The following is a 57,671-nucleotide window of genomic DNA, read 5'->3' on the forward strand; positions in this document are numbered from 1 at the left end:
GACCAAGACAAAGAGCATTATTTTAAAAGGCAATGACACAATAATGGGCGATAGCATCATCATCCCCATCGCCATCAACACGCTGGCCACCACCAGGTCAATGACCAAGAAGGGAATGAAAATCATAAAGCCGATTTGAAATGCGGTTTTCAACTCACTGGTAATAAAGGCTGGAATAAGAATATTAAAGGGTACTTGCTCTGGCCCTTGCAGATTCTGCTCATCTGCAAGGCGAACGAACAGGGCTAAATGATCTTCCCGAGTCTGCTCCAGCATAAAACGATGCATTGGCTTACCCGCTTCTTCCAATGCGGTACGGGCGTCAATTTGCTCATTCATATAGGGTTGTAAAGCACGGGCATTAATCTCATTGAAGACCGGCTGCATAATAAAAAAAGTGAGAAATAGCGCTAACCCCACCAAAATTTGGTTTGATGGCGCCTGCTGCAACCCTAACGCCTGCCGCAAAATAGAAAAGACAATTATGATGCGCGTAAAGGAAGTCATCATCAGCAATACGGCTGGCAACAATGACAGAGCCGTCATAGCCAACAGTATTTGCATGGTTACGGTAAGATTCTGACTACCGTCTGCGGCGGTGGTGATTTCTAAGGCAGGAATACCTGGATCAGCTCCCCAGGCCAACATCGGCATACTTAGCAACAAGCCCAGCCAACCCGCTCTAATCATGCTGCTGGTCCTTGATCACAGGCTTCCCTAGCGCCTGACGCAGCTGTTCCGCAAAGTTGGCACTAGCAACCTCCTCCGCCAAAACGGGCTGATCATAGCGTGCTAGCACATTGACAGCTTGAGGGGTCACCCCTAACAAAACTTGCTCTTTTCCCACCTGAACCAGCATTATTCGCTCACGCCCACCCAGGTTCATCATCGCCAACACACGCCAATCCGGGCGCCCCCCCCACTCCAGGCAAGCGTAATTGCTTAAGCAGCCAGTAGACAGCCAAAATGGTGCCGACTACGGCGAGCAAGCCAAGCAACACCGTGCCCCAGGAAGGTACAACTGATGGCATCGGAGTTGGAGCCGCTGTTTCAGCCCCAACCGATATAGCCAAGCATGCCAATGCCAGGCTCCATAGGAGTTTCAAGATCATTAACGCAACTTCTTGATACGTTCAGCCGGACTGATGACATCCGTCAGACGGATACCAAAGCGTTCGTTCACTACAACCACCTCACCATGAGCAATCAAGGTGCCATTCACCATGACATCCAAAGGCTCACCCGCCATACGGTCCAGCTCAACAACGGACCCCTGGTTCAGTTGCAACAGATTGCGAATGGATATTTCGGTATGCCCCACTTCCATCGATATCGTCACCGGGATATCCAGAATCACTTCAAGATTCGGACGATCAGTATCCACCGGCATACCTTCATCACGCAGCTCGTCTAGCTCAACCTTAGCAGCACCGCCTTCGCTTGCCTCTTGTTCTGCCAAAGCATCTGCCCAGGGATCATCCTCTCCCTCAGGACCTTGTTCCGACATTGCCGCCGCCCACTCATCCGCAAGCGCTTGGTCATCCTTTGGTGTATTTTCGTCACTCATATCGGCTACATTCTCACTAATATCAGGTCGGAGTATCTAACCCGCATGAATTCTTACCACCTAGCGTGGCAACTTGAACTGCTCGGTGATCTTAAAGGCAAGATTTTTCTTGCTCACCCCAAGCTTACCGCGAAATACAGGAATGTCGTTGGCGGTGAGGGTTAACTGCTCTGGCAACTCAACTGGAATGATGTCACCTGGTTCCATTTCCAAAACATCACGCAAGGAGATCTGTCGCCGGGCGACAACCGTGTTGATCAACACATTGACATCCATAATCTCATTCTGCAGTGACTTGACCCAACGCTCATCCTTTTCATCCACATCACTCTGTACCCCGGAGTCGAGAATATCCCGCACCGGTTCTAACATGGAATAAGGCATGGTGATATGCAGGTCGCCGCCACCGCCATCCAATTCAATATGGAAGGTATTCACCACAACAACTTCGCTAGGGCTGACGATATTCGCCATCGCCGGGTTAACTTCCGAGTTTACATACTCGAAATCCAGTTTCATTACTGGCGCCCAAGCTTCATGTAAATCTTTAAAGACCAGCTCTAGCACTTTCTGGACGATACGGGTCTCTGTTGGCGTGAATTCACGCCCCTCAATCTTAGCGTGACGACCATCCCCACCAAAAAAATTATCCACCAGCTTAAATACTAATTTGGCATCCAGGATAAACAGCCCCGTCCCTCGCAAAGGACGGCACTTCACCAAGTTCAAGCTGGTAGGAACATAAAGAGTGTGGACATATTCACCAAATTTGAGAATTTGAATACCGCCCACCGATACGTCAGCACTACGACGCAGGAAGTTAAATAAGCTAATGCGGGTATAGCGTGCAAAACGTTCGTTGATCATTTCCAGCGTAGGCATCCGCCCACGCACGATCCGATCTTGGCTGGTTAAGTCGTAATTACGCGCACCATCTACCTCGGAATCGCCTTCGGTTTCTACCTCACCGTCGTCAACTCCGTGTAAGAGCGCATCAATTTCGTCTTGTGACAGTAAGTCCTGCACAAGGCCTCCTACTGCAACACCAAATTGGTGAAGAGTATTGCCTCAACATCAGCCTTACCCATCTCTGCCTGAAGAATTTCTTTGACCGCATCAAGCGCTTGCTTTTGCATCGCTATGCGTCCTTCATGGGTTTGAATCTCCAGGAAATTGGCAGAACTAAAAAGAAAGTTGAGACGGTCTACCACTAATGGCATATGGAGTTTTAGCGCCTCGTTAATCGCAGGATCTCGCACCTTGGCTTCGACGAATACTTGCATGAAACGCTGGCGTCCGCTCGAGTCCATTAACGAGACAACAAAAGAAGGCTTGTCACCGGGCATACGCAGTTTAACGTACTCTGCCCGCAATTTAACTGGGGCAGCAGCTTCTGCCGCAGGTTCATCCGCTGAAGGCGCCAATAAGAAAAAGTAAGCCGCTGCACCACCACCGCCCAATAACAGTAATGCTAAAACGACAATAATGATCAGCTTCTTTTTACCGCCAGATGGTTTTACTTCATCCTTGGCATCGTCGTCAGCCATGTATCCCCCCAGCCAATCTGCTTACTCAGCTATTTGATTTGCAAGGATTATAAAAGAGCAGGCGGGAAATTGCCTGCCCCACGCTGAAAATTATGCCCTAGGCGTAATAATCTACCAAGCCACTCCCACTGCTGACTGCCTGACTGCTCACAGGCGTCACACCTAAAGTATCTTCGGCATCTGCAACAGCGCTCCCAGAAAAGCTCGATTGCTCACGACCAGACTGTCCCTGACCACGCTGACTATGATCCCGCACATCAACAGAACCTAAATCTACACCCTGTCCCTGCAACCCCTCTCGCAAACGCAGCATATGCTGTTCTAACGCCTCCCTCACTTGAGCAGAGGGGCTTTGAAAGATAATAGAAGCCTGGTCATTGTGGATTTGAATACGTATCTGCAGTGACCCTAGCTCCGGCGGATCTAGCTGGATTTCTGCCTGCTGAAGACCATTTTTGCTCATCCACGCTACACGCTCCTGCAGCTGATCCCCCCATGCCTGACTAGCGGGTAAACCATGCAACACTGCCTGCTGAGGTGTTTGTGAGGCAACCTGCGCTGTTACCGAGGCATGTTGAGCCACCTCTGCTTTAGCTGCCAATACTGCCGTCGCTGCGGTATTAGCCGTCATATCAGCACGCCCCATCTCTGTTGTTGCTGTGGTCACAGCACTCTGAGTTGACTGAGTAGCTTGAGCTGAACGCCCCAAGAGTTCATCCTGCCCATCCAGTAACATCTCGGCTTGAGGGACGCCCGACTGGTCTACATCGGCAATTGGAGTGAGATTATTGAGAGAAGCAGTAGCTGATGTGGCAAACGGGTTAGCATTCATAGTCTGATTGGTATTCAGAGTTGAAGCCGCAGTCTGAGTTTGCACCTCCCCCACCGCTACCTGTCCCGCTACGGCTGACGCCAGGGGGGATACGGCCAACTCGGCAGGAGGCTGCGTCCGCAACGGTTCTTTAGCAGTAACAGCAGAACCGCCCAGCAACCCTGCCGCTACTGCTTGCGCTGTCAGCTCTCCTGCTTTTTGAGACTGAGTCAGCGCCCCCGCAACAGCCTCTTGCTGTTCGCCCCCCTGTTCAACTAGCTGCGCCAACAGCTGTTGCAGCAACTCCGGCTCTGCAGCGAGTTCAGCTTCAAACTGCGCCACCATTTGAGCAAGTTCTTGATCTGAAGCATTAGGCTGCAATAGAGCGGCAACATTCTGCAGGGTATCAGCCGGCATGCCAGGCAAAGAATTGCCGCTTTCTGCCGCTCCACTATTTAACATCATATCCAGCACAGGGAAGCCGAGCATAGACAGCCAACTTGATAACTGCTCCTCGCCCACATCTACCTGCTCATTCAATGGGTTAGTAGGCAAAGACTGCGTTGTGCCAGTAGGGGTTTTACCAAGCTGTGAGTTAAGAATGGCGGCAAACTGGGCAAGAGCGGCATCACCGCCTTCCGTCTGACCGCCGCTAGTGGATGTTCCTAGCGCAGCAAGCGTAGTGGAAACAGAGCTGACGGCATTCATAGAACTCTCCCCGAGTGAAGTCACAAGGATCAAGCAAGAACAAAGCCAACTTTATTTTTTCCTAAAATACAGATGAAACCAGATCACTACAGCATCGCCTTAAGTGCTTGCTGTACTTGCGCTAATGCAGACTCAACTTGAGGAAGAAGTTGGGCAGCTAACTCCAAATTACCCTCTCGCCCAGCATCCTCTAAGTTCTTACATATTTCGGCGAGTTCCTTCGCTCCGATGTTTCCGCTACTCCCTTTCAAGCTATGCGCCGCTTCTCTAATTTTGCCAGCGTCCGCCGCTGCCAAAGCTTGCTTAAGAGTCTGTAGACGATTATCAGAGTCATCCAGGTAGGTTTCTAACAGCAGTCCAAACTCATCTTCCATCACCAGACGCAATTCGTCTAACATGGATTGATCCAACATACACCACCTCACGTCTCGTGTTGCCAAGCAAACTTTAACTCCACCACATTGCCATGGGCACTGAAGCTCATGTCATGACACAACGACCTTAGTAACTTTAATCCTCGCCCAGAGTATTGGCCTGGCTCCCCCTGCAATACAGCCTGCAGCGACTCATAATCAAAGCCATCACCAGAGTCAGATACTTTAATGCTTAAGCACCCCCCTTCCGCATTAGGGCGATGCTCTAAATCAAAACGCACGCAGCCTTCTTCCAGAGCTCGTAAGCGCTTTTCTCTCTCTTGATAGTAACGAGCAAAGCCCGCTGGATCTTGCTTTAAAGAGGATTGTAGTTTGAGTAACCCATGTTCAAGTGCATTGGAGAACAGCTCTGCCAAAATCGTGTAAATTTGTCCATTGAAACGCCTTAAATGAGGCACTTCCATGATCACACCTAGCAGTAAAGGCAGTGGATTAAAACTCATTAAAGACAAGGGTCTAAGTTCATAGCTAAAAGCCCAGTCTAAAGCGCCCTGTCTCCCATCAAATGCGATCTGCGTTTCACTGGCTGACAGCTCTTCAAGATCACACATCCGCACGCTGAGTAGCGTTAAATCGTCCCCTGGCTGATTCTGCCCCACAAAACGCGCAACCGCTTGGCAGAGTTGGTCAAATGCCTGAGCCGGCTCCTCCGCTTTACGTAACACTCGTCGGACGCGGTTTTCCCCGAACATTTGCTCATGTTGGTTACGCGCTTCCAATACGCCATCAGACATAATGAACAACTGATCACCATCATCCAGTTGATACACCTGCGTCTCATCATTAAAACGTTCTTGCCCTATAACACCCAAAGGCAAATGGCGTGAGGCTATCGCGATCAACTGTTTTTTTTGCGGCCTTAACAACAGACAATCCGGCAGGCCACCATTCCAAACTTCAACCGTCTTCTTCTGGAAGTTGAAATCAGCCATCACCGCGCAACAGAAAAAGCCAGTGGGCAAGATACTTTTTAGGCGGCCATTGATTTCTCGCAGAATATCCTTCATGTCATAGCCCTTAGCCGACATGACATAAAACATTTCCGCTAGTGGCATAGCACCTATCGCAGCAGGCAAGCCATGCCCAGTAAAGTCTCCTAACAGCACATGCATCCCACCTGAGGGGGTACGAGCAGCTAGGAGCACATCACCATTGAAGACAGCCAAAGGGGAAAGCAAAAAGCGAATGTTACTCGCATGCAAGCACCCCGCATGAGCAACATTATCGAAGACTTTTTTCGCAACATGCTGCTCTTGCAACAATCGTTTGTTGTACAAAACGATTTCATCACGCTGCTGTTGCAGCGTTTGGTGCATTTTGCGCATCCGGTTAAAAGCATTAATTTTGGCTTGCAGAATAACCTGGTTATAAGGCTTAGACAGAAAGTCATCCCCACCTGCCTCTAAGCAATCCGCTAGTGCATGCGCATCCTTCAACGAAGTGAGAAATATCACAGGGACAAGCTCTTCACCTGCCAGAGCCTTAATTCGACGTGTTGCCTCAAAACCATCCATCCGCGGCATCAAGGCATCCATTAACACAATTTGCGGTCGGTGCTGCTCAAACAATTCGACAGCTTCTTGACCATCAACAGCAGTAATCACCTCATAGCCTTGCTTACGCACGATAGCCTTGAGGATCATTCTGTCACTAGTATTGTCATCCGCCACCAGAATGGTGAGGGGTGCCTCCAAACTAGGCATGTAGAAAGCTGCTCACCATCAAGCGATGGTGAACAGTTGACCAAAGTTGGAAATCGTCAGGATCTTCTTCACATCCTGATTACAATTCACAATACGAATCTGCGCGCTGTCTCCCCCTGCATGATCCCTTAACAAGAGCAACATCCCTAACGCCGAACTATCTAAGTAGGTGGTTTCTTTCATATCCACCACATAGCGTTTAGGCGTTACCTCAACACCCTCATAGGACTCACGAAAGTCCTGATGTGCGCTAAAGTCGAAGCGTCCCTGAATGCGGATTGTCAGCTCACCATTATCAGACGAAAGCTGAGACCAGATTGCCATCTGCTTACCCCCTACCTTTAAAACAAATCAATGTCACCGTCATCCATCGACTTGGCAGCAACCGTCTTGCGGATGGACATTAAATTTTCCTGAATATTCCTGATTTTCTCACTACAAGCAATGGAGTCTTCATCGCTTAAACTGGCTAACTGCACATGTGCCAACTCTTGCATATGATTCTCCAATGCAGTGAGTGAGGTTTGCAGATACTCCAACAGCTGAGACAACATATCTTCGGCCTGTAACGAGCGAACCGCCAAATTTACCTGAGTATGGACGTGTTCATTCACTTCGGCCACGTCTTTTAGCTTTTCATTCAATAACGTATCTAAACCCGCCAAACGTTTTAGCATGGAATCAACACGTCCTTTGGCGTTAATTGCAACCGCCATATCATTGGCCGCCATATTACCGACAATACTACGTGCATCCACCACCAAACCACGTGCAGACTCTACTTGGCGGCGAATAGCATCACTAAATTCATTCGAGTTCTTTGAGAGTTTACGTACTTCATCCGCCACAACAGCAAAGCCACGCCCCGCATCCCCTGCCCGAGCCGCCTCAATGGCCGCATTCAAGGCTAATAGATTGGTTTGGTCTGCAATGGACTTCACATCATCTACCAAGGCACCAATACCATCCATCTGCACAGTCATATCATCAATTTTCTGTACTGTTTGAATGCTTTGCTTGCTAATGGAAATCATGAGATCAACATAGTAGCGAAGAATATCACTTGTTTCTGCGATAAAGTCTTGAATATTAACACTTTCTTTAGCTTCTCTAGGATCATCACTGTCCACCAGCATTGAGGTGTCAGAAACTTGATGAATTAACCCTCCCACCAAATCTCCCTGGCGCTGAACATCGTTATGCAAATGATGGAAGCTACTATGAAGATCATTTAAGGCCCCAAGAATCAAAGAGCGCACATTGGTTATGTCTTGACGCAGTTCAGGCAACATTTTACTGCCGACCACTCCCAGTAGGGATCGAAGCTCGTCTTCAGCGGGGCTAGCACTCTTTTCCCGTGAAGATGAAACCTCTGCCTTCATAGCGGTTTTTAAGCTGCCCTGGCCAGCCATCACAGCTTGCTTTGGCAACCAGGCCCATCCCATGATCAACAAGCAACTCAACCATACGCCACCCGCCAATATCCAAGCAGAGGCCTGAAGCGCTTGAATCACAACTGCCAGGGTGGCGGACACCAGCAAACTCGCCACGCCAATTACGACTCCATTCTGGCGCCAGTGCATTATTTTTCTCCTACCTAGCTATTCGTTGCTTTTGCCCAGCTTAGGATACGCGCTGCTATCCGTCCAAGAGTCAGCTGTTCACTCACAGCCCCTAAACGCACGCTAGAACCTGGCATTCCCCAGACAACCGAGCTGGCTTCATCTTGCGCTATAGTGGTGGCTCCTGCCTCTTTCATTGCCAACAGGCCTTTTGCGCCATCCGCTCCCATCCCTGTCAAAATAACGCCAAGTGCTTCCCGCCCCCAGCTTTGGGCAACCGAATGAAACAACATATCAACAGAAGGCTTATGCCGATTCACAGGCTCACTGTCATCTAAGCAACAGTGCAGCCGCCCACGGCGTTTCTCAACCCTTAAATGCACACCGCCAGGCGCTATATAGACATGCCCAGCCCGAATCGCCTGATTATGTTCGGCCAAACACACCTGCATCGCATGGGTACGATCCATTCTGGCGGCAAAAGAAGCACTGAAAGTGGCGGGTATATGCTGCGCAATCACAACCGGCGGGCAATTGGTGGGTAATCCAGATAGCACCCGAGAGATCGCTTCTGTACCTCCTGTAGAGGCCCCTATCGCAATCAACGCCTGCTCACGAAAAACATCCACTGTAGCAGGCTGGGTCTCAGACACTGATAAAAACGGCTGATCTAGCGGTTCAATGTTCGCGGCAGCGGCTGCCACGACTTTTTCAATCAATACGTCTGCATAAACTTGTAAGCCTTCAACTAAATTCCCTTTTGGCTTTTCAATATAGTCAATTGCTCCCAAGCTTAATGCTTCAAGCGTTGCCTCTGCCCCTGCCTCGGTTAAAGTAGAAACCATTACCACCGGCATCGGTCGCAAACGCATTAAATTACGCAGAAATGTCAGCCCATCCATGCGCGGCATCTCAATATCCAGGGTAATCACATCCGGATTAAGTGCCTTAATCTGGCCACGAGCGATGTAAGGATCTTCCGCCACCCCCACCACTTCAAGCCGAGGGTCGGATGACAAGATACTGGTCAGAATCTGCTGCACCAGAACTGAGTCATCGACAATCAGAACTTTTATCGCCATAACGCTCCTTCTCGGGCTTAGCCTGCACTCCTAGCTTAATGCTCCACAGGCCCATCACGATATTGACGTGGTTTAACCGGCAAGGAGCCGGGGCTAAAACAAATCTATTTCGCCTTCGCGCGGAGCAGTACTGATTGCTTCCAAATAACGGCGCTCTTGTGCCTGCACCGCTTGTGGCAGGACTTGCGCCAAGCGCTTAACTTTCACGACACCAGTTTTAGGAAAGTACACTATCTTACGCGCCTGCTCGCCTCCCAAATCACTCGACACCACAGGCAGACGCTCATTACGCAAATACTCATGCACAAAGTTGATATTGTAGCCCCCCACATCATATGACAAGCCTTTCAATACCTTACCTCCGCCAAAGAGCTTAATTTCTAGCCGATGACGTAATCCTCCCTGACGCAAGATGCCATTAATCAACATTTCCATAGCCCAGTTACCATAACGTGCAGAAGGGTTATAACCTTCGGCGGGATGCGCCTGGCCATCTTGCATAGGCAGCAAAAAGTGGTTCATACCACCCACACCTAGTACAGGGTCTCGAATACAAGCAGCCACACAGGAGCCCAGTAAAGTCGTGATAGCCTCCTCCTCACTGGTGACTAGCCATTCTCCCGGTAACAACTTATGCACCGGTACTCCCCACTTATTATCAAAGTAGATCGAGCGAGAAGACTGAGCGGTATTATTCGAATGATCTTGCATCGCGACTCCATCCGCCCTGCATCAAGTTAAGAGGCTCTGGTGTAGATAGTATTGCCCTGGGAAATAAAACGACTAGAGACCTGATTCAGCGTCTCTGAATGACCAATAAAGAGTGTTCCCTGGGGAGCTAACATATCGGCAATACGAGAAAACAACGTCGCCTGCGTGGGGCGGTCGAAGTAAATAACGACATTACGACAAAATACGACATCAAAGGGGCCGCGCATTGGCCAAGCCCCTAATAAATTCAACTGCTTAAATGTGACCAACTGACGTACTTCAGGGCGAATACTCAAGTGATCACCTTCTATCGTCACCCAGCGTTTACGCGCCCACCCTGGTAACTGCTCTAGCCGCGCAAGTGGATAGCTACCTTGTTTAGCTGCAGCCACCACATTCGAGTCCAGGTCTGTTGCTAGCACTTTCACGTCCCAACTGCTGTCAAAGTGCTCAGCTAGCACCATTGCTAACGAATAAGCCTCTTCACCCGTTGAGCACGCTGCCGACCACATTCGCACACGTTTGGGCCCTGTGCGCGCTTTAAGAAGCGGAATCACCTGTGTGACGACATAATCAAAATGATGCGATTCACGAAAAAAAGCAGTCAGGTTTGTCGTAAGTGCATTGATAAAAGCAATGCGTTCCTGACCAGTCTCATCTTCAAGTAAAGCAATGTATTCACTAAAACTACGCAGTTCTAGCTGCCGTAAACGCCTGGCTAAGCGGCTATATACCATTTCCCGCTTAGCCTCACCGAGCACAATCCCGCTGAGCTGATAAACCAGCTCACAAATACGCGTAAAATCCTCGCCAGTTAGCAAAAACTCACGCTGTCCAGTTGCTCGAGCTTCAGGCGTTATCGCCATGATGGCTAAAACTCATCCCAATCTTCATCCGGCTTACTCTCAAGCACAGGCTGTGAATGCTTTATTTCCTGTTTAGCCACTGGTTTGAGCGATACTTTTGCAGTGGCCCCTCCAGCGCGACTCACCATTGGAGACTCTTGCCCTGTTCTAAAAAAAGCCACCATTTTGGATAGATCACGACTTTGGGTAGCCAGGTTCTCTGCCGCCGCAGACGACTCCTCTACTAAGGCCGCATTCTGCTGTGTCATTTGATCCATTTGTGCAATGGCTTGGTTTACCTGCTCAATACCATTGGCCTGCTCACGAGTTGCTTGGCTAATGGCATTAATCATCCGACCAACTTCCTCTACCGCTTCAACAATCAGCGCCAGGGTTTGCCCTGACTCATTCACCAACTGCGAGCCCGTATCCACTTTGCTGACACTGTCACGGATTAAACCTTTAATCTCTTTTGCCGCCGCAGCAGAGCGCTGTGCCAAGTTCCTAACCTCACCAGCCACCACAGCAAAGCCACGCCCTTGCTCACCTGCACGGGCGGCTTCTACCGAAGCATTTAATGCCAACAGATTAGTCTGGAAGGCAATTTCATCGATGACCGTGATGATGTCAGCGATACGCTTGCTGGAGTGATTAATTTCCTCCATCGCCACAACCGCACGACTGACAACCTGCCCCCCCTGCTGAGCACGCTCTCTTGCTTGAGAAGAAAGTTGATTAGCTTCTTCAGCATTATCGCGACTCTGCCGCACGGCGCTCGTCATTTGCTCCATACTAGAGGCTGTCTGCTCCAGTGAACTGGCTTGCTCCTCCGTCCGCTGACTGAGGTCAGTACTACCCTGAGCAATCTCATTAGCACCTTGATTCAACGAACTAATGGTGTCGCGAATTTTTTGCATCACTTCTGCAATCTGCGCACAACTTTGATTGGCATCGCGTTTCAAGATACCAAAAGCACCTTGATACTCTGCCTCAATACGTGCGCTCAAATCTCCTTTTGCCAAAGCTGAAAAAACTTTCAGGGTATCCTGTACAACTTCATCAGCAATCTGTACCAATTCATTCAAGCCTTCGGCCAGGTTTCGGACAAAGCCATTCTTTCCTTCCAGATCAATACGCTGACTGAGATCACCGCGAGCAGCCTGAGTGATTAAGTTGCCAATTTGCTCTTCAATCAACACTTCTTGGGTGCGATCTAACCACTCTACTGACGTACCAATGCGCACTTGCTCGGAACTAATGATCGGACTTGCAGTTAAGCGAAAAGTACGCCCCCCCACTTTAATTTCTGCTTGATAAGGTTTGGTTAGTTTGGCTAATAAGCTACGCTGATGTTCTGGCTTTTTATGAAATACATCCATATTGCGACCAAGCAAGGTGGCAGAATCAAAGTCCGGCAAGTCTCGCTTTAAGTCCGCCTCAGCATTCTTCAACATCCTGATCACACTTTTATTCATGTGAACAATATTATTCTCTGCATCAGCAATCATCATGTTGACGGTAGAAGCATCCAATGCCTGCTTAATTCTGAGTGCCTGATTACGTTCATCCAACAAAGGTAATAATTGCTTGTCGCGAAACTCAGCCAGTGAACGCAGTAACTGACCGCTTTCATCATCGCCTGAAGTATCAAACTGCTGAGAAAAGTTACCCTGTGCAAAGGCTTCTGTAGCACGGGTTGCTTGATGCAGATTACGCACCACTTTCGTTAATATCCAAGCAACTGCAAAAATAGATGCCAACGCTAGGATCACAACAAGAGCCATTTGTAACCAGGCTTGATTACGATCTGCATCTGTTAAGTCCAAACGAATTTGTTTAAAATCCGCACGATTACCAGAAACCAGCCCTTCAATACCTTCTTTTAGGCTATCTTTATGCTGATTTGCTACCGAGAGCTCTGATGTTAAATTCTGATCACTTGAAACCAAAGCTATCAGATCTTTACGCTCCTCCTCCAGAAGGAAGCTAAGATTTTTAATAGACTGAAAATTTTCATTAAGAGTATCAAGCGAATGTTTAAGACCCTTTGCAACTTCTGCAGTAGCAAGAAGCGTCTCAATACTCTGCAAGTCTTTATGCTCCCTTATTTGCGCCTCTTGATATTTTTGAAAAATATCATCTAAGGCCTCCTTTGCCCCAGGATCAGATGAGCCTTTCAGTCGATCTGATTGCCGAATATAACGATCAAAAAACTCACTAGCGACCAATTCTGATCGGTTAAGGTCAGACAACAGAGGAATCAATTTAGCTTCAAAGTCATTTAGAGCAACCCGCAATTGGTTTCGCTCTAAAGACTGCATAAAGCCATAGATATAAACCAACAAAAAAATCAGCCAAGCACTGCATAAAATCAGAAGCACCCGCTTCCTTAAACTTTTGCTTTGTCCGCTCATATCCTCTCCCCTGCCTATCAGGCATCCAGCTCTGCAAGCTTATCCGTATCCAAAAGCATCACCATTCGTCCATCAATATTGATCAAGCCCCGCAAGAACTCAGCACTGATAGCACGATTAATGCGAGGAGCATCCTGTACTGCCTCCTGATTGACGTTATACACATCGGACACTGCATCGACGATCACTCCTATGGTTCTAGAGCGATCCCCTTTTTTCACTGTCAATACTAGCAATACAGTTAATGGCCCATATTGCACAGGGGGTAAATTAAACCTCATGCGCATATCAATGACAGGGACAATGGTACCGCGTAAATTAATCACTCCCTGCATAAACGCAGGCGCATTAGGAATGGGGGTTGCAGCTTCCCAGCCTAATATTTCTTGGACACTCAAGATGCTGACACCATAGTCCTGACCATCTAATACAAAAGTCAGATATTGCTCAGCCTCTTCATCCAATCCTAGTTGCTGCAGCTCATCCATCACACTTTCCATTTATTAAGCCGCCTGATAATCGTTGCGATCCTGCCCTGCCATCTTCAACAGTCCCGCCACATCGAGAATGAAAGAAACCTGCCCATTACCCAGGATAGTCGCACCTGACACCCCATTAACCTTGCGATAGTTCTCTTCCAAACTTTTGATGACTACTTGCTGTTGCGCCAGCAAGTCATCCACCACCAGGGCAACTTTGCTATTATCAACTTCCAAAATAACCAATAACTCTTGGCCTTCACCTTCCTCTTCTGAGGTAAGATTAAAAATCTCTGCCAGACGCAAAATTGGAATATACTCATCGCGCAGCTGCAATACTCGACACTGAGGGCTAACCAAATTGATTTTGGCTTGCTCAGCCTGAATAGACTCCACAATACTAACCAAAGGAAGTATATAAGTTTGCCCGCACACTTTAATTAACTGGCCATCTAAAATAGCCAAGGTTAACGGCAGCCGAATAATAAACCGAGTCCCCTCGCCCACCTTTGAGCGGGTTTCAATAGTGCCATTCAACTCTTCAATATTACGGCGCACCACATCCATACCTACGCCACGGCCAGATAGATCACTGACCTGATCCGCAGTGGAGAAACCTGGCATGAATAACAAGTCATATATTTGTTCATCACTCAACTGTTCGTTAGCTGCAACCAAACCATTTGCTATTGCCTTTTGCAGCACCTTTTCACCATTAATACCAGCACCGTCGTCACTAATCTCAATAACAATGCTGCCCCCTTGGTGATAGGCATGTAAGGTCAGCACACCCGTTGCTGCTTTCCCTCCGTTTTGCCGCACCTCTGGTGCCTCTAAACCATGATCTAGTGCATTACGAACTAAATGTACTAAAGGGTCACCAATTTTCTCTAAAACCGTTTTATCCAGCTCGGTATGCTCACCCAATACTCGTAACTCAACCTGCTTCCCCAAAGATTGCGATACATCCCGAACTAAACGTGGAAAGCGATTAAACACCACACTAATTGGCAGCATGCGAATACGCATGACATTCTCTTGCAGCTCACGGGTATGTTGCGCCATTTGCGCCAGCCCTTCCTGCAACCGGCCTAAAGAGCTGCTATCCAAATGTTCACTCAGCTCTTCCAGCATCGACTGGGTAATGACCAATTCACCTACCATGTTAATCAGGCTATCAATCTTATCGATTCCCACCCGAATGGAGCTCACCTCTGCAGCTGCAGGTGCTTTAGTCATGGTAGGTGATTTACTGGGTTGCTGGTTGGAGGCTTGCTTTTCTTCCTGAGCATTTCCTGCCATGACAGCTTGCGGACTGCCAGCCATTACAGTTTCCGCTTCAGCAGCCCCCATCACATCTATCACGTCTGACTCAACCGATGTGAGAGGTGTCTCAACACCCAACGCCGTCACGCTCAGTTCACACTCATCTTCTACCCACTCAAACACTTCATTAATCGCCGCTAACTGCAGGGATTCACCTTGTAATTGCAGTGTCCAGCTCAAATAGCAGGACTCTGGCTGCATCACATCCCAATCAGGCATGTCAGCGGTATGCGCCTGCACTTGCAGCTCACCCATTGCCGCAAGCTCACGAAACATCCGCAAGGGTTCATTGCCACTACAGAGCATGCTCAAACTGGGCTTGAACTGAATCAAGTAGCCTGACTCAGACTGCTGTTCCTGAGCTTGAGGAGTAGCATCTGGGGAAACACTTGGAGAGGCCTCTTCACCTGCCAAGATTGCCTCAAAACGGCCCTGTAAAACCTGACTACGGCTTGTGTCTACTTCCTGCCCTTGCTGCAGCACCTGCAGCATAGCCCGTAAGCAATCGACAGACTCCAAGAGTAAATTGATCTGACTAGTATCGAGACGCCGCTCGCCATCCCGAACTTGATCAAGCAGAGTTTCTAAAACGTGGGTAAATTCAGTAATTGCCGTGAAGCCAAAAGTGCCACTACTGCCTTTAAGTGAGTGGGCAGCTCGAAAGATACTATTGATTAGTTCTGCATCAGGCTCCTCAGGCAGGAAGTCGAGCAAAGCGCTTTCCATCATATCCAGGCCTTCAAAGCTCTCTTCGAAGAACACTTGATAAAACTGGCTGAGGTCGATGCTCATGGGCTTACCCCAAGACTTTTTTGATGGTGGCAAGCAACTTATCTGGATTAAAGGGTTTGACTAACCACCCCGTCGCACCAGCTGCCTTGCCAGACATTTTTTTATCGTCGGTCGATTCAGTCGTCAGCACTAATATTGGTGTGAACTTATAATTCGGGAGCGCGCGCAGCTCTTTAACTAAAGTAATGCCATCCATATTGGGCATATTGATATCCGTAAGCACTAAATCAAACTTTTGCGTTTTAGCCTTACTCAATGCATCCATGCCATCCACGGCATCGGTCACTTTATAGCCAGCACCTTTAAGGGTAAACGCCACCATCTGACGCATTGATGCGGAATCATCCACTGCCAAAATGTTATACATACCTGACTCCATTAAGCGTCAACTTGCGCTGACTCAGCTAATCCTAGTTCCTGTTGTAAACCCAACATCATGGCTGAAGCGATAAAGGCCTCGGAGCACCCGCTCCATAAAATACGCCCCCCCTGACGATTAAGGGCACGCTGACAATTTAACAAGAGCTGCAAGATCGCTGTATCCACTCGTTCCACCTGGCTCGCATCGACACGCACCTCCACCCCTGCTTCTAGCCAACTGCTTAAGAGCTCATGCAAGGCTTCAGCTTGCGCAATATTGGCGACTGTTTCCAGTTGTAGGCACTCTGTTGCTGCTGTCACCGTTACTGCTCCAGTTTTTACCAAGTGATTGATTAACCTTAGAAGATGAGCGCTATCCTGTCATGCTGGAGCCCGCTGGTAAAAGCTGACTAATTCATCAAGCTGTTTTTGCTCTTGCCGACTTAACTGCAAATTTTCGTGTTGCTGCAAACGTTGCAACCACTTACGCAAAGCATCGGTACGCGCTTGCGCTTTACGCCAGGCTTGAAGATAACGCTCCAACTCTTGCTGCTGTTTTTGCAATGTCTGTTGCTGCTGGCCTATGGCATTTTCCAGCTTGGCAATAAACTGCTGCTGACCAAGCCAACTGCCTGCACTTATCCCTTGCTGCCCTCTGGTTTTCAATTGCACCCGATACTCCAGCTGATAAGCATTAAGCTGTTCGACTTGCTGTTGGCCTTGCTGCAAACGCTCACGTGCCTGCCCTAGTAACTGGGCACATTTCTGCTGATCACGCTCCGCCAGCGTTAACACAATTTTCAATCGTTGCGAGCGGGCCACGGCCATTAACTACCCCCTGCCTCCAAGCTCAATAATTGCTCCAACCATTGCTGTGCTTGACCCAAGGCAACAGGCTCATGCAAGCCCTGCTGTAAAAAAGCACGCATCACAGGCATCAACTGGATAGCCTTGTCGGTATCAGCATCACTACCCTTAACGTATGCCCCTACACTTAACAAGTCTTTAGTTTGCTGATAACGCGCATAAAGCTGCTTAAAGCGCTGAGCACGTTTTAAATATTCAGCTGTCACCACCTGTGGCATTGCACGACTAATGGAGGCTTCAATATCAATGGCGGGATAATGGCCTTCTTCGGCCAGACTGCGCGACAAGACTACATGGCCATCTAGAATAGCCCGCGCTGCATCAGCGATGGGATCTTGCTGGTCATCCCCTTCAGTCAGTACGGTATAAAACGCCGTAATTGAGCCACTGCCAGGCATACCATTTCCAGCACGCTCCACTAACTTGGGAAGCTTGGCAAAAACAGAAGGGGGGTAGCCCTTACTGGCAGGCGGCTCTCCCACCGACAAAGCGATCTCCCGCTGTGCTTGCGCATAGCGGGTCAGGGAATCCATCAACAGGAGCACATTTAAACCCTGGGCACGATAGTACTCTGCAATGCGAGTAGTTAATTGGGCAGCACGCAAGCGCATCAAAGGAGAATCGTCCGCTGGTGAGGCCACAACTACTGCACGCCGCAGCCCATCTTCCCCCAACACATCCTCAATAAACTCCTTTACCTCACGCCCCCGTTCACCAATCAAGCCAACCACTACAATATCGGCGGTGGTGAAACGGGTCATCATGCCAAGCAACACACTCTTGCCCACGCCACTGCCGGCAAACAATCCCAGGCGTTGCCCTCGCCCTACGGTTAACAATGCATTGATAGCACGAATACCGACATCCATTGGCTGCCGAATAGGTGCTCTTCCCAATGGATTGATTGCCTCTCCCTCAAGCTCTACATAGGCTTCAACACTTAATGGCCCCTGACCATCCAAGGGCTGGCCAATACCATTTAATACTCGCCCGAGTAAGTTCATGCCAACAGGTACGCGACTGGAACTGCCTGTCGGGCGCACCCGTGCGCCTGGCATAAGCCCTTCAATCGTATTAAGAGGCATCAGAAACACACGTTCAGCGTGAAAGCCCACTACTTCAGCTTCCACCTCAACACCTGGGCGTACCTGCACCAGGCAAAATTCGCCTAAGGCTACCTTGCACCCCACAGCTTCTAACGTTAAGCCGACAACACGGGTAACTTTTCCTGCTGAACGGGGTTGAGGACTGTTCCAGGGATACTGACAATGCTGCTGAAGGAGTTGCAGCCAGGCTTGCTGCTTCATGATGAGGGCTCTTGCCCCTCCTCTGCAGCAGAGGGGATGGACGTCTCTACGGAGTGCGCAGAATCATCATCGGGCAATTGCTGACTAAGCAATTGGTGTTGCTGGCGAAACTCCTGCAACACCTGTTCTAGACGAGTATCCAAACGTGCATCCACCTGGGTATAAGCGGACTGTAGGTAGAGGCCACCAGGGTGAAGCTGCTCATCTGTCTGCAACTGCCAGTTCACTCCTGCCAGGTGCATCGCCTGCTGCAATGCCTCTTCATCCTCAGGATGCACTCTCACCTTGGCATCCACGGTTGGATCGGGTAGTTCTGCCAGTACACGCTCTAATAACTGCGGAATAATCTGCTTGGAGGCAACCAGCTCATGACCAAGAACCGCTACCACTAATTGCTCAACAAGATTACCCAAGCTAACCACTAATGCCTTGTCTTGAACGTCTATCGGCTTAGCAAACGCACTCACTAGCGCTTGTAGACGTTGCTCCTGCTGGGTAATTCGCTCAACTTCGGCTGCATAGGCCTGCTCATGGCCCTGCGCACGACCTTCTTGCAGACCTTTTTCTAAGCCTTCCGCGTGCCCACTCTGTAAACCTTCTTGGTAACCTTCATTCCACGCGTCCTGACGAATCTCTTCTAATTGTTCCAGCGTCAGAGGCTCAACATGGATTTCCTCTTCTTCCGGCTCAGGTTCAGGTTCGGGAGGAGCAGGCTTCCTCACTGCAAGGCCTGTTTCCGTTTCAGGCTCCTGCTCTTGCTCTGAATCCCCCACCTGAGGCAATTCCCAACGCTGGTAAGGCTGAGTGGCACCAGCCGGAATTCTACCTGTATGCAGATCGTTATCGCCCATGGTTTAAACCATCTGCTCGCCGCCGCCACCGAGATTAATCTGACCTTCATCAGCCAGACGACGGGCCACACTCAAAATCTCTTTCTGAGCGGTTTCCACATCGCTGACCTTAACGGGGCCTCGTGCCTCCAGGTCATCTCGCATCATCTCAGCAGCGCGCTTGGACATATTCTTAAAGAACTTATCCTGCAAATTAGGATCAGCTCCTTTCAGCGCCACAATAAGAGTTTCTTGCTCAATTTCACGCAACAACATCTGAATGCTACGGTCATCAACGTCATTAAGGTTGTCAAACACAAACATCAGATCTGATATTTGTTCAGCCAAGTCCTCGTCCACCTCTTTCAAGGACTCCATCAATACCCCTTCGATCGAACTATCGAGGAAGTTCATAATATTGGCTGCCACCTTGACCCCACCAATGTTGGTAGTCTGAGAGCCCGAGCTGCCCGAGAATTGGCGCTCAAGAATATCATTTAACTCCTGAAGTGCCGCTGGCTGGACGGTATCCAGCGCTGCGACCCGCAACACAATATCCAGCCGCACTTTTTCATCAAAATATGCCAACACCTCGGCAGCCTGATCGGAATCGAGGTAAGAGACCACAATAGCCTGAATCTGGGGGTGTTCGTAACGAATAACATCAGCAACCTGCCGCCCTTCCATCCACTTGAGGGTGTCTAAGCCCTTGGTATTGCCGCCGAGCAGGATACGATCAATCAAGCTTCCCGCCTTATCTTCGCCCAGCGCCTGGGTGAGCATCCGCCGGATATAGCTATCAGAACCAATACCCAAGCCAGTTTGGTTACCAACCTGGGATAAGAACTCAGCAATCACTGCCTCAACCTGATCCTGCTGCACACTACGCAGTTGTGCCATCGCTGAGCCAATTTTCTGCACCTCTTTCGGCCCCATGTGCTTGAGAATTTCCGCCGCATCGGATTCGCCTAGCGTCATCAGCAAAATGGCGGTTTTTTCAATCTGGGTTAGCTTAGGTGCTTCACTCATCGCTGATCCACTTCTTAATAACTTGAGCTACCCGGCCAGGGTCATCGGCAATCAGGCCACGAATTGCATTCAACTGTTTTTCAAAACTCTCGTTCGGACCAGGCAGTAAACTTTCATCAACACTGGCTAAGGTCACAGCTTCATCAGACAATTCATCATCCAACCCTTCCAACGCCTTTAACTCAGCCTCGGCGGCTTCGGCCTGGGATTTACCAACCGTGGTTAGATTCTTCAAGATCGGACGCAGTACGCCAAAGACCAGAATCAGGATAAAGAGCACAGCTCCACCCTGCTTAATCAGATCCCAGAACCATTGAGTTTCCCAAATAGGGATATCGATTTCCTCAAACAGGTTATCTGCCTGCACAAAGGGAGAGTTAATCACATTAACACTATCGCCACGCTCCGCCGAATACCCCACTGCATCACGAACCAGAATATTCAGACGTTGCAACTCGCTCTCAGTCCAAGGAGTACGCTTCGCCTCTCCTGATGCGGGGTCCACCGTCACCAGATCATCAACAACCACCGCAACAGATAGGCGCCGTACTCGCCCCACCTGATGTTTGGTATAGCTGATGGTACGATCCAGTTCATAGTTACGGGTAGCCTGCTTGCGGGTCGAGGTAGGCTGTCCGCCACCTAGTGCATTGGTTGTAGCGCCCCCCGCCACTTCAGGCACAGCGGTTTCGGCCGGTGGCTGATTGGAGAGTGCTCCTGGAATACCACCCGCCAATTGTGCCTGACGCTCTTCATCCAGCACCTGTTCACTACGTAATGAGGGCAAATCCGGGTTATAAAGCTCGTCAGTTTGCTCAATCGCAGTAAAGTCGATATCCGCCGACACTTCCGCTTTAAAGCGCCCCATGCCGACTACAGGCTCAAGAATACCTGACACCCTTCGGGTCAACACTTGCTCCACTTTACGGGCATACTCAAACTGTTCAGCGGCTAAGGTGGTTTCCGAGTCAATCCGCTCCTCCGAGAGCAAGCGTCCTTTCTGATCCACCACGGTGACGTCTTTAGGGTCTAATCCAGCGATACTGGAAGCCACCAAATTGACAATGGAGGTAACCTGATCCCGCTCAAGAGTACGCCCTGGAAAAAGCTCAACAAAAATAGAAGCACGGGGTTTACGATTATCACGCAGGAACACTGACTCCTTGGGAATAGCCAGATGTACCCTTGCCGCCTTCACCGCCACCAGACTGGAAATCGTGCGCGACAACTCCCCCTCTAAACCTCGGCGATAGCGCGTCGTTTCCATAAACTGGCTACTACCCAGAGGTTGGTCTTTATCGAGGATTTCAAAGCCAAGGGTTTTATCACCAATGAGCCCATCCCCAGCCAGTTTAATCCGAGCTTGATGGATCTTGTCGGCAGGCACTAACAACGCGCCACTTGCCGTATCGATCTTGTATGGGATTTCGTTGACCTGGAGCACTTGCATGATCTGCTCCGAGTCGAGGTTATTGAGGCTGCCAAGCAACGGCCGATAGCTAGGCTCTTGTGACCACAGCACCACCGCAAAACCAATGGCGATACTGGCTGCCAATCCCACCATCAAGCCGATCTGACGAATAATGCTCAGCTGGCCAAAACCTCCCATCAGGGCGCCAAGCATGCCGCCCTGGGGATTATCCTGCATATTTTCCAGTCCCGTTTTGGCCATCCACTACCTCTATATGCCTTAAACGGGCATATTCATGATTTCCTTGTAGGCTTCCAATAATTTATTACGCACCTGCGTCATTGCCTGAAAGGAAACACTGGCTTTTTGCAGCTCAATCATGACCTGAGGTAAATCCACATTCGGATCACCCATTTCATAGGCTTTCGACATTTGGCTGGCTTTAGTTTGCTGGCTATTCACCGACTCCATGGCCTGCTTGAGCATATCGCCAAAGGAAGGCAGCTCCTCACTCGCCTCCACTGGCGCGGCAGGTTTGGCCACACTGGACTGAACCTGAGCCTGGAGACTACGCATCTGCGATAGTACGGATTGAATATCAGCCCGCTCAGTCATGATGCTCACCTCCTCGAGTCAGCTGGATGGGTTAAGACGCATACCAGAACGCCGGACTTATGCCCGGCTCTACGCATCTTACTTAAATTGTTGAAAAAGAAAAAGTTAGATGCCTAAAGCCTCCCCCTTGGTCAGACGCACATACATCAGTGCCACGGTGATGGCATCCCCTAGCGCGGTGTGGCGTTCAAGGATTGGCAAGTCCAATTTTTTCGCAATGGTATCAAAGCGCAAATCAACACTACCGCCTAAATACCGCCACTTGATTATATTATGGTACACATCTGACAATTCGATAGCTTGGTTAGGCAAACCAAAGCCATAACGGGGCTTCAAAGCATTATCGAGCACACGCAAATCGAAGTGTACGTAATAGCCCAAAATAGGACGATTACCCACATATTCCAGCACCTGTTGCAAGGCTTCTTCTAACTCTACCCCATCCTCTAAATCCATTGAGCGAATACGGTGAATTTTCACTGACTCAGCCGGCATATACTTGGGGGGCTTTAGTTTGATATCCAGGCGGTCACTGAGCATGACCCTTTTACCACCTTTAATCTTTACCGCACCAATCGTCAGAATCTCAGCCCGTTTCGGGTCAAGGCTAGTGGTTTCGCAGTCCAAGGAGATGATTTCATCGCCTTCATAACGCTCAAACAGGTGGGCATAAGGCCCCTGACCATGCTCACGGCGCTCATTCCATACCCGTAACTTACGCGCTATTTGCATACTAACCTTCCAACCGATACCGCAAAGTTAAGTGAGACTTAAACTCCTTCACCACATGGAGCGCCTCTCGTAACAAATCCCTATCCATTCGATCCATTTGCTCCACCATCAATAAATTGGGGGTTTCATCCAACTGGTGTCCTCCCTCTGTTCGCTCCAATTGCTGCTGGAGACGTAACTGGATAAAAAGTCCTAGCGCATGGATCAGGTCGCGGCCCATTTTTTCTGACAGCTGTTGCATCTGCACCAATTGCTCAATGCGTTTGACCGTATTGGTCTCCAGAATACGATGCTCCAAAGCCAAGGTGCGTACACCATGTACGATGGGGAAGATACCCCCCTTCTTGATATCGAGACCATGCTCCTTACGTTTAATACCGCCAAAAAAGGTCAAGGGGGTATCAAAATTAAAGACGGCTCGCACAAAGTGAGAAAAGAAGATTTTGTCTCCCGACAACTGGCGCAAAAACCAATTACGTGAAGCTTTAAATAAAGCTGGGTTACCGGCAACAGGATGCGCATCAACGGCAATCGCCAAGTGCATCAGGTTTTCCCCAGTCGCGGTGGTAGACCAGTCACGCAGGCGCTTAGTCCAGTCTTCCAGATGCAGTACCCAGTCTGGGTTCGACACCATAATGCCCCCAGGACAAGGGGGATAACCAAAACGACTCAATACGGCAGAAAAAGTTTTCAGTACCTCATCACGTTCTGGCCATTGCAAGCCATTACGCATTAGCACTGCATTATCCTGATCGGTTTTGAGGATTTGCTCACGACGCCCTTCACTCCCCATCACCAATAAGCAGACATGAGGTAGGATCGACTCTGGCACCAACAAATTAAATAGCTTCGCCATCACCTTCTCATTCATCGTGGCGATCAGTTCCATAGCAAACTGTACTTTTACCCCATGGGATACCAGTGCTCGCACCAAATCATTCAAGCCAACCGCCGCCTCTTCCAAGTCCTCCACCGTTTGCGCTCGCTCAATGCGCAAGCTCACCACATGGGAGTGGTTCGAGAAGTAACTCAGGACATCCATCAGCTCCAGCACCCCCCCGAGGGCCTGGCCATCTTGCACCACGACTCGTTCAATCTGATGCTCCGTCATCAACACCAAAGCATTGAACAGATAATCATCGGGATGCACCGTAATCAGGCGATAGGAAGCAATATCCGCCACCTCCGCACTAACCGACAGCCGGTTAACGACCAGCGCATTAAGCATGTCTGTCCCGGTCACCATGCCATAACGCCCCCCACGCTTTACCAGCAAACAGTCCGCCTTACGTTCGCGCATCAAGCTATAGGCTTCTTCAATGCTGGTGCCTTCCAGCACCAGCAAAGGGTCTCGCATACAGGAGTCAGCCACCTTGGCCAACATGAACTCCGTCATATCCTGGTTACGCGAGTTCTGCGCTTTAAGTTGCGCCTTGACGGCCAAATCATTACGGAAGTAATCGGCAAAAGCAGGGTTCGTATCGACCAACTCGAGCAAAATACGTGTCGGCAAAATCTGACAAAGGGTTTCTTCGACGGCCACAAAGTTGTGGATCGCATGACCCCGCATAGAGGACCAGGCGCCAAAATAATCATCATTGGTGTAGTGAACAAAAATATGCTGGACCTGACTTTGCCCCTGATTTTGCACATCCTGTTCAGCCACTCGCCCCTTTAAAATAATATGCAGCCCTTCCGGTGGCTCTCCCGCTTTAATAATCACCTCCCCTTGCTGGAAGTAGGCGATATCCAAATTATCCTGCAACAGGCGCAGTTCTTTGGGGGTCAGCAAATTAAAGGGGGGCTTATTGGCATTAAAGGTGGCGCTCATGGTAAGCCTCCTGCTGCGGCCGAAAATAGACATTGGCGTTAAGACCCGGGCTCGCAAGCCCTGACGCAAATGCCCTCAACAATACTTACCGCTCCACCTTATTGTGAAAAGCGGTTCTACCACTACGCCACTCAGGTGTGACGCTAGGCATACATCATTAATCCTAACCTATAAAAAAGGAGGCACACCGTTTCTGATGGGCCTCCTTCTGGGTGGGTGCCTAGGGCACCCGCGCATCATTTAGCATATGCCATGCAACACATGCCTTAGTGAGAGTGGGCTTCGCCCGCACCACGAGGAACACGGATATCTTCAACAATATCCTGGATCTCCTGGGGAGGAGCAGCTGTAACAGAGCTCACCGCATAGGCCACAACAAAGTTGATGATCATACCTACAGTGCCGAAACCTTCAGGGCTAATACCCAGGAAGAGCTCGTCTTTGGTACCGCCCATGAACTTGAAGTAGACGATGTAGATAGCAGTCACAATCAGACCCACCAACATACCGCTGATTGCCCCTTCTTTGTTCATCCGCTTGGAGAAAATCCCCATTACGATGGCTGGGAAGAAGGATGCCGCTGCCAAGCCAAAGGCCAAGGCCACCACCTGAGCAACGAAGCCTGGAGGATTGAGACCGAAGTAACCCGCTACGCAGATTGCCACCACAGCAGCACCACGAGCAGCCATCAGTTCTTGGCTTTCAGTAATATTGGGAGTCAGGGTCTTCTTCAACAGGTCATGAGAGATCGCCGTAGAGATAACCAACAGCAGACCCGCCGCAGTAGACAGCGCTGCTGCAATTGCACCGGCTGCTACCAGAGCGATAACCCAGTTTGGCAATTGGGCGATCTCGGGGTTCGCCAGTACCATGATGTCACGGTCAACATAGATTTCGTTGAAGAAAGGCTGTTTGCTTGCATCAAAAGCAGCCTGTTCACCGCTCACACCGTTGGACACCAGACGATGACCGTCTTCGGCGCGCTTATCACCATCAAACTCAGGCTTACCACCAGCGAAGGCCACACCGTTTGCGTACTGCACTTTGCCGTCACCATTGACGTCATGCCAAGCGATCAGACCAGAGTTCTCCCAGTTCTTAAACCACTGGGGCATTTCTGCATACTGAGTGCCCTGACCGTCAGAGCCGTTTACGGTGTTGATCAAGTTCAGACGACCAATCGCCGCCACAGAGGGTACCGTGGTGTACAGAATGGCGATGAACAACAGCGCCCAACCAGCAGAGGTACGGGCATCTTTTACGCGAGGAACGGTAAAGAAGCGCACGATGACGTGGGGCAGACCTGCTGTACCGGCCATCAAAGCAACCGTCAGGAAGAACAGATCAAGCAGATTACCTGTGCCCTGAGTGGTGTACTGGGTAAAGCCCAACTCGACCACCAATTCATCCAGCACCTGTAATACCGGCTTACCCGCCAGTTCAGCGTTAAAGCCTTCCGCAACACCAGCCCCCAAACCTACCTGTGGGAAGAAGTGGCCGGTTACCTGCATAGTCAGGAACACCGCTGGTACCGTGTAAGCGAAGATCAATACACAGTACTGCGCTACCTGGGTATAGGTGATGCCCTTCATGCCGCCCAATACGGCGTAGAAGAACACAATAATCATACCGATGATGACACCCAGATCGATGGACACATGCAAGAAGCGGGAGAATACAATCCCAACACCACGCATCTGCCCCGCCACATAGGTGAAGGAGATAAAGATGGTACAGATTACAGCTACAGTACGGGCAGTACTGGAGTAGTAACGATCCCCTACAAAGTCAGGCACAGTAAACTTACCAAACTTACGCAGATAGGGTGCCAGCAACAGCGCCAGCAGCACATAGCCGCCGGTCCAGCCCATCAGATAACCAGAGCCAGTGTAGCCAATAAAGGACACAATACCGGCCAGAGAGATAAAGGATGCAGCTGACATCCAGTCCGCTGCTGTTGCCATACCATTGGCAACCGGAGAAACCCCACCACCTGCTACATAGAACTCTTTGGTGGAGCCAGCACGCGACCAAATCGCGATACCGATGTAGAGAGCAAAGGATGCCCCTACAAATAGATAGGTTAAGGCGTCAAGGCTCATGACTAAGACCTTCCTCAGGCAATTATTATTGTAGTCAGATCAGGCACTTGCCGATCACTCATGGACATCGTACTTTTCATCCAGCTTGTTCATGCTGATGGCATAAGCCACGATGAGAAGCAGGAAGACGTAGATGGATCCTTGCTGTGCAAACCAGAACCCAAGCTTAAAGCCGAAGAACTGGATGGTGTTGAGGGGCTCGACAAAGATGATGCCGCAACCAAAGGATGCCAAGAACCAGATCACGATATAGGTCGTTATCAAACGAACGTTTTCGCGCCAGTACTCCTGGGCAGAACTACTCTGCTGATTTACGCTCATAGCACTTACCTTGTTGTTGTTGTGTTAAGGGTGAGGAAAATGCGCAACTTCAATCTAGCAAAGGAGTTGCAAACACCACGACAGACTTTAGTCGCAAGGACTCGTGCAACGGCTACCAAAGCCCACACGCCAACAAAAATAATCAATAAAAACAAATAGTTATGAACACAAAAAACAGCCTAGACTATGGTCGTAGCCTCGCTGACTGGCTCACTCCCTATAATGCAGAAGGACTTCACTGATGGGCGCTAGCATGCTGCAAGGCTGGTTGATCGTACTTATTTCTCTGGCCTACCTCGGCATGCTCTTTGCTATTGCCTACTGGGGGGACCAGCAATCACACCGGCGTCTACGCAACCAACGCAAGCCCATTATTTACAGCCTCTCTTTGGCGGTGTACTGCACATCCTGGACGTTTTACGGTGCAGTAGGACGCGCCGCCTCAACCGGCTGGGAATTCATGGCCACCTATATTGGCCCGATCATCGTGTTCGGGTTAGGCATCAAGGTTGTCAGCAAGCTGGTACACGTCAGCAAGAAACAAAACATTACCTCCATTGCCGACTTTATTGCCTCGCGCTATGGCAAGAGCCAAACACTGGCCGCCTTAGTGGCAATCATGACCGTGATCAGCATCCTGCCCTACATTTCCTTGCAACTTAAAGCCGTGGCGATGAGCTACAACGTGCTGACTGGTATTGCTGATAGTGCCGCCTCCAGTGGCAGTGATACCGCGCTATTCGTCGCCCTGCTGATGGCCATTTTCGCCATCTTGTTCGGCACCCGACATATTGATGCCACAGAGCACCATGAAGGGATGGTGTTAGCGATTGCCTTCGAATCTTTAATCAAGCTGGCCGCCTTTCTATCGGTGGGATTCTTTGTCGTCTTTGGCATTTACAACGGTTTTGAAGATCTATTCCTCAAGGCCTCAGTTCAGTTGGAAAACAACCAAAACTTCCAGAAAGACATTCTTGCCGGCAGTTTCTTGACCGAGATTATCCTGTCCGTGATTGCGGTCATCTGTCTGCCACGCCAATTCCATGTCACCATCGTTGAAAATACCCACCCGCAAGACTTACGTACCGCTCGCTGGCTTTTTTCGCTCTATATGATTTTGCTGGGTATTTTTGTGCTGCCCATTGCGACTGCCGGCATGGCCACCTTTCCCTCCGGTTTCGTCAATGCCGACACCTTTGTATTAACTCTACCCTTGAGCGCCAAGGCTGATGGTTTAGCCATCTTTGCTTTTATAGGCGGGCTTTCCGCTGCCACCAGTATGGTGATTGTCGCCAGCATTGCGCTGAGTACCATGGTCTGCAACGACATCATTATGCCGCTGCTATTCAAGGTGGCAGGGCGACGCCTCTCCAATCAAACCGATGTTGGCGAGCTACTGCTCAAAATCCGCCGCATTACCATTTTCTGCTTATTATTACTGGCTTACTTCTACTACCGCTTACTCGGCACCCACGCCTCTCTGGCGGATATCGGCTTATTGTCTTTTGTCGCCGTTGCTCAGTTTGCCCCGGCCCTGCTGGGTGGGTTGTACTGGAAGCAAGGCTGTCGTCAAGGCGTGATGGCAGGACTGATAGCAGGCTTCAGCCTCTGGGCCTATACCCTGATGCTGCCCAGTTTAGCGAAAGCCGGTATTTTGCCCGATGCCTGGCTTGCAGAGGGCCTGTTTGGCATTGCTTGGCTAAAACCCTACGCGCTCTTTGGCTTAACCGGCCTGGATACTATCAGCCACGGTACCTTCTGGAGCCTCAGCTTTAACCTGCTGCTGTACTTTTGGATTTCTCGTCAGGTATCCGGCCGGCTGATTGACCGCATCCAAGCCAGCAGCTTTGTTGATACCCTGGATGACGGTGGTGCCAATGCCAATAACCGGGTGCAGGGCGACCATGCCAGTGTCGGCGATCTACAGATGCTGGCTGAGCGCTTCCTCGGCGTAGAACGGGCCCAACGGGCCATTCGCGGTTTTTTCCTTGAGCGCCAACTCAAACCCGCCGCCAGCAATGAACGAGCCAGCGCCGAGTTGGTGCTGTACTGCGAACGGTTACTGGCCGGGGTCATTGGCGCCTCCTCTGCCCGTATCGTCATCAGTTCGACCTTACGGGGGCGGGATATGCAAATTGGCGATGTGGTCACCATCGTCGATGAAGCCTCGCAAATGCTGCAATTCAACCGCTCTCTGCTACAGGCCACGATTGAAAACATTAGCCAAGGCATTACGGTAGTTGATAACCAATTGCGCCTGGTGGTGTGGAATCGCGCCTATCTGGATATGTTTGACTATCCGCCAGGACTGATCAGTGTCGGGCGCCCCATTGCAGATATTTACCTCTACCATGCGGAGCAGGGTGAATACGGCCCCGGTGTTCCCCAAGAACATGTCAACAAACGCCTGGAGATTCTGCGCCAGGGGCGTACTCACTGTTATGAACGACACCGTGCCGACGGTTCTGTACTTGAGGTGCGGGGTAATGCCATGCCTGGTGGCGGCTATGTCACCACTTACACCGATATCACTCAACACAAGAAAACCGAAACAGCCTTACGTGAGAGTGAACGCTCAATTCGTATCTACACCGATAACGTACCGGCCCTGATTGCCTATCTGGATAATGAGCGCTGCTATCGCTTTATCAACCACGCCTATCAGGAAACCTTTGGCCTGGATCGCAATACCCTGATCGGACGTCCCTGTTATGAAATTCTCAGTGAAAGCGAATATGAGGAACGCAAACCCTATATCGATCGCGTGCTAGAAGGACGCCGACAAACCTTTGAAACCCGTTTGCCTGTACTGCCAGGTGAGCGTGAACGCTATGCCCAAGTGACCTATATCCCCCATATCAACGAAGAGGGCCAAATTCTTGGCTACTTCACCCTCTATATTGATATTACCGAACGCCGAAAAGCCGAGCTGGCCCTACAAGAAACCAACGAAACCTTGGAAATGCGGGTACGTGAACGCACCAAAGCTCTCTCAATCGTTAACCAGGAGCTTCGTAAAGAGAACATTATCCGCGCCCTGATCGAAGACGAACTGCGCCAGGCCAAGGCCAGTGCCGACGAAGCCAACCTGGGTAAAACGCGCTTCCTTGCCGCCGCCAGCCATGACTTACTACAGCCTCTCAATGCCGCGCGTTTGTTTACCTCCGCGCTGTCACAACGTCACTATGAAAGCGACACCAAGGACTTGATCGAACACCTGGATGGCTCCCTCAAAGCAGCAGAAGAATTGATCAGTGCCCTCCTGGACATCTCTAAACTTGATGCCGGTGCCCTGATCCCCAATCGCAGCCACTTTTCGCTCAATCAAGTGTTTGATCTGCTCAAAGCCGAGTTCACCGTACTGGCACAAGAAAAAGGCTTGGATTTCCAGCTGCATCCAAGCCGAGCAGTGGTTCACTCTGACTTACAACTGCTGCGCCGGATGGTGCAAAACTTGCTCTCCAATGCCATTCGCTACACCACCCAAGGCAAGGTCGTATTAGGCGTACGCCGAGGCCGCCAAGGGGTACGTATCCAAATTTGGGACACCGGTGTTGGCATTGCCGAGGATAAAATCAAAGAAATCTTCCAGGAATTTAAACGTCTGGATAACCCACGCCACGCAGACGTGAAGGGGCTTGGGCTGGGGCTGGCCATCACCGAGCGGATCGCCAAGGTTCTGGAGCATCCGCTGGAAGTCCGCTCGCAAGTCGGTAAAGGCACCTTGTTTAGCATCAGCCTTCCCTATGGTGATCCCGCCAAGGTCAGCCATACCAGTAAACGCCCTGGCGCCATTGTTCGCCGTAAAGGCGGTCTGGACGGCTTAAAGGTGCTATGCATCGATAACGAGGTCAAAATCCTGGAAGGAATGCGCGCCTTACTGGGAGGGTGGGGATGCCAGCTACGCACCGCCACTAGCGCAGAAGAAGCGCTCGCCCAGCTACAAGACTGGCGTGCCGATGTGCTGCTGGCTGACTACCATCTGGATAACGACCTTACTGGCGTGATGGCGATTCACCAACTGCGCGCTCACCTCAGCTACCCGCTACCTGCAATTGTAATCACGGCGGATCGTACTGAGGTGATTCGCAATGAAATTATCCAAGCCGATGCAATGGTGCTCCAAAAGCCGGTCAAGCCCGCTGCACTGCGGGCCCTACTCAACCGCCAGGCCCAAGGCAAGAAAAGCGAAAATCATCTCGCCCTTTGATTTTTGCCTTACTAGCGACACTGAACTAAGAACTAACATAGTATCGAGTTCACCCCCGGGGGTTACCCCGGGTCGCTGGAGCCTTGCATGTCCGTCAGCTTCGCTACTGCTCGCTATACCCGTCTTGTCATATTGCTCTGCAGTGGCTGGTTCAGCCTCCTTAGCCAAGCCAAAGAACAAGTCATCGTAGGTGTCTATGACTACGAGCCCTTGATTTACATGAACGATCAACACCAACCCGATGGCTTTTTTATCGATCTCCTTAACCACCTTGCAGCCACCCTCGATTGGCAATTGATCTACCAATACGGCAACTGGAACGAGCTAATGAAAATGCTCGATGCCGGGCAAATCGACCTCTTGCCCGGTATGTTCAAAACACCTGAACGGGAAAAGCTATTCCGTTTTCCCAGCGAATCCGTTGTTACCGATTGGGGGCAAATATACATTCCAGCCAACCAGCCCATGATTAACAATCTATTTGAACTGGATCGTCGTGCCCTGGGGCGGCTGCAGGGCGATGCCATCGGCCTACATTTTGCTGAGCAAATGCGTAGTTTTGGCATTAACGTGCGCTTAATCGATTTTGATAGCTATGAACACCTGCTGGCAGCAGTACAAGCCGGGAAAATAGATGCCGCCGTCGCTTCACGTATCTTTGGTGGCTTTCGCGCCAGCTATTACGGCCTGCTGGCTACGCCCATTATCTTCAACCCCCAGCAGGGCTACTTCCCGGTCGGTAATCATGCCAGTCATCTGATACCACTACTCAACCGCGAGCTTTTCAAATTAAAGGTCGACAAAGCATCCATCTTCTATCGCGCCTTTGATAAGCGTTTTACCGGCACCTTTAAAGAGCAACGCATCACCACCAACCTGATGTTTGCCCTGGCGATTCTCGGCGCCCTGCTCATTACCCTTGGCTTTATTATTCGTTACCTCAACCACCGGGTAGCACGACGCACAGAAGAACTGCGTGAGGCAAATGATCGCCTTTCAGAGTTGAACCGTAGCCTGGACCTGATGGTGAAATCACGCACCCATGCGCTGGAAAAAGCCAATCACGAGCTGGCAGACTCCCTCCACTCCCTACAAGAAATGCAGGAACAGCTGATTGAGTCCGAAAAAATGTCATCCCTCGGAAGCCTGGTGGCCGGGGTAGCTCATGAAATCAACACCCCTATTGGCTTGAGTATTACCAGCGCCTCCCTGCTTGCTGAGAAATTGAAAGAGCTACAGCAACACTACCAAGCAGGCAGCATGAGCCGTAGCCAATTGGAGCGCTTTTTAGCCCTGGCCGATGAAAGCACCCAGATATTACAGAGCAACCTGGGCCGTGCCGCTGATTTGATCCAAAGCTTTAAGCGCATTGCCGTTGACCAGTCCAATCAGGATATCCGTGAGCTTGCCTTGCAACATTATCTGGAAGAAGTCCTGCTCAGCCTGCGCCCCACCCTGAAGAAAAATCATGTTGCAGTCATCCTGAGTTGCGATCCAGATCTACGCTGGCGCACCTGCCCTGGTGCCCTGGCACAAATTGTGACCAACATTGTCATGAATGCAGTGATCCATGCCTACCCGCCCGAGCAAGAAATTAAAAACGTCAGCATGCAGTTGGAACACCAAGGCAAGCTGCTATTTTGGACCATCCAGGACAATGGTCAGGGTGTGAAAACTGAGCAACTGGAACACCTATTTGAACCTTTTTACACCACCAAACGCGGCCAGGGTGGCAGTGGCTTAGGTTTGCATCTTGTCTACAACCTAGTTAGCCAACAATTAAAAGGAAGTATCCATGTCAGTAGCCCAGCAGGAAGCGGGCTGAAGTATGAGATCCGCTTACCTGAGCTAAGGAGCGATACGGATGGATGATCTTATTTTTGCCCCCGATCAACCGGATGCACAGCCCAATCAAGCCGAGCCCTGGTTAGTTCTCGTTGTCGATGATGAACCGGAAGTCCATCAGGTTACTCGCCTTGCCCTGCAGGATTTTGAGTTTGAAGGCCGCCCACTGAAGTTTCTCAATGCTTACTCAGGGGCAGAAGCCATCAAAATTCTGGATATCCAACATGAGTTTATTGCCCTCGCCCTGCTGGATGTGGTGATGGAGTCCGATCATGCGGGGTTAGAGTTGGTACGCTACATTCGCGAGCGCCTGCAAAACTCCCATATGCGCCTGGTACTGCGTACCGGCCAGCCAGGTCAGGCGCCCGAGCATAAAGTGATCGTGGATTACGACATCAACGACTACAAAGCTAAAACCGAACTGACCGTACAAAAGCTCTCCACCCTGATGTACGCCAGCCTGCGCGGCTACCGCGATATCATGACCATCGAAGGTAATCGCCGCGGCCTCAAACAGGTAATTGATGCCGCCGTCGACATTTTCCGCCGTCAATCATTAATTCAGCTGGTTGATGGAGTGATGGAACAACTGATTGGCCTGCTGCGGATGGATAAGGGAGTCTTGATTGAGCGCACGCGCCAGGTGGCCGCTGCGTTAATTGCTGATGAATTGCGCGTACTGGTCGCCAATGACGGCTATCAGCATTTAATTGGGCAGAGTGCCAGCCAAGCACTCCTCCCTCACGAACGCAACCTGATCCTCCAAGCACTCAACCAAGGCCAGCATATTTTCACTGAAAAAGCCGCCGTACTGGTGTGCACAAATAACCACCAGCAAGCCCTGGCACTCTATATGGAAGGTGGCCAGGCCATTAGCACCCTGGATCGCCAATTACTTGAGCTCTTTATCCGCAATGTGTCAGTGGCGTTTGAGAACGTACAACTTAATCAGGACATTGAAGAAACCCAACGGGAGATTGTCTACCTACTCGGTGAGGCTGTCGAAGCCCGCAGTCATGAGACCGGCCACCATGTTAAACGGGTAGCGGAGTATTGTTTTTTGCTGGGCAAACTCTGCGGCATGAGTGATGAGGAAGCCACCATTCTGCGCTATGCCTCCCCTTTGCATGACCTCGGCAAAATTGGCATTCCCGACGATATTTTGAATAAGCCTGGTAAACATGACAGCCATGAGTGGAAGGTAATGAAATCCCATGCTGAACTGGGCTACGAGCTGCTCAAAAGCTCCCATCGCCCTATCCTGCAAGCTGCTGCCATTATCGCATTGGATCACCACGAACGTTGGGATGGCAGCGGCTATCCCAACCATAAGAAAGGGACAGACATTCACCTCTACGGTCGCATCACCGCCATCGCCGATGTGTTTGATGCCCTCTGCAGTGAGCGCTGCTATAAACCAGCCTGGCCGATTGAACGAGCCTTGGAGTTAATTAAAGGGGAGTCAGGCCGTCATTTCGACCCTAAGCTAGTACAACTCTTTCTCGATAATGCCGAGGAATTTATTCATATCCGCCAGCTCTACCAGGACTAAGGGACAGGCCTGTAAACGAAAAAGACCTCATGCTGAGGTCTTTTCACTATTACACTGGCTGGCGCAGTAGATCATTCCAATTCAGTTTTCGGTTTATCCACCAGCAAACGACTGGCGGCAATCACTGCCTGAGTCCGACTATGCACCCCAAGCTTACGCAGAATCGCAGTCACATGGGCCTTAATGGTGGCTTCCGATACATTCAGTTCGTAGGCAATTTGCTTATTCAGCAAACCTTCCGTCAACATCATCAGTACGCGAAACTGCTGAGGGGTCAGGGTCGCCAAAGCCTGGGCAAAGGCAACATCCTCTTCCGTTACCTGATCTTCCAGATCATCAATAGCAACCGGTAACCACTCCTCACCATCCAACACCGAGTTAATGGCACTGGCGATGGTATCCAGGGGAGATGACTTGGGAATAAAACCTGAGGCGCCGTAATCCATGGCTTTACGTATCACCTGGGGCTCCTCGCTGCCAGACACCACCACCACCGGAATATCCGGATGGGTGCCACGCAGGTAAACCAAGCCAGAGAAACCGCTGGCGCCCGGCATATGCAAATCAAGCAGGATCAAGTCCGCATCCGCATGGGCCGCAGCCGCTTCCTGTACTGCTTCAAGCGTATCCGCCTCAACAACCTGCACCAGGGGTACGGCTTGGTTAACGGCCTGCTTAAGTGCAGCACGAAACAGCGGATGGTCATCCGCAATAATAATTTTTTGACCAGCTTCCATAGCGACTCCCCTGATACTCTGTACAACCACGCCCAGGTTGCCCCAAGCCTTTTATAGCCTAGGCGAAAAACATAGAAAAAATAAGGGATTACATCAACAAAAAAGCGCCTTACCAAAAACAGACTCCCCGGACGAGCCGGGGAGTTGGGTAGCAATAGTGCTTAGCTACGGCGATTCTGACGATTACTAATCAGATCATCGACCACACTAGGATCCGCCAACGTAGAGGTATCCCCCAAGGAAGAGAAGTCATCTTCGGCAATCTTACGCAGAATACGACGCATGATTTTGCCGGAGCGGGTCTTCGGCATACCAGGGGCAAACTGAATCAAATCAGGAGTAGCGATAGGACCAATTTCCTTACGCACCCACTGCTTCAGCTCAACCGCCAGTTCATCATTGGCTTCAATGCCAGCCTGCAGGGTGACATACACATAGATGCCCTGACCTTTGATCGGATGGGGATAGCCCACCACTGCGGCCTCCGCCACCTTAGCATGGGCCACCAATGCACTTTCAACCTCCGCGGTGCCCATCCGGTGGCCGGACACGTTGATAACATCATCTACCCGTCCAGTAATCCAGTAATAGCCATCCGCATCACGACGCGCACCGTCACCGGTGAAGTAATAACCTTTGAAGGTGGAGAAATAGGTTTGCACATAGCGCTCATGATCACCCCAAATGGAACGGGCTTGACCAGGCCAGGCATCGGTAATCACCAAATTACCCTCAGCTGCACCCTCAATGATTTTGCCTTCGTTATCCACCAAAGCTGGCTGCACACCGAAGAAAGGACGGGTAGCCGAGCCAGGCTTAGCTGCAGTAGCGTAAGGCAGGGGAGTAATCATCATGCCGCCGGTTTCAGTCTGCCACCAGGTGTCTACAATGGGGCATTGACCTTTACCAAATACCCGGTGATACCACTCCCAAGCCTCAGGGTTAATGGGTTCACCCACTGAGCCGAGGATACGCAAGCTGGAAAGGTCGCTATCACCTAGCACATCCTCACCTTGCTGCATCAACGCACGGATCGCTGTGGGGGCGGTATAGAATTGGTTCACCTTGTGCTTGGCAATCACGCGACCAAAACGGCTGTTATCGGGGTAACTGGGAATCCCTTCAAACATCAGGGTGGTGGCGCCATTCGCCAGCGGGCCATAGACAATATAGCTGTGACCGGTTACCCAGCCCACATCCGCAGTACACCAGTACACATCGCCATCTTTGTAATCAAAGACATACTCATGGGTCATGGAGGCATATACCAGATAACCGCCGGTAGTGTGCTTCAAACCCTTGGGTTTACCGGTCGAACCTGAGGTGTAGAGGATAAACAGAGGATCTTCCGCATTCATCGGCTCGGCTGGACAATCCGCGCTCGCATCAACCATCAGCTCGTGATACCAGCGATCACGTCCTTCTGCCCAGGCCACCTCACCACCGGTACGCTGCACCACCACTACGGTGTCCACCTTCACCCCGGGCAGTGCCAAGGCTGCATCCACATTCTTTTTCAGGGGAACGCGCTTACCACCGCGCATACTTTCATCGGAGGTGATAACAATATGGGAGTTGGCATCCGACAAACGTCCACCCAGCGCCTCCGGTGAGAAGCCACCAAAAACCACGGAATGGACCGCGCCAATACGGGAGCAAGCCAGCATGGCCACCGCCGCTTCAGGAATCATGGGCATGTAGATCGTCACTACATCACCTTTTTTGACGCCCTGGGCCTTCAATACATTGGCAAACTTACACACCTGCTCGTGCAGTTGACGGTAAGTAATCTTGGCCTCTTCGTTAGGGTTATCCCCTTCCCAGATGATAGCGACTTGATCACCACGCTGAGCAAGATGACGGTCAAGACAGTTTTCGCTGACATTCAGCTCACCATCTTCAAACCATTTGATTGAGACATTGTGGGGATCGTAGGAGGTATTCTTCACCTTCGTGTAGGGCTTGCTCCAGGTCAGACGCTGGCCATGCTCACCCCAAAATCCTTCTGGATTCTGCACCGAGGCCTGATACATGGCCAAATACTTATCGTTATCAACCAGTGCGTGCTTAGCTTGTTCCTGATTAACAGGATAGACCTTCACTTCGCTCATCATCTTGCCCTTAGTTAGTTTTATTCTGGCAGCAGGCTTGTGTGTGGTGCTGCTGGATAGCCTGGAGATTTTAGTTATGACTGGGTACCAGGCCCGTTGTTATGCTGGAGTTATACCCCTTGGCGGCAAGCCTAATAATTAGACATTGGTATATCCAAAATGCCTCATATAGACGTAGATCGACTAAAGCATAAGTCGCTCTACACCCTTTGGCGGAGAGACAATCAGGCCGTTTTCACTCCAACACCGCAAACGGCCTGCTGTACTTAATCAAAGCGGAATAATGCGCCATCCAAGTCATAGCCTGCTTCACGCAACTTAGCCAGTTTATAGCGCAGGGTGCGAGGGCTAATCCCTAGGCGTTCCGCCGCATCCTTACGACTGCCACGGGTCGCACGCAGGGCATCCAGAATCAGTTGAAACTCATGCTGCTGCATATCCGCCCCCAGTGCACTGGCATCCGCCTCACGGGGTAAGGCGAGTGTCGTCGGCTCTGTAGCAGGGATACTGGCTGGGCTCGGGCTCGGCTCCTGCGCACTGCCCCGACTAAACTGAGCAGCCTGCACACAAATATCCTCCGCCAACAGCTGGGCACCTGGCTGTAAAATCAGCGCCCGCTGAATGCAGTTATCCAACTCACGCACGTTGCCAGGCCAACTGTGGTTGAGCAATGCTTGACGCGCACCCGGACTGAGGCTAACCCCACTGCGCCCTTGCTTGCGACTATGAATACTCAGCAAGCGCTCTGCCAATGCCGGAATATCCTGGGGTCGCTGCCGCAGCGGTAATAACTCCAGAGGAAAAACATTGAGGCGGTAGTACAAATCTTCACGGAATTTACCGGCGGCGACATACTCGTCCAGCTTACGGTTAGTGGTCGCCAGCACTCTGACATCCAGCGCAATGGTCTTGCGTCCACCAATCCGCTCCACCTCACGCTCCTGTAACACCCGCAGCAACTTGGCCTGCAACTCCAGCGCCATTTCACTGATTTCATCCAGCAACAGGGTGCCGCCATTGGCCTGCTCAAATTTACCCGGCACACTGGCGTAGGCGCCGGTAAAGGCGCCTTTTTCATGGCCAAAGAGTGTGGCTTCCAGCATGTTGTCGGGAATGGCCGCACAGTTAAGCGCCACAAAGGGTTTATCTTTGCGGGCGGAATGCAGGTGAATATAGCGGGCCAGCACTTCTTTACCGCTACCGGACTCGCCGCAAAGCAAAACGGTGGAATCAGTGGCTGCCACCCGGCGCGCCAGCTGCAACAACTGACGACTGGCAGGATCTTCCGCCACCGGTTCCTGCTGATCATCGCTACTGATACGTTGGCCCAGATGACGCTCCAGAATCTGCAGCAAAGCCTGGGGCTCGAAAGGTTTGAGCAGATAATCCACCGCGCCATTGCGCATGGCTTCCACCGCTCGGCTGATGTCGCCATAGGCGGTCATCAGCAACACCGGTAAATAGGGATGGCTCACGCGCAGCCGCTGCTGTAATTCATAGCCATCCATGCCAGGCATGCTGATATCGCTGACCACCATGTCAACCATCTGCTCCTCAAGCAGCTGTAAAGCGGCTTCCGCATGGGGGGCCTGCAGGTAATGGTAGCCCTTCAGGCTAAGGGTATCGGCCAGTGCCTCACGCAGGCTGGCATCATCTTCCACCAGGAGAATCGTTGCTTGTGTCATGCTGCATCCTATTCAGCCTATTGAGGGTGGTGGAGTAAGGGTGTACTCGTCACGCCAACTCATCATAACCATTCTTATCCATTCTGAATGCTCAGCTCTCATCTGCACTGCCTTTGAGCAGGGGCAGAATCATACTGGCACAGGTACAGCCTGGAGCAGAGCTCAGCTCAAAGCGCCCACCGTGAGCCTTGGCCACCGCCTGCACCACCGCCAACCCTAAGCCAGTGCCCTGGGGTTTGGTGGTATAGAAGGGCTCTAACACACGGGGCAGGTGCTCACTAGCAATACCGGGGCCATTATCTTCCACCTGAATAACGACTTCTTCTCCCTGGCGCAATGCGCGGATACAGAGGGCACAGCCTTCTCCCGCTGCTTGCAGACCATTATTGACCAGGTTGAGTAAGGCTCCGAGTAAGACTTCCGAGTTCAACTGAATGCGCGCCCCGGCACTCTCATCCTGCCAATCACAGTCTGCATCGAAACTGGCTAGGGGCACATCCAGAGCACTTTCCAAACGTAATAACAGCTCACTCACCGTCATCACCTCGGTTAACTGCGCTTCCCCCCGGGCAAAGATCAACATATCGCGAATTTGTTGTTCAATATTGACCAGGCGTTCGCGCAATTTGCCAGCAAAGTTGAGACGCTGGGGTTCACTCAACTCCTCGGTTTGCAGGTGAGAGGCATACAACAACGCAGCGGCCAGCGGCGTACGCACCTGATGAGCCAGGGCAGCCACCATCCGCCCCATCGCCGTCAGGCGTTCATGCTGGCTTAGCCGTGCTTGCAGGGCACGGGTTTCAGTCAAGTCATGCAGCAAGACAATTTGCCCGGCTTGCCCTGGCAGGGAGTTAGTCATCACCGATACACGCCGGCCATTACGCAGGGAAATCTCATGGCCGTCATCTTCCTGGGGGGCAAAGCTGCGGCTGATTACCTCAACCCAGGCACAGTTCAGCAGCGGCTCCCCCAGTAATGCCAAAGCTGCCGGATTAGCCCGACGAATCTGCCCGCGGTTATCGATCAAGACCATGGCTATCGGCAACAGCTCCAGCAACACATCCAGCTGGTCGGTGATCGCCTGACGCGCCTCCTCTTCCTGGCGCTGGGCCTGATCACGCTGCGCCAGCTGGGCACGCAGGTCATGGACCTCCTGCTCCAGCAGGTGGTATCGCTCACTTAACTGTGCTGCCAACGCATTGAACTCAGCAAAAGCGGCACTCAATAAATCTTTAGGATCGGACATCCAGGCTGCCCTTGTTGCTTGCTGTTTGCCTATTCTGGCACATTAGTTGGCAATGACTAGCTCGACCACTCGCATTGAAGCAAAAAGTTGCAGCAAAAAAGCCTTTTAGATCAATAGACTGGCAGGAACACTCGGCACATGCAGATTCTTCACAGCGGCTGTATTTGGCAGCAGGCAGCCCATAACGCCTTTACTGATTTGCTGTATTACCGGCAGCAATGGTGGTGCGCCTTCCGCGAAGCCAGCAGCCATACCTCCGCCGATGGCGTACTCCGTGTATTAAGCAGTGCAGAGGGTCGCCACTGGCAAGCGCGAGGGCTAATTGCCCTGGCAGGTGCCGACCTGCGTGATGCCAAGCTCAGCCAGACACCCCAGGGGGAGCTGATGTTATTAGGGGCTGCTGCCTATCAAGCCGGGCCGGTCAGCCATCAGTGCTTGCGCTGGTTAAGTCAGGATGGCGAGCATTGGGGCCCTCCCCAATCTATCGCTGCCGCTAACCATTGGCTCTGGCGCCTGACCTGGCAACAGGACAGTGCCTATGGTTTAGCCTATGGCACCGGCGACCAGGATGGACTGCATTGGTATCAGTGCCAGAGCGATGGTCAATTTCATTCACACCGCCTGACGGAGTTTGACGGCAGCTACGTCAATGAGCACGGCCTGGTGTTTGACGACGATGGCACAGCCTATTGCCTGCTCCGCCGTGACATTAACCCAGCGGAACAATCAACCGGCTTACTTGGTGTAGCCAAGCCACCCTATCAACACTGGCAATGGCATGATCTGGGGTTTCGCCTCGGTGGCCCTGCGCTGATCTGGGGGCCAGGACAACGCACGCTGTTAGCCGCCTATCGGCGCTATCAACAACCCAATAAATGGTTGCCACAGTGGACGGAAGTCGCGGAGCTGAGCCTGGATGGCCGCCTGCTGCGTCACCTGCAGCTCCCCTCCGGCGGCGATTGCAGCTATCCAGGTCTGGCACTGCAGGGGGAGCAGTTGAAGGTGATTTACTATTCCAGCCATGAGCAGGATACCCGCATCTACCAGGCGGATATCCAACTCTAACGAAGATGCGGATTACGCTGGGCCAGGGGCCGCTCTGTTGGTCCCTCCCCATGCAGCAACCAACCACTTAACTGACGCTCACTGTGGCGCATGCGCCAGTCCAGCATCGCTTGGGCATACTCCAGCATCACACCTTGATAATCAGGCTGCCGCGCCAGGTTATGCAGCTCCGCCGGATCTTGTTGCATATCGAAGAGCAGGGGTGGCAAGCGGTTAAAGTGCACATATTTAAACTGCTGATCACGGATCACCGCCAGACTGCACTCATCCATATTGAGCCCTAATAGAGCTTCCGGCTTGCCCTCTGGCACATCCCTGAAATCATGCTCCCAATGGACAAAGCGACGCCACTGCGCCGGAGGGACTGCCTGCAACCAGGGCTGCAAACTGTAACCATCCGCCTGCAGGGGTACCTCGCCCCCCAACAGACCAAGCACGGTCGGTAATAAATCCACCTGCTCGGTAAAAGCATGCACTTGACGCCCCGCCACTGCCATTCCCGGCGGCAAGCGCATAATTAGCGGGATGTGGTAAGAGCTGTCATAAAAGCCTTGCTTATCAAGCAGGTAGTGATCCCCTAACTGCTCGCCATGATCCGAGGTGAAAATTACCAAGGTCTGCTCTAACACCCCCTGCTGGCGCAGAAATGCCATCAGCCGACCGAGCTGATCATCCACCTCGGCCATCATGCCGTAATAGGTGGCTTTCAGCTGCTGCCACTCGCTGTCATCCATCCCAGGCCCGAGTCCACCACGCTGCTGACGCTGGCGCTCCTGCGCCTCTAGTACCATCTTCAGGTACGGATGTTGCTCCTGCTCGTCCTGCAAACTGGGCTGGCGCACTGGCAAGGGCATCTGCTGCGCCTGATAGGCAGCATGATAGGGAGCAGGGGCAACAAAAGGCGGATGGGGGCGCAGCCAGGACAGATGCACAAACCAGGGCTGTTGCCCCTGGCTGGCGATGTAGTCCATCGCCCGCTGACTCAAATAAGCGGTTTCACTGTGTTCGGCGGCATAGGGTGCGGCAGGAAAGGTCATCCCCTTGCCGTCCACAGGATCACGCTGATAAATCTGCATAAAGTGTTCTGGCGGCGGTACCTGGTACCCCTGCCTCGCTAAGTATGCCAACCACTGCGGTGGCTGTTCACCAAAGAGCTCCCCCACTTCATAGCCGGGCAACACCTGTTCATAGGTCAACCAGGCGGGATCACCTGGCGCCAGGCTACGGGGATCCTGGGCCGTATCGGTATAGCCAAACAACATGGGTCGGTAGCCTAGTTTGGCGACCTCTAATGCCATATTGGTAAAGCGCTGATCAAGAGGAGAGCCATTACGACACACCCGATGGCGATGCTGATACATACCGGTGTGGATGGAGGCTCGCGATGGGCTGCAGGGGGTAGCTTGGGCATAGTGACGGGCAAAAAGTACGCCTTCAGCCGCCAATTGATCCAGATGAGGAGTCCGCACCACAGGATGTCCCAGTGCTGACAAGCAGTCCCCCCGCCATTGATCAGCGGTAATAAAGAGTACGTTTTTAATCATCCGAACTTCCTTGCAGGTTTGTAGGCAGGGTTGAGGCTGGACTAAGGACTGGGTTGAAGCATCCTGCCGAGCGGAGGATCGCCACACCAGTACCAGAATGGGCTCAGTTTGCAGTCCAGTTTAGCGGGATCGATATAGCCTTTAGTGGTAAGGAAGAGTAAAGCCCTTGCTGAAACAGCATTCAGGGTAAACCCTTAATATCGTCAACTCGCTTCACAACCAAAGGACTACCCATGAGCGCACTTCTCCAGTCACAACTACAAGAGGGGATACTGCATTTACAACTGCAGCGCCCCGATGCCTACAACGCCCTGTCATTAGAGCTAATGGATGCCCTGCTCAACACCTTACAACAGCAGATGGATAATCCAGACTTACGGGTCGTCGTCATTAGTGGCAGTGGCCGTGGCTTTTGCGCAGGCCATGATCTGCGCCAACTCACCGCTCAGGATGAGCCAGCCTATCATCAACAGACATTCAATCGCTGTGCTGAGCTGATGCAGGCCATCGTCAACTTCCCGCTACCGGTCATTGCCTCGGTACATGGGGTTGCCACCGCCGCTGGCTGTCAACTGGTTGCCAGTTGTGATCTGGCGATTTGTGCCGATAGCGCTCGCTTTGCTACCCCAGGGGTGAACATCGGCTTGTTTTGCTCTACCCCCATGGTCGCCCTGAGCCGTAGCCTGCAAAGCAAACATGCAATGGAACTATTGCTAACCGGGGAACTGATTGATGCCGAACGGGCAGCGATGATGGGACTGGTCAACTGGGTCGTGGCTGAAGCAGAACTTGTCAGTGCGACCCAAGCCAAAGCCGCCTTAATTGCCGGCAAATCCCGCGCTACCCTGCAATTGGGGAAAGCCGCTTATCGCCGTCAGCAAGCCCTGCCCTTAGCCCAGGCGTATCAACTGTGCAGCCAAACGATGGTGGAAAACCTACAATTAGCCGATGCCAAAGAGGGCATCGATGCCTTTCTGCATAAACGCCCGCCTCAATGGCAGCATCGCTAAGCGTTACAAACTTGCCCATGCCTGGCGTAACCCCAGCGCATGGGCCAGGGCAAATACCAGGCACACCGCCGAGCTCCACCATAAGAAGGTATCAATCTGCTCCGGTACTAATAACCAACCGGGTAAGACAGCCAAACCCCGCAGGGCATAAATCAGCGTCACCAGCAGTAGCACCCCTTTACGCCAGGGCAAAGGCAGCAACCAACCCGCCGCCGACCAGGCATAGGCTGCCCAGGTGGCTAACACCAATGCAATGGCCAAGGTCAGCGCTGCGGGATACCAACTCCCCGCCTCAGCCATCACAGCCATCTCTTCTCCGGCACCAAAAAACCGATACCAGGGGCCACCACCCCAAATAATCGCCAGGTGTAACAAGGCTGCCAGGGCACTTAATGCCCCGGCGAAGACTAACCAGGATGAATGGATAGGACGCACGACTTCCTCCTTGAAGCAGTTGAACATACTGAGGGTCAGATTACTTCTAACAGATCCGCCGCCAGCAAGGGTTCCGCCAATTCGGCGGCACGCCATATGGGGATGGTGATTTTTTCCGCAATCTGCAGCAGATCACGACTGCCATCAGCATAGGCGATCAGGTTCATCATGTCGCGCACCTGATAGCCCGAGGTATGGGTACAGAGGGTAGGATAAAGACCACGCTTACCCAGCTGAGGCTCTCCCAATACCTTGACCCGCAAGCGTTGATTAGCCTCTAACCCAGCCAGAATACGCTGCATCACGGCAAAACCACCGCCTAGCCCCTTAGGGGTAATCAGGCTCAAATCATCCAGTGAGGTATGGTACTCCGGGTAACAACCATATTTACTGCGCATTACTGTTGCCACCGGTAAGTCCACCCCCGGGGCACAGAGTTGTCGCTCATTCGAGCCACGCTCCAGGTAGCTATAACGCTTAAAGCCCGGCGCATAATGCTGAAGCACATGCAATGCCATGCGATCGGCTAGAGTATCCTCTGCCCGTGAGGGTAAATACGAATAGGTACGCTCATCGCCGATGCAAGAGAGGTTAAACCCTGCCAGCGTATGGCGTTGCAAATGGGGTAAATGCTTAGACAAATAAACCAGAGCCCCCAGGGTTTCCGGCACCAGAATCAGGCGGTAGCTATAACGCCGCTTGGGCAAGGAGGCCAGCCAAGCCATCAGATAGCTGGCGACACAGGGGCCGGACAACTCATTATTAGCCATACTGGGGTGGCAGATATAACTGGAGAGCAACACCTCATCCGTCGACTCCCCCGCGAGCAACAACTCCCCATAATTTAATTGCCCGGGAGCCAGTCGGCTTTTAATCACGGCACGGTATTGGCCAGGTTTGAGCTGGTCTCGTTGTTGCTGGCTTAAACAAAAACCCCAGCGTCGTTGGTAGTAGGAGGTGACATAGGGAATTGCCGTAGGCAAGTCAGGGCGTGAATAAAGGTGAGGCTGTAGCTCCTCCAGGCTCAGGTACTGGTCAACCGGCTCGGAATAACCCACCACATGCAAGTTATGCCAGCGACTATCAACGATCACCTCACCATCCGGTCCCTGCAGATAGCCATATTCCAACTGCCACTCATCCGGCACTGTCCAATCGAAAGCCTGATAACCAGTAGGTACCGCAGAAACCACCAGCTCAGGCAGCAATTCCTGCAACATCGAGAGACTCTGGCGCACCCCCGGGCCGGTCAAACTACGGTTGAGCGGATAAAGCTTGGTTGCCAGGGCATGAATCGCCGCCCCAACCTGTTCTGCATCCTGCCAGTTCAGTGCGGCACTCATGCCATCTGCTCCTCAACCAACTCAACGATGTGTCCCAGAGGGCTGAGAAAAAACTGTACCCGTGCCCCTGCAAAGGCCACCGCTGGCTGGGCTGGCCCCAGGGGTAAATGCCGCTGCTGACGCAAATGCTCGGCGCCTGCTTCGATATCCCTGACCCGATAAGCCAGGTGATTGAGAATATTGCTGCGTTTCGCCAGCGCATTGGCAACCGGACTGCCCTCCTCACTGGGAGCCACTAACTCATAACATAGTCCCTGGGTATCCCAGCCAAACTGCACCCAGACTTTCTGCAGCGGATCTTGATACTGCGGCGAAAAGCGCTCAATCCCCAGACTTTGCTGCAAATAGGCTCGCCCCTGGGCCAATTCAGCCACCACCAGCCCCAGATGATCAAAACGTAGTGTCAGCGGATCAGTTGCCATGATTTGCCCCCTCACGAATCAAGCCATTAGGCTGCTGCGCGACTAACGCTGCTGCACTTTGATAGAAGTCCTGACAACGCACTGACCATACCGGTAATCGCCCACACAGGCTGCGTTGCCAGAGCCCCTGTTGCTGCATCCTTTGCTGTAAAAGACGCAAATCCACCTGGGTGGCACGCTCGGTATCCCGCACCAGATAACGGCTATGCCAGGGACGCAGCCGCCCCTGGTGATCACAAAGCTGCCCTTGGAAGGTTTTGTAATAGCGGTAATCCACCCCCAGGCACTGTTCGACATAATGGGTGAAGGTAATGCGATCCGCTGCGCAGGCCAGCCCCAATAAACGGGCATTATGGTGATGCAGCCAGGCAAACAGTGACTCCTCCCCAAAGCAATCATGGTTCTCCTGCACGCTAAGCGATGTGGCGGCGGCACCGCTGACCGCCACACTAAAGATTGGCTCCAGAGTACGCAGTACACCCGGCCGCTGACGGAAGGCCTCGCTCAACATGCCCACCTGACTAGGGGTGTGGCGCACATCAAACACCTCCCCTTGGGTCAGGCTGTAACTAAAGCTTGGCAAAATCAATGTGCCTGTTGGTCCCAGACGCTGCTCCAACTGGCGAAAAAGTGCTTCTATTCCCTCAGCCCCCAGACCAAACTGCGCCACTAACATGGCATCGCCATGCACCATCAGCACCTCGCCTGCCTGCACAGCTAGCGCATCCAGGGTATGATCCAGGGCCTCCTGCAAAGCGCGCAACGAAGAAGTATCAGACACTCGTCACGCCCTTCGCCTGTAACGCCGCCCGGATCTGCGCCAGGGAGCGACACTCACTGAGCTCCTCCGGCTCAAAACGCACTTCATAGTGCTGTTCAATCAGGAGCATCAGATTAAAGTGTCCCATGGAGTCCCATGCCGCAAAGCTCCCCATCGCCAGATGCGGATCTGCGCTATCAAGCTGCGCCTCGGGAAACTGCTGTTGCAACAAGGCAATCAGACTCATGCTGTTCTCCATTTCCTACTTAAATGTTAATCGCTCAACCAGGTAATACAGTCTGGTTGACGAGCGGACAGATCCACCAGGCTCACCCAGGCCACCTCCACCTGTGGCTCCGCTAACAGCGCAAACTGCTGTGCCAACGCCTGACGCTCCACTTCATTGAGCGGCTGCTGGGGTAGCGATTGCCAGAATAACTGAGCGGGGGCATTACGCGGCCCTGGGCAATAGGATAACAGCAAGCGCTGCCCCCCTAGATGCTGCAATACCTTAGCCAATTGCGCCAGCACCGCCTCTTCCAACCGCCGCCCTAATACCCGACAACTCAGTACCAGGGTATCCAGCCAGTAATCACCAGGCTGCTGGCAAGGACGTGCCAATACCAACGCGGTTAAACCATGCTGACCAAAACGATCCTGCAAGCTGGCCAGATACACCGCGGCCCCCTCGGCCTCCGCCTGAAGCAGTTGGCTGCGTTGATGGCGCAGCAGGTTAAGATTGAATTGATTGGTCTTCAGACAAAGCTGCTCCGCCCGCGCCAAACAAGCGTGATCAAGCCGCTGCCAACCGGCTTGCATCTGTAACGCTGTCAGATAATCGCCCTCCTGCAGGCTAGCCGCCAGCTGCTGCGCCTGGGCGCGAAGCTGATACTGCTCGCCACGTTGCTGATCTTCCTGGCTGTAAGTCAGGCTTTGCAGGCTGGTGAGGGAGGCTAACGCCTCCGGCCAATCCCAGATCGCCGCAGGTGGTTCCACTACCTGCACCTGGGGTAACTGTGCTCTGACTTCTTCCCGCTCAACCGGGTTATCGTCCCAGAACACCAATGCATCCAGCCCTACCCCCAGTTCCGCTGCAATACGCTGTAATCCCTGCGACTTGGGCTGCCAGTCAATCGCGGCGGCACTAATATGGGTAGGCTTAAGTTGCATACCACTGTGCTGCTGAAAAACCTGCCACACATCTTCGGCCTGATTTTTGGATGCCAGCGCCAGCAACACACCGCGCTGTGCCAGCCAGCGTGCCTGGCGCTGGAAATCTTGATAGGCTCGCCCCGCCCCATCTTGGCCTAGCTGCAGATTTGCCAGGCCGTCCTCACCTACAACGCCCCCCCAGAGGGTGTTATCGCAATCCAGTACCAGCACCTTGCGGGCCGACTGAATCTGGCGTTGCAGTAGTACCTGCAGCCAAGTCGCCAGCAGACGCAGCCCCGCCATGGAGAAATAACAGGAAGCCAGATAGCGATTACGGTTATCCACCAGCTGCTGACGCCCATGCTGGCGTAACCACTGCGGTAAGGCGAGATTACCAAGCCCAGGGTGGCTGAGCTGCAACTGTGCTAAATGCTGATCAAAACGTTGCTGTAACAGTGACAGCAAGGCCTGCTGACGCTGGGCACTCAAGGGGGATAACACTTGTAAGTCCAGCGCCCCGAGCCAAAGACGACGCTGGGGGCAATGTTGCAGATGCTGACGCAACGGCAATAACAAGGGTGTCAACCAGGCATCGATTAAGTCAGGCCAGCTAGCCTGGGGCTGCGCTAACCAGTCCTCTCGCGTCGCCTCGGGCAATAAATCATCCCAACACCAGATCACCAACCAAGTGGCCTCGGCCTGCGCTGCACTTTCCCCTGTAACCGTGGCCTGTAATAACGCCTGAGCCCAGTCACCGTAATCGCCAAAGTCTAATTGCCAATCAGTCTGTAACGGTTGCCAGGCCAGGTTACCCGGCATCAGATTGGTGGTGCTGGCCAGCCGCAATAACGGCTTTAACTGTTTGGCAGTGGGCTCGGTTACCTTCGCCTGCACCTCGGACTCCTTAAAGTCGGGTTAACGAAAATCAGCTTAACTGACATAAGGCCAACAATGGGTATAACAAACCCCATCGAAAACGCTATCCTAAACTCCGCCTGTATCGGCTGATAAGCATTGAAGTTTAAAGACTTTTTGCCGATAGCAGGAAGCAGCAGGTTGCCCTTTAAGCCCCAGCAAGCAGATAAGGCATGGAAATGAACGATCAGTACTTTCTTCTCAAAGCGCTCAGTAACTGGCAGCCGCTGCACATTCATAGCCCTAGCCCCCAAGCTCCCACTGACAGCCTTTCCTGCTTATCCCAAGTACTGGCCTTAGCCCCCAGCGTAACCGTCATCAGCTTTGATGTGTTCGATACTCTGCTACGCCGCGACGTTGAACCACCGCAAGCGGTTACCCGCTTGCTGGCCGACGAATTGCATTACTTGCTGGCTCAGCAAGGTTACTCACTAAGCCAGCAAGAGCTACTCAAACTGCGCGAACAGGCTGAAAATCAGGCGCGCCAACAGGGCTTAGAGCAAGGGCTGGATGCGGAGTGTCGCCTTAGTCAGATCAGTGCAGGCTGGCTACAGCGGATTGCTGAGTGCGCCCCAGCAGCCACACTGCCAAGCAGCACAGACTGGAGCCAGCGTGAAGTCGAGCTGGAGTGCCAACGCCTAAGCCCCATGCCCGGAGCACTGGACACTCTGCAACAGCTCAAGGCCCAGGGTAAGACACTGCTGGCTATCTCCGATATGTATTTAGAGCAGGCACAGCTGGAATATCTGCTTGAACACCATGGTTTGCTTAGCCTGCTTGATCGGGTGATTGTTTCGTCTGCGCAAGGGCTCAGCAAAGGCTCGGGGCGCTTGTTCAGCCAACTGCAACAGGCTGGTGTGCTTCCCCCGAACAGCCTGCATATTGGCGATCATCCGATTGCCGATGTACAACGCCCTCAAGCCCTGGGTATCGCTGCCAAACTGTTATTCATCCCGGACGAGGTAAAGCGTCGTCGCCAGCTGGAATTGGCCCAGCGCGCGTGGCAACACTATGGCGATGCCAGCCACCTCTGGCCTAACCAACACCAGCCTGAGCAGGCTATTGCCCGCATTGGTTACCAACGCCTGGGCCCCATCTTTACCCTGTTTGCCGCCGAACTCGTGGATTACAGCCTGAAGCAGGGCATCAACAAGCTGCACTTCCTCGCTCGGGATGGTTACTTGCTCAAACAACTGTTTGGACGCCTGTTTCACGGCTTAGCGATCAGCCGTCACCTGCCGGCTCCGCAGTGTCGCTATCTCTACCTCAGTCGGGCCAGTTCCCGTTTCGCCGCCCTGACTAACTATCGTGAGGAGTTAGCCTCCCTGGCCCAACGGGTTAATCGCCAACAGGGAGTATGGGCCTTGCTAGCCACCCTGGGGCTGGATGCAGACAGCTACCGCCAGGAGATCGACACCCTTCTTGCCCAGCACAATCTAGCCAGTGACCCCACCTGCACTAGTCTGGAGAAAAGTAGTGAGCAGATGAAGTGCCTGCTCAATAGCTCAAGTTTGATGGCACGCATCAGCCAGGATTTACAGCACAAGCGCCAGTGCCTGGCTGACTACCTGCAACAGGAAGGTTTATTTAGCCACAGCCAAGACACCCAACTATTGGTCGATATTGGCTGGAATGGCTCGATTTTAAGTACCCTTGAGCAGGCTTTTGCCGAACGACCTGACTTCCCGCCGCTGCACGCCTATTACTTTGGGCGCCTCTATGGCAGCGAGGTCAAGCACATCAAGCTATTACCAGGATACGCCTTTGACGAACGCCGTCCCCAGCCCATTGAGCAACTGATTAATCAGTGTCGCGAACTGTTTGAAGTGGCCACCTCCTCCCTGGAAGGCAGCGTACTAGACTATCAGCGCCAAACTGATGGCCGGGTACAACCTATATTAGCCCCCTGCAGTTTGAGCGAGCATGAACAACAGGCCATTCTGGCCCTGCAACAGGGCATTTTGGCTTGGTGTGATGACTTTGTTCTATTCAGCAATCGTTTTGGCTTCCGTCCCCAGGCGTTACGCCCACAAGCCTTACTGGAGGCCACACGCTTACTGAGCGGGCAACAGCCACAAGAGCTCGAACAGCTCGCGGCCCTACAGTTTGACCTGAGTTGGGGCAGTGGCAGCCGAGTCAGCCTCAAGGAATACCTGGGAATAGGCAGCCAGCCCGCCAATCAACTGCCCGCCAGCCGACCACAACCACTGCAACTGGACAACAGCCAGGGGGCGCAACCTAGTCAGGCCAACCCACAAAAGTTGTTCGAGAAAATTCACCTTTTTGTCGAGGCTCTCAAACTGGAAGGCCCACTGGCCTTTTATGGCGTTGGCACCAGCGCCTCATTGCTGGCCCCCCTAGTGCACGAGCAAATCCGTTACTTTGTCGATGGCAACGCCAGCCTGCATGGCCAACAGTTTTTGGGCAAACCCATTCAGCCGCCAGAGGCTGCCATTGCAGATAATGACATCACCTTGGTGATTACCCCTATTGGTCGCAAAGAAGTACTGAGCAAGCGGATTGCCGGTCGTCAGGGCAAGACCCTGTATTTAGATGATTTTTTATAACCAACAGGCACAAAAACGCAGCCTGTCACATCAACCAGTGCTGCTGTGCAGGCTGCTGGATATCTAACTGCGCCTGGGCATAGCTGCTTGGGTTGCCGATATCACGCAGATAGCCTGGGTTTTCCCACACGGCTATTCGTCCCATTAATGCCGGAATCACCTGGGTGCTGATATCCAAGGCCTCAACCGTAGCAAAATGCTGCTGGAGCCAGTCGGCAAATTCGGGAGCCAGGCAATACACCGCAGCATTGGCCAGATTAGAGGGTGGGTTTGCCACCTTTTCATGGAAAGCAACCACACGCCCCTGTTCAACTTCAACAATGCCGCAGCTTTCAGGAGTCGGGGTGCGGAATAGCATCATCGTCATCAAACAGTCAGCCGGCCTCGCCTGATGCGCGGCAAAAAACGCCTGAAAATCGCACAAACAAAGATTATCCGCATGGGCCAGCAGAGTATCCTGACCACGCCAGAACCCCAAGTTGGCCTGCAGCGTTCCCCCTGTACCCAATAACTTTGGCTCCCAGGCCTGCTCGGGGCAAATACCATAGGGCTGGCTGGCCAAATAAGGACGCACCACCTCAGGCAAATAATGCAGGTTAACCAGGACATCCTTGACTCCAGCTTTACTGAGTAGGCGGAACCAGTAATCCAGCAACGGCTGTCCACCGATATCGACCATGCATTTGGGAACCTGGTCCGTCAGCGGACGCAGGCGGGTGCCCAGTCCTGCAGCCAACAATAACGCCTTCATATAGGTATCACTTCCTGACGGTTAATCGACACTTAGCCTTCCACAAAAGCAGCAGTAAGGCCCCGTTCGATTTCTTCCAGACTGAGGGGAATGTTGCCCACTCGCCCGACCTGACAAGCTGAAGCAAGGGAGCCAATCAATGCCGCCTGCCAAATGTCAGCACCCGCCACCAGCGCCATGGAAGCCGAGGTCAGCATCGCGTCTCCCGCGCCAGCAGGATCAACCGGGTTGGTATTCAGAGCCGGTAACTCATCGGTATCCCACTCGCCACTGCTCATTTTGGTACGAATCAACACCCCTTCCGCCCCTAAGGTGACAAATAGGTGTTTGGCCTCCAACTGATCCCCCAAGGCCGCGGATACCCGCACCAAGCCATCCTGAGCATTATGGGTGGTCAAGCGCGCTTCGTGTTCAGTGGGAGTCGCTAAAAGTACCTGACGGAATTTATCCAGATCCCCCACCTGAGAGGATGACTGGCTATCAGCCACATAGGGCACCCCCTGCTGACTGCAGAGCATGGAAATGTCCTGCACCACACTGGGAGACAGGAAGCCATAATTAAAGTCAGAAAAAATCACCAAATCATAATGCTTGGCTTGCTCTTGAAAACGCTCCAGCAGGGTTTGACTTAATTCTTTAGATAAATCCTGCTCAAGGAAGTCATTCACTCGCAGCAGGGTCTTACCTAATGCTCGATAGCGTTTTTTCACTGTGGTTGGACGAATAGGGTCGACCAATAGTGTGGGCTGTACGCCAAAAGCAGCCAGTTTCTCCCGTGCGAAAGCTGCAGCAGGGTCCTCCCCCACCACCGAATAAAAATCCACCTCAGCACCCAAGCCACGGGCATGGGCTGCAACAATCCCCGCCCCTCCCAGATAACGATTGAGTTGTTGCGGTGTTACTACGATGGTGGGATCTTCCCGCGACATCCCCACCGGCTGGCAGTCCTGGTACTCATCAACGATCAAATCGCCAAGCACCGCCACCTTTAGCCCCTGAAAACCTTGCAGTACCTCCATCAGGGAAGGCAAAGAGCACTGATGGCGACGCAAATAAGGCAAGGTTAACTCCGCCTCCAGCCACTCCAGTGGATCATAGGCGCGGCGCATATAAGGTAGGGAAGAGACAAAGCGCTCGCCGGAACTAAAGAGCAATTTCGTGCCGAGACGCTCAAGTAGCTCGGTCTCTGGGTTAGGCTGGTTTTGCCATTCTTTACCCTTGACCACCACCTGAGGACGAATACGCTCCAGCCACGCCTCTAAGTCGTCTTTAATCAGGACAATCTCCTGTACCAAGTCGAGGCAAGATAATGCCTGCCAGCGTTCCTCATTACTGAGGAAAGCGCCGGGGCTTGAGCTTTGGTCATTTAGACCTACCACCAGGTAATCCCCTTGCTCAGCGGCAAAGCGGATAAAACGGAAGTGACCTGGGTGCAGCACATTAAAGTCACCATAAATCATCACCACTCGTTTACCTTGCTGCTGCACCGCTCTTAGCTGAGCCAAATCCAGTAATTTAACCATGGTGTTTCACTCACTGTTGCCTTGCATCTGCGCTAATAACGGAGCCAAAACACACTCTGGCTCCACAGCAGCAGACCAGCCTTGCGGCCAATGATTAATCATCGAAGAAAAGGGTAATACCGAGACGCCAGCCGAGGCCGCAGCAATAGGCTCGATCCAGGCCGGGTCTAAGCCCAACTGTTGCAATAACCACTGCCCGGCCTCGGCATAGGACAGGTTACGACTACCGGAAAGCTGAAAGATGCCTCGCGCCTGCTGTGCCAAGAGTGCAGCGACACAGCTTTGCACACTAGCCAAAGAAACCGGCGCCATATACAGATCACTAAACAAGCGGCAAGACTCTTGCCGCCGTGCCGACTCTACACACTGTTGCAAAACGGGGAAACGCTCACCCAACACCTTGGTTAAGCGCAGGATAGCGGCCTGGGTGTGATGATTAAGCAAATGCTGCTCAACCTGATACTTGCACTCGCCATAGTAATTGGCCGGCTGGCAGGCATCGGTTACCCGGTAATCTGGCCGCTGACCTGCAAACACCATATTGCTGGAGAGATACACCACCTGCATCCCTAATTGCTCGGTGTAATCGAGCAGCTCACAGGTACGGCGTACATTTAACTGATAGGCGGCCTCAGGATTGGCCTGATAATCCGCCATTTTGGTGGTAGCAGCACAAAACACCAGCCGCGCACCGGCATAGGGTGATAATGCTTGCCAACTCGTCGGCTCAGCTAAATCCAGGTACACAGACGCCCGGGGGCGACGACTGGTTCCCAGCGCATTCACTAGGCTGTTAACCAGTGCCTGGCCGATATAACCATCACTGCCAAGCACTAGCGTTGGTATAGAGTCTTGTTGCACAGACGTTTCTTCTTCAAAAAGGAACCACCCCAATGGGGGACATTGCTCCTTTTATCGACTCAAGCACGCGCTTCTTTAAACTCAGGCACTGATACGGATCAAAGCCCGCACCAGTTGCCGTCGTTCCAAAGCATCCAGCGCCTCATTAATTTGCTCAAGTGAGAAGCTATGGGACAGTAATTTTTGATAAGGAAAGCCCTGGCGCACAAACAACTCAGCCAAACGCGGCACATCCTGATCCGGCTGGCTTGCGCCTCCCCAGCTGCCTTGAATGCGTTTACCGCAAATCAACTCAAAGGGGTCCAGGCTAATCCGCTGCTCTGCAGGCGGGTGAGAGGCAAATAAACAGAGTCCCCCACCCCGCTTCACCATGGCAAAACCCTGTTCAATCGTTTGGGCAGAGCCGGCTGCCTCCAGGCAGTAATCGACCCCTAAACCACCAGTTAAGCCACGCACTTGCTCAACTATTTCAGGCCCCGCGCTCAGGGTATCCGTCGCGCCGAGCTGCTTGGCCAACTCCAGTTTGGCGGGTTCGGCATCAATGGCGATCACCTGAGCAGGACTAAATAACTGCAGGGCAATCAAAGCGCTCAGCCCGATCCCACCCAGGCCCAGTACCGCTACCCGAGCACCCGGTTCAGGTTTAAGCTGATTCATCACCATCCCCGCTCCTGTCGGCAGAGCACAACCAAAGAGCACCGCTAAGTCCATCGGAATCCCAGCAGGCAGAGGCACACAACGATTCTCGGAAGCAACGGTCAGCTCACTGAAGGTCGTTACCCCACCGGCATTGATGGTACCAATCGGCGACTCATACTGGCTCCCGCCAGCTTCTTCACCTTGTCCCCGAATCCACCCCAATACCACCTGATCACCTGGCTTAACCTTGGTCACAGCCGAACCCACTGCCAGCACCTCACCACTGCCTTCATGGCCAAGCATATGGGGCAAATAAGGATCGGCACCACGATGGCCACGAGCCTCCATTACCTGACTATGACAAAGGCCAGCATAGTGCAGGCGTACCAGCACCTGTCCCGGCTTTAATGCCGGCACTTTAACCTGCTCAATAATCTGTAAAGGTTGACCCAGCTCAGTCAGCACGGCCGCACGGAAGGTCTCAGGAATCATTGGCATCCACCTAGCCCGTTTAAATGAAAATGTGAAAGTTGTACCAGGGTATTGGCATTGGTTTGACGCATGTGTTCGCGGAGAGCCAAGGCCCCTTGGCGGTGCACTTCTGGCTGCCAGCCCTGCAATACATGCTCAACTAACTGCTGTGGAGAGCAGGCATCCAAATCAATGACCATGCCAGCATTAAAGCGCTCAACCAGCTCAACCGCTGCACGCCAGGTACGATCGACAATGACCGGAATCCCAGCCGTGATATAACCAATTAAGCGGGCGGAGTGAACGAGATTAACGTCAGGACAGCGACGTAAATAATCCAGGGTATTTAGACACATCCAACCATAATCAAAGCTTGCCAGTTGTGGCAATAACTCGGCGAGTGGCTGGCAGCGGTGATAGCCTTGCGCAAAAATTCGCATTTCTTCACTAAACAACTCATCCTCACGCTCATTAGGGTGCAGCGAGTTATACACTTCAAAGTGCACGCGAGCATCTTCCGCCAGCATCGCCAGTAGGGGACCAAACTCGTAAATCGGCCACTCTTCTGGACGCTTCAGCGGCGCAACTGGTCCGGCGTAAACCAGACGTGGTTTACCCCCCTTGCGTACGGGCTGGCTGACAGGATGAAGAGTAAAGTTGTGAAAATAGACTTGGTAGGACGCTTGCGCCTGTCCCTCCTGCAAGATGGCACGCCATGCCTTGCCATCGCGCTTACTTAATAGCAATGGCAAATGGCGCAGGCTGTACAACTCCCCTATCCGTCCGGCATCAACCAATGCGCTGGTGGCAGAGTGCAAAGGCTCCACAAAGTGATTGCTATAAAACAGTGACCAGTCATAAATCTCATGGCTGATGGGTAGATGCGCAAACGCCTGCTTAACCAACATCGCCAGATAGTTATCCGCATGAACACTCGCCACATGGATCGACTCGGGCTGAAAAAATTCAATGCAGTAGCGCAGTGCATCCTGACTGCAAAATAGGTTCAGACAAGGATATGGGGTTTTCATCCCGGCGAAAAAGTTAGGGTTGCCCAGGTACAAGACCTGTGTTTCAGCGACGGGAAACAGCTGGGTAAGCTCGGCTTGTTGAATAATGCTAATCCCAGGATTAGTTGTAACGATTACATGCTTAACCTGAGCGGGAGGCAGTGCCCCTTGCTCCAAACACCCTAACCACTGGGGTTGCAGCCATTTTTCCTTATGGATTTGCCACCAGGCTAAAAACTCCGGCTCGGTAAACACGCCCCTTACCTGGGCATCGGCAATCCCTAAATCAGCCAAATTTTGTCGCAATAAGGGCTCACGACTAGGATGTAATACCAACACGCCCTCGACGCGCTGCAACCATTGCTCATCCAATAACTGCTCTGGCCGAATACTCGTCAGACCCTGCCATTGGCTATCGGCCTTGGCTGCTC

General features: G+C 52.2%; 50 protein-coding genes (2 of these 50 cut by a window edge). 6 read left to right on the forward strand and 44 right to left on the reverse strand.

Going from position 1 to position 57,671, the window contains the following annotated elements; genetic code table 11:
* From fliP to Q334_RS0107960, 28 genes are all read right to left on the reverse strand, one after another.
* Positions 1–564, reverse strand: partial view of a flagellar type III secretion system pore protein FliP gene (gene fliP / locus Q334_RS0107825; RefSeq protein ID WP_370328974.1) — the 5' portion only. Its footprint begins 51 nt before the window's first position; only the first 564 of its 615 coding nucleotides appear in the window; it begins with the start codon at positions 562–564; the stop codon falls past the left edge of the window.
* A gap of 118 nt (positions 565–682) precedes the next feature.
* A complete protein-coding gene (locus Q334_RS20280; RefSeq protein WP_342667455.1) occupies positions 683–961 on the reverse strand; it encodes a FliO/MopB family protein in 279 nt (92 codons plus the stop codon).
* 150 nt (positions 962–1,111) lie between these two features.
* Positions 1,112–1,567, reverse strand: coding sequence for a flagellar motor switch protein FliN (gene fliN, locus Q334_RS0107835; protein WP_027312719.1), 456 nt, complete (start codon positions 1,565–1,567; stop codon positions 1,112–1,114).
* 60 nt (positions 1,568–1,627) lie between these two features.
* A complete protein-coding gene (fliM, locus tag Q334_RS0107840; protein ID WP_027312720.1) occupies positions 1,628–2,593 on the reverse strand; it encodes a flagellar motor switch protein FliM in 966 nt (321 codons plus the stop codon).
* 8 nt (positions 2,594–2,601) lie between these two features.
* Positions 2,602–3,114, reverse strand: coding sequence for a flagellar basal body-associated FliL family protein (locus tag Q334_RS0107845; protein ID WP_027312721.1), 513 nt, complete (start codon positions 3,112–3,114; stop codon positions 2,602–2,604).
* A 97-nt stretch (positions 3,115–3,211) separates the two neighbouring features.
* Positions 3,212–4,633: a flagellar hook-length control protein FliK gene (locus tag Q334_RS19945; protein ID WP_051527620.1), complete on the reverse strand. Its 1,422-nt coding sequence runs from the start codon at positions 4,631–4,633 to the stop codon at positions 3,212–3,214.
* Between the two features lie 86 nt (positions 4,634–4,719).
* A complete protein-coding gene (locus Q334_RS0107855) occupies positions 4,720–5,031 on the reverse strand; it encodes an Hpt domain-containing protein (protein WP_211249516.1) in 312 nt (103 codons plus the stop codon).
* A gap of 23 nt (positions 5,032–5,054) precedes the next feature.
* Positions 5,055–6,770, reverse strand: coding sequence for an ATP-binding SpoIIE family protein phosphatase (locus Q334_RS0107860; RefSeq protein ID WP_027312723.1), 1,716 nt, complete (start codon positions 6,768–6,770; stop codon positions 5,055–5,057).
* Positions 6,771–6,788: 18 nt separating this feature from the next.
* Positions 6,789–7,094, reverse strand: a complete 306-nt coding sequence (locus tag Q334_RS0107865) for an STAS domain-containing protein (RefSeq protein ID WP_027312724.1) — start codon at positions 7,092–7,094, stop codon at positions 6,789–6,791.
* 17 nt (positions 7,095–7,111) lie between these two features.
* Positions 7,112–8,353, reverse strand: a complete 1,242-nt coding sequence (locus Q334_RS0107870; RefSeq protein ID WP_027312725.1) for a methyl-accepting chemotaxis protein — start codon at positions 8,351–8,353, stop codon at positions 7,112–7,114.
* Between the two features lie 14 nt (positions 8,354–8,367).
* Complete coding sequence (locus Q334_RS0107875; protein ID WP_027312726.1) at positions 8,368–9,414, reverse strand: protein-glutamate methylesterase/protein-glutamine glutaminase; 1,047 nt, start codon at positions 9,412–9,414, stop codon at positions 8,368–8,370.
* A gap of 93 nt (positions 9,415–9,507) precedes the next feature.
* Entirely contained in the window at positions 9,508–10,125 is a 618-nt protein-coding gene (cheD, locus tag Q334_RS0107880) for a chemoreceptor glutamine deamidase CheD (protein WP_051527621.1), read from the reverse strand.
* 26 nt (positions 10,126–10,151) lie between these two features.
* Positions 10,152–10,991: a CheR family methyltransferase gene (locus Q334_RS0107885; protein ID WP_051527622.1), complete on the reverse strand. Its 840-nt coding sequence runs from the start codon at positions 10,989–10,991 to the stop codon at positions 10,152–10,154.
* Positions 10,992–10,996: 5 nt separating this feature from the next.
* Positions 10,997–13,384 carry a methyl-accepting chemotaxis protein gene (locus Q334_RS20610; protein WP_081414395.1) on the reverse strand — a complete coding sequence of 796 codons (2,388 nt, stop codon included), beginning with the start codon at positions 13,382–13,384 and terminating at the stop codon, positions 10,997–10,999.
* Positions 13,385–13,401: 17 nt separating this feature from the next.
* Positions 13,402–13,872, reverse strand: a complete 471-nt coding sequence (locus tag Q334_RS0107895) for a chemotaxis protein CheW (RefSeq protein WP_051527624.1) — start codon at positions 13,870–13,872, stop codon at positions 13,402–13,404.
* 15 nt (positions 13,873–13,887) lie between these two features.
* The gene (locus tag Q334_RS0107900; RefSeq protein ID WP_027312730.1) at positions 13,888–15,981 is read right to left on the reverse strand and encodes a chemotaxis protein CheA; all 2,094 of its coding nucleotides are present in this window, start codon (positions 15,979–15,981) and stop codon (positions 13,888–13,890) included.
* A 4-nt stretch (positions 15,982–15,985) separates the two neighbouring features.
* On the reverse strand, positions 15,986–16,348 hold the full coding sequence (locus Q334_RS0107905) for a response regulator (protein ID WP_027312731.1): 363 nt from the start codon (positions 16,346–16,348) through the stop codon (positions 15,986–15,988).
* 11 nt (positions 16,349–16,359) lie between these two features.
* Positions 16,360–16,662, reverse strand: coding sequence for an STAS domain-containing protein (locus tag Q334_RS18455; RefSeq protein ID WP_051527625.1), 303 nt, complete (start codon positions 16,660–16,662; stop codon positions 16,360–16,362).
* Positions 16,663–16,722: 60 nt separating this feature from the next.
* Positions 16,723–17,169 (reverse strand): flagellar export protein FliJ, encoded by a 447-nt coding sequence (fliJ, locus tag Q334_RS0107915; RefSeq protein WP_027312732.1) that lies wholly within the window; start codon positions 17,167–17,169, stop codon positions 16,723–16,725.
* Positions 17,169–18,515: a flagellar protein export ATPase FliI gene (gene fliI, locus Q334_RS18460; protein WP_035461124.1), complete on the reverse strand. Its 1,347-nt coding sequence runs from the start codon at positions 18,513–18,515 to the stop codon at positions 17,169–17,171. Before fliI ends, fliJ begins: the two co-directional genes overlap by 1 nt.
* Positions 18,512–19,366, reverse strand: a complete 855-nt coding sequence (locus tag Q334_RS19955) for a flagellar assembly protein FliH (protein WP_027312733.1) — start codon at positions 19,364–19,366, stop codon at positions 18,512–18,514. The genes fliI and Q334_RS19955 overlap by 4 nt, the downstream gene beginning before the upstream one ends.
* A 3-nt stretch (positions 19,367–19,369) precedes the next feature.
* Positions 19,370–20,374: a flagellar motor switch protein FliG gene (gene fliG, locus Q334_RS0107930; protein ID WP_027312734.1), complete on the reverse strand. Its 1,005-nt coding sequence runs from the start codon at positions 20,372–20,374 to the stop codon at positions 19,370–19,372.
* Entirely contained in the window at positions 20,367–22,046 is a 1,680-nt protein-coding gene (fliF, locus tag Q334_RS0107935) for a flagellar basal-body MS-ring/collar protein FliF (RefSeq protein ID WP_051527626.1), read from the reverse strand. The genes fliG and fliF overlap by 8 nt, the downstream gene beginning before the upstream one ends.
* A gap of 18 nt (positions 22,047–22,064) precedes the next feature.
* Positions 22,065–22,400: a flagellar hook-basal body complex protein FliE gene (gene fliE / locus Q334_RS0107940; RefSeq protein WP_027312736.1), complete on the reverse strand. Its 336-nt coding sequence runs from the start codon at positions 22,398–22,400 to the stop codon at positions 22,065–22,067.
* A 105-nt stretch (positions 22,401–22,505) separates the two neighbouring features.
* A complete protein-coding gene (locus Q334_RS0107945; RefSeq protein ID WP_035461126.1) occupies positions 22,506–23,132 on the reverse strand; it encodes a 3'-5' exonuclease in 627 nt (208 codons plus the stop codon).
* A gap of 1 nt (position 23,133) precedes the next feature.
* On the reverse strand, positions 23,134–24,963 hold the full coding sequence (locus Q334_RS0107950) for a putative nucleotidyltransferase substrate binding domain-containing protein (protein ID WP_027312738.1): 1,830 nt from the start codon (positions 24,961–24,963) through the stop codon (positions 23,134–23,136).
* A 266-nt stretch (positions 24,964–25,229) separates the two neighbouring features.
* Positions 25,230–27,065 carry a sodium:solute symporter family protein gene (locus Q334_RS0107955; RefSeq protein WP_027312739.1) on the reverse strand — a complete coding sequence of 612 codons (1,836 nt, stop codon included), beginning with the start codon at positions 27,063–27,065 and terminating at the stop codon, positions 25,230–25,232.
* Between the two features lie 54 nt (positions 27,066–27,119).
* Positions 27,120–27,386, reverse strand: coding sequence for a DUF4212 domain-containing protein (locus Q334_RS0107960; protein WP_027312740.1), 267 nt, complete (start codon positions 27,384–27,386; stop codon positions 27,120–27,122).
* A 253-nt stretch (positions 27,387–27,639) separates the two neighbouring features.
* On the opposite strand from Q334_RS0107960, the gene Q334_RS0107965 reads away from it, so the two are divergent.
* The 3 genes from Q334_RS0107965 (at position 27,640) to Q334_RS0107975 (ending at position 34,993) form a co-directional block, all read left to right on the forward strand.
* Entirely contained in the window at positions 27,640–31,596 is a 3,957-nt protein-coding gene (locus Q334_RS0107965) for a hybrid sensor histidine kinase/response regulator (RefSeq protein WP_027312741.1), read from the forward strand.
* 87 nt (positions 31,597–31,683) lie between these two features.
* Positions 31,684–33,468 carry an ATP-binding protein gene (locus tag Q334_RS19960; protein ID WP_051527627.1) on the forward strand — a complete coding sequence of 595 codons (1,785 nt, stop codon included), beginning with the start codon at positions 31,684–31,686 and terminating at the stop codon, positions 33,466–33,468.
* Positions 33,461–34,993 carry a DUF3369 domain-containing protein gene (locus Q334_RS0107975; protein ID WP_027312742.1) on the forward strand — a complete coding sequence of 511 codons (1,533 nt, stop codon included), beginning with the start codon at positions 33,461–33,463 and terminating at the stop codon, positions 34,991–34,993. The genes Q334_RS19960 and Q334_RS0107975 overlap by 8 nt, the downstream gene beginning before the upstream one ends.
* 71 nt (positions 34,994–35,064) lie before the next feature.
* Here Q334_RS0107975 and Q334_RS0107980 read toward each other — a convergent pair whose 3' ends face one another.
* The 4 genes from Q334_RS0107980 to Q334_RS18475 all read right to left on the reverse strand — a co-directional run bounded on the left by Q334_RS0107980 (position 35,065) and on the right by Q334_RS18475 (position 40,772).
* Positions 35,065–35,730, reverse strand: a complete 666-nt coding sequence (locus Q334_RS0107980; protein WP_027312743.1) for a response regulator transcription factor — start codon at positions 35,728–35,730, stop codon at positions 35,065–35,067.
* A 161-nt stretch (positions 35,731–35,891) separates the two neighbouring features.
* Positions 35,892–37,841, reverse strand: a complete 1,950-nt coding sequence (acs, locus tag Q334_RS0107985; RefSeq protein WP_027312744.1) for an acetate--CoA ligase — start codon at positions 37,839–37,841, stop codon at positions 35,892–35,894.
* Positions 37,842–38,107: 266 nt separating this feature from the next.
* On the reverse strand, positions 38,108–39,526 hold the full coding sequence (locus Q334_RS0107990; protein WP_027312745.1) for a sigma-54-dependent transcriptional regulator: 1,419 nt from the start codon (positions 39,524–39,526) through the stop codon (positions 38,108–38,110).
* A gap of 91 nt (positions 39,527–39,617) precedes the next feature.
* Entirely contained in the window at positions 39,618–40,772 is a 1,155-nt protein-coding gene (locus Q334_RS18475) for a sensor histidine kinase (protein ID WP_035461128.1), read from the reverse strand.
* A 138-nt stretch (positions 40,773–40,910) separates the two neighbouring features.
* Between Q334_RS18475 and Q334_RS0108000 the strand changes: the two genes are divergently transcribed.
* Positions 40,911–41,837 carry a hypothetical protein gene (locus Q334_RS0108000; protein WP_027312746.1) on the forward strand — a complete coding sequence of 309 codons (927 nt, stop codon included), beginning with the start codon at positions 40,911–40,913 and terminating at the stop codon, positions 41,835–41,837.
* Here the strand turns inward: Q334_RS0108000 and Q334_RS0108005 are convergent.
* Entirely contained in the window at positions 41,834–43,381 is a 1,548-nt protein-coding gene (locus Q334_RS0108005) for an alkaline phosphatase family protein (RefSeq protein ID WP_027312747.1), read from the reverse strand. The two genes, Q334_RS0108000 and Q334_RS0108005, sit on opposite strands and share 4 nt — an antisense overlap.
* Positions 43,382–43,614: 233 nt before the next feature.
* Here Q334_RS0108005 and Q334_RS0108010 point away from each other — a divergent pair, with 233 nt between their 5' ends.
* The gene (locus Q334_RS0108010; protein ID WP_027312748.1) at positions 43,615–44,391 is read left to right on the forward strand and encodes an enoyl-CoA hydratase; all 777 of its coding nucleotides are present in this window, start codon (positions 43,615–43,617) and stop codon (positions 44,389–44,391) included.
* Positions 44,392–44,394: 3 nt separating this feature from the next.
* On the opposite strand, the gene Q334_RS0108015 is transcribed toward Q334_RS0108010, so the two are convergent.
* From Q334_RS0108015 to Q334_RS18480, 6 genes are read right to left on the reverse strand one after another with little or no spacing between them, the layout of a single operon-like run.
* Positions 44,395–44,826: a hypothetical protein gene (locus Q334_RS0108015; protein ID WP_035461130.1), complete on the reverse strand. Its 432-nt coding sequence runs from the start codon at positions 44,824–44,826 to the stop codon at positions 44,395–44,397.
* Positions 44,827–44,861: 35 nt separating this feature from the next.
* Complete coding sequence (locus Q334_RS0108020; protein ID WP_035461132.1) at positions 44,862–46,169, reverse strand: DUF4910 domain-containing protein; 1,308 nt, start codon at positions 46,167–46,169, stop codon at positions 44,862–44,864.
* Positions 46,166–46,591, reverse strand: coding sequence for a VOC family protein (locus Q334_RS0108025; protein WP_035461134.1), 426 nt, complete (start codon positions 46,589–46,591; stop codon positions 46,166–46,168). Before Q334_RS0108025 ends, Q334_RS0108020 begins: the two co-directional genes overlap by 4 nt.
* Positions 46,581–47,372: an AAC(3) family N-acetyltransferase gene (locus tag Q334_RS0108030; RefSeq protein WP_211249517.1), complete on the reverse strand. Its 792-nt coding sequence runs from the start codon at positions 47,370–47,372 to the stop codon at positions 46,581–46,583. Before Q334_RS0108030 ends, Q334_RS0108025 begins: the two co-directional genes overlap by 11 nt.
* Positions 47,365–47,598: an acyl carrier protein gene (locus tag Q334_RS0108035; RefSeq protein ID WP_035461135.1), complete on the reverse strand. Its 234-nt coding sequence runs from the start codon at positions 47,596–47,598 to the stop codon at positions 47,365–47,367. Before Q334_RS0108035 ends, Q334_RS0108030 begins: the two co-directional genes overlap by 8 nt.
* Before the next feature lie 26 nt (positions 47,599–47,624).
* Positions 47,625–49,397 carry an HAD-IIIC family phosphatase gene (locus tag Q334_RS18480; protein WP_051527629.1) on the reverse strand — a complete coding sequence of 591 codons (1,773 nt, stop codon included), beginning with the start codon at positions 49,395–49,397 and terminating at the stop codon, positions 47,625–47,627.
* A gap of 194 nt (positions 49,398–49,591) precedes the next feature.
* Between Q334_RS18480 and Q334_RS0108045 the strand changes: the two genes are divergently transcribed.
* Positions 49,592–51,985, forward strand: coding sequence for an HAD family hydrolase (locus tag Q334_RS0108045; protein ID WP_027312754.1), 2,394 nt, complete (start codon positions 49,592–49,594; stop codon positions 51,983–51,985).
* A gap of 25 nt (positions 51,986–52,010) precedes the next feature.
* Here Q334_RS0108045 and Q334_RS18485 read toward each other — a convergent pair whose 3' ends face one another.
* The 5 genes from Q334_RS18485 to Q334_RS0108070 form a co-directional block, all read right to left on the reverse strand.
* Positions 52,011–52,736, reverse strand: coding sequence for a nucleotidyltransferase family protein (locus Q334_RS18485; RefSeq protein ID WP_051527630.1), 726 nt, complete (start codon positions 52,734–52,736; stop codon positions 52,011–52,013).
* Positions 52,737–52,768: 32 nt separating this feature from the next.
* Positions 52,769–54,259, reverse strand: a complete 1,491-nt coding sequence (locus tag Q334_RS0108055) for a PfkB family carbohydrate kinase (RefSeq protein WP_027312755.1) — start codon at positions 54,257–54,259, stop codon at positions 52,769–52,771.
* Between the two features lie 6 nt (positions 54,260–54,265).
* Positions 54,266–55,120 (reverse strand): sugar nucleotide-binding protein, encoded by an 855-nt coding sequence (locus tag Q334_RS0108060; protein WP_162157427.1) that lies wholly within the window; start codon positions 55,118–55,120, stop codon positions 54,266–54,268.
* 81 nt (positions 55,121–55,201) lie between these two features.
* Positions 55,202–56,251, reverse strand: a complete 1,050-nt coding sequence (locus tag Q334_RS0108065) for a zinc-binding dehydrogenase (RefSeq protein WP_035461137.1) — start codon at positions 56,249–56,251, stop codon at positions 55,202–55,204.
* Positions 56,248–57,671 carry the 3' portion of a hypothetical protein gene (locus Q334_RS0108070; RefSeq protein WP_155888975.1) on the reverse strand. Its footprint extends 277 nt past the window's final position, so only the last 1,424 of its 1,701 coding nucleotides appear in the window; its start codon lies beyond the right edge, outside the window; its stop codon occupies positions 56,248–56,250. The genes Q334_RS0108065 and Q334_RS0108070 overlap by 4 nt, the downstream gene beginning before the upstream one ends.

The organism is Balneatrix alpica DSM 16621, assembly GCF_000619885.1.
GTDB lineage: Bacteria > Pseudomonadota > Gammaproteobacteria > Pseudomonadales > Balneatricaceae > Balneatrix > Balneatrix alpica.

Bases quoted from the DNA above. Each gene is read 5' to 3' on its own strand.
- fliN (WP_027312719.1), bottom strand. From the start codon at position 1,567: ATGAGTGACGAAAATACACCAAAGGATGACCAAGCGCTTGCGGATGAG.
- Q334_RS0107845 (WP_027312721.1), bottom strand. From the start codon at position 3,114: ATGGCTGACGACGATGCCAAGGATGAAGTAAAACCATCTGGCGGTAAA.
- Q334_RS19945 (WP_051527620.1), bottom strand. From the start codon at position 4,633: ATGAATGCCGTCAGCTCTGTTTCCACTACGCTTGCTGCGCTAGGAACA.
- Q334_RS0107855 (WP_211249516.1), bottom strand. From the start codon at position 5,031: ATGTTAGACGAATTGCGTCTGGTGATGGAAGATGAGTTTGGACTGCTG.
- Q334_RS0107860 (WP_027312723.1), bottom strand. From the start codon at position 6,770: ATGCCTAGTTTGGAGGCACCCCTCACCATTCTGGTGGCGGATGACAAT.
- Q334_RS0107865 (WP_027312724.1), bottom strand. From the start codon at position 7,094: ATGGCAATCTGGTCTCAGCTTTCGTCTGATAATGGTGAGCTGACAATC.
- Q334_RS0107870 (WP_027312725.1), bottom strand. From the start codon at position 8,353: ATGCACTGGCGCCAGAATGGAGTCGTAATTGGCGTGGCGAGTTTGCTG.
- Q334_RS0107875 (WP_027312726.1), bottom strand. From the start codon at position 9,414: ATGGCGATAAAAGTTCTGATTGTCGATGACTCAGTTCTGGTGCAGCAG.
- cheD (WP_051527621.1), bottom strand. From the start codon at position 10,125: ATGCAAGATCATTCGAATAATACCGCTCAGTCTTCTCGCTCGATCTAC.
- Q334_RS0107885 (WP_051527622.1), bottom strand. From the start codon at position 10,991: ATGGCGATAACGCCTGAAGCTCGAGCAACTGGACAGCGTGAGTTTTTG.
- Q334_RS20610 (WP_081414395.1), bottom strand. From the start codon at position 13,384: ATGAGCGGACAAAGCAAAAGTTTAAGGAAGCGGGTGCTTCTGATTTTA.
- Q334_RS0107895 (WP_051527624.1), bottom strand. From the start codon at position 13,872: ATGGATGAGCTGCAGCAACTAGGATTGGATGAAGAGGCTGAGCAATAT.
- Q334_RS0107900 (WP_027312730.1), bottom strand. From the start codon at position 15,981: ATGAGCATCGACCTCAGCCAGTTTTATCAAGTGTTCTTCGAAGAGAGC.
- Q334_RS0107905 (WP_027312731.1), bottom strand. From the start codon at position 16,348: ATGTATAACATTTTGGCAGTGGATGATTCCGCATCAATGCGTCAGATG.
- fliJ (WP_027312732.1), bottom strand. From the start codon at position 17,169: ATGGCCGTGGCCCGCTCGCAACGATTGAAAATTGTGTTAACGCTGGCG.
- fliI (WP_035461124.1), bottom strand. From the start codon at position 18,515: ATGAAGCAGCAAGCCTGGCTGCAACTCCTTCAGCAGCATTGTCAGTAT.
- Q334_RS19955 (WP_027312733.1), bottom strand. From the start codon at position 19,366: ATGGGCGATAACGATCTGCATACAGGTAGAATTCCGGCTGGTGCCACT.
- fliG (WP_027312734.1), bottom strand. From the start codon at position 20,374: ATGAGTGAAGCACCTAAGCTAACCCAGATTGAAAAAACCGCCATTTTG.
- fliF (WP_051527626.1), bottom strand. From the start codon at position 22,046: ATGGCCAAAACGGGACTGGAAAATATGCAGGATAATCCCCAGGGCGGC.
- fliE (WP_027312736.1), bottom strand. From the start codon at position 22,400: ATGACTGAGCGGGCTGATATTCAATCCGTACTATCGCAGATGCGTAGT.
- Q334_RS0107945 (WP_035461126.1), bottom strand. From the start codon at position 23,132: ATGCAAATAGCGCGTAAGTTACGGGTATGGAATGAGCGCCGTGAGCAT.
- Q334_RS0107950 (WP_027312738.1), bottom strand. From the start codon at position 24,963: ATGAGCGCCACCTTTAATGCCAATAAGCCCCCCTTTAATTTGCTGACC.
- Q334_RS0107955 (WP_027312739.1), bottom strand. From the start codon at position 27,065: ATGAGCCTTGACGCCTTAACCTATCTATTTGTAGGGGCATCCTTTGCT.
- Q334_RS0107960 (WP_027312740.1), bottom strand. From the start codon at position 27,386: ATGAGCGTAAATCAGCAGAGTAGTTCTGCCCAGGAGTACTGGCGCGAA.
- Q334_RS0107965 (WP_027312741.1), top strand. From the start codon at position 27,640: ATGCTGCAAGGCTGGTTGATCGTACTTATTTCTCTGGCCTACCTCGGC.
- Q334_RS19960 (WP_051527627.1), top strand. From the start codon at position 31,684: ATGTCCGTCAGCTTCGCTACTGCTCGCTATACCCGTCTTGTCATATTG.
- Q334_RS0107975 (WP_027312742.1), top strand. From the start codon at position 33,461: ATGGATGATCTTATTTTTGCCCCCGATCAACCGGATGCACAGCCCAAT.
- Q334_RS0107980 (WP_027312743.1), bottom strand. From the start codon at position 35,730: ATGGAAGCTGGTCAAAAAATTATTATTGCGGATGACCATCCGCTGTTT.
- acs (WP_027312744.1), bottom strand. From the start codon at position 37,841: ATGAGCGAAGTGAAGGTCTATCCTGTTAATCAGGAACAAGCTAAGCAC.
- Q334_RS0107990 (WP_027312745.1), bottom strand. From the start codon at position 39,526: ATGACACAAGCAACGATTCTCCTGGTGGAAGATGATGCCAGCCTGCGT.
- Q334_RS18475 (WP_035461128.1), bottom strand. From the start codon at position 40,772: ATGTCCGATCCTAAAGATTTATTGAGTGCCGCTTTTGCTGAGTTCAAT.
- Q334_RS0108000 (WP_027312746.1), top strand. From the start codon at position 40,911: ATGCAGATTCTTCACAGCGGCTGTATTTGGCAGCAGGCAGCCCATAAC.
- Q334_RS0108005 (WP_027312747.1), bottom strand. From the start codon at position 43,381: ATGATTAAAAACGTACTCTTTATTACCGCTGATCAATGGCGGGGGGAC.
- Q334_RS0108010 (WP_027312748.1), top strand. From the start codon at position 43,615: ATGAGCGCACTTCTCCAGTCACAACTACAAGAGGGGATACTGCATTTA.
- Q334_RS0108020 (WP_035461132.1), bottom strand. From the start codon at position 46,169: ATGAGTGCCGCACTGAACTGGCAGGATGCAGAACAGGTTGGGGCGGCG.
- Q334_RS0108025 (WP_035461134.1), bottom strand. From the start codon at position 46,591: ATGGCAACTGATCCGCTGACACTACGTTTTGATCATCTGGGGCTGGTG.
- Q334_RS0108035 (WP_035461135.1), bottom strand. From the start codon at position 47,598: ATGAGTCTGATTGCCTTGTTGCAACAGCAGTTTCCCGAGGCGCAGCTT.
- Q334_RS0108045 (WP_027312754.1), top strand. From the start codon at position 49,592: ATGGAAATGAACGATCAGTACTTTCTTCTCAAAGCGCTCAGTAACTGG.
- Q334_RS18485 (WP_051527630.1), bottom strand. From the start codon at position 52,736: ATGAAGGCGTTATTGTTGGCTGCAGGACTGGGCACCCGCCTGCGTCCG.
- Q334_RS0108055 (WP_027312755.1), bottom strand. From the start codon at position 54,259: ATGGTTAAATTACTGGATTTGGCTCAGCTAAGAGCGGTGCAGCAGCAA.
- Q334_RS0108065 (WP_035461137.1), bottom strand. From the start codon at position 56,251: ATGATTCCTGAGACCTTCCGTGCGGCCGTGCTGACTGAGCTGGGTCAA.